54 protein-coding genes and 1 tRNA gene (2 of these 55 running past the window's edge) are annotated in these 55833 nt (G+C 72.1%); 19 read left to right on the top strand and 36 right to left on the bottom strand.

Annotated features, from left to right (window positions below):
- Nucleotides 1-452: the 5' portion of a DNA polymerase Y family protein gene (locus VYL96_RS04405; protein ID WP_061229104.1), read on the bottom strand. The gene continues 1201 nt to the left of window position 1, outside the view; only the first 452 of its 1653 coding nucleotides appear in the window; the start codon lies at nt 450-452; its stop codon lies beyond the left edge, outside the window.
- Entirely contained in the window at nt 449-1309 is an 861-nt protein-coding gene (locus VYL96_RS04400; protein WP_243699697.1) for a DnaE2-dependent mutagenesis accessory factor ImuA', read from the bottom strand. The genes VYL96_RS04405 and VYL96_RS04400 overlap by 4 nt, the downstream gene beginning before the upstream one ends.
- A 195-nt stretch (nt 1310-1504) precedes the next feature.
- Between VYL96_RS04400 and VYL96_RS04395 the strand changes: the two genes are divergently transcribed.
- A complete protein-coding gene (locus VYL96_RS04395; protein WP_061229080.1) occupies nt 1505-2458 on the top strand; it encodes an L-lactate dehydrogenase in 954 nt (317 codons plus the stop codon).
- Nucleotides 2459-2460: 2 nt separating this feature from the next.
- Here VYL96_RS04395 and VYL96_RS04390 read toward each other — a convergent pair whose 3' ends face one another.
- Nucleotides 2461-2607, bottom strand: coding sequence for a hypothetical protein (locus VYL96_RS04390; RefSeq protein WP_007630246.1), 147 nt, complete (start codon nt 2605-2607; stop codon nt 2461-2463).
- Nucleotides 2608-2731: 124 nt separating this feature from the next.
- Between VYL96_RS04390 and VYL96_RS04385 the strand changes: the two genes are divergently transcribed.
- A complete protein-coding gene (locus tag VYL96_RS04385; RefSeq protein WP_061229106.1) occupies nt 2732-3133 on the top strand; it encodes a DUF6157 family protein in 402 nt (133 codons plus the stop codon).
- Nucleotides 3134-3188: 55 nt separating this feature from the next.
- On the opposite strand, the gene VYL96_RS04380 is transcribed toward VYL96_RS04385, so the two are convergent.
- The 3 genes from VYL96_RS04380 to VYL96_RS04370 all read right to left on the bottom strand — a co-directional run bounded on the left by VYL96_RS04380 (nt 3189) and on the right by VYL96_RS04370 (nt 5999).
- Nucleotides 3189-3809, bottom strand: a complete 621-nt coding sequence (locus VYL96_RS04380; RefSeq protein WP_061229081.1) for a GDSL-type esterase/lipase family protein — start codon at nt 3807-3809, stop codon at nt 3189-3191.
- Between the two features lie 82 nt (nt 3810-3891).
- The gene (locus VYL96_RS04375; protein WP_061229082.1) at nt 3892-4593 is read right to left on the bottom strand and encodes a LuxR C-terminal-related transcriptional regulator; all 702 of its coding nucleotides are present in this window, start codon (nt 4591-4593) and stop codon (nt 3892-3894) included.
- Nucleotides 4590-5999 carry an ATP-binding protein gene (locus tag VYL96_RS04370; protein WP_131885787.1) on the bottom strand — a complete coding sequence of 470 codons (1410 nt, stop codon included), beginning with the start codon at nt 5997-5999 and terminating at the stop codon, nt 4590-4592. Before VYL96_RS04370 ends, VYL96_RS04375 begins: the two co-directional genes overlap by 4 nt.
- Before the next feature lie 122 nt (nt 6000-6121).
- On the opposite strand from VYL96_RS04370, the gene VYL96_RS04365 reads away from it, so the two are divergent.
- From VYL96_RS04365 to VYL96_RS04355, 3 genes are all read left to right on the top strand, one after another.
- Nucleotides 6122-7414, top strand: a complete 1293-nt coding sequence (locus tag VYL96_RS04365) for a PspC domain-containing protein (RefSeq protein ID WP_061229084.1) — start codon at nt 6122-6124, stop codon at nt 7412-7414.
- Complete coding sequence (locus VYL96_RS04360) at nt 7411-7851, top strand: hypothetical protein (protein ID WP_061229085.1); 441 nt, start codon at nt 7411-7413, stop codon at nt 7849-7851. Before VYL96_RS04365 ends, VYL96_RS04360 begins: the two co-directional genes overlap by 4 nt.
- A gap of 178 nt (nt 7852-8029) precedes the next feature.
- Entirely contained in the window at nt 8030-8863 is an 834-nt protein-coding gene (locus VYL96_RS04355) for a hypothetical protein (RefSeq protein ID WP_243699696.1), read from the top strand.
- A 478-nt stretch (nt 8864-9341) separates the two neighbouring features.
- Here the strand turns inward: VYL96_RS04355 and guaA are convergent, their stop codons facing one another.
- Entirely contained in the window at nt 9342-10946 is a 1605-nt protein-coding gene (gene guaA / locus VYL96_RS04350; protein ID WP_274532675.1) for a glutamine-hydrolyzing GMP synthase, read from the bottom strand.
- 124 nt (nt 10947-11070) lie between these two features.
- Between guaA and VYL96_RS04345 the strand changes: the two genes are divergently transcribed.
- Entirely contained in the window at nt 11071-12546 is a 1476-nt protein-coding gene (locus tag VYL96_RS04345) for a WS/DGAT/MGAT family O-acyltransferase (protein ID WP_061229086.1), read from the top strand.
- Here the strand turns inward: VYL96_RS04345 and VYL96_RS04340 are convergent.
- The 3 genes from VYL96_RS04340 to guaB form a co-directional block, all read right to left on the bottom strand.
- Entirely contained in the window at nt 12518-14305 is a 1788-nt protein-coding gene (locus VYL96_RS04340; protein WP_061229087.1) for a GMC family oxidoreductase, read from the bottom strand. The two genes, VYL96_RS04345 and VYL96_RS04340, sit on opposite strands and share 29 nt — an antisense overlap.
- Before the next feature lie 190 nt (nt 14306-14495).
- Entirely contained in the window at nt 14496-15635 is a 1140-nt protein-coding gene (locus VYL96_RS04335) for a GuaB3 family IMP dehydrogenase-related protein (RefSeq protein WP_061229088.1), read from the bottom strand.
- A gap of 6 nt (nt 15636-15641) precedes the next feature.
- Nucleotides 15642-17177, bottom strand: a complete 1536-nt coding sequence (gene guaB / locus VYL96_RS04330) for an IMP dehydrogenase (protein WP_061229089.1) — start codon at nt 17175-17177, stop codon at nt 15642-15644.
- A 113-nt stretch (nt 17178-17290) separates the two neighbouring features.
- On the opposite strand from guaB, the gene VYL96_RS04325 reads away from it, so the two are divergent.
- Complete coding sequence (locus VYL96_RS04325; RefSeq protein WP_043568413.1) at nt 17291-17713, top strand: DUF5319 domain-containing protein; 423 nt, start codon at nt 17291-17293, stop codon at nt 17711-17713.
- A gap of 110 nt (nt 17714-17823) precedes the next feature.
- Here the strand turns inward: VYL96_RS04325 and VYL96_RS04320 are convergent, their stop codons facing one another.
- The 4 genes from VYL96_RS04320 to groES all read right to left on the bottom strand — a co-directional run bounded on the left by VYL96_RS04320 (nt 17824) and on the right by groES (nt 21740).
- On the bottom strand, nt 17824-18849 hold the full coding sequence (locus VYL96_RS04320) for a hypothetical protein (protein WP_082767739.1): 1026 nt from the start codon (nt 18847-18849) through the stop codon (nt 17824-17826).
- Nucleotides 18846-19427, bottom strand: a complete 582-nt coding sequence (locus tag VYL96_RS04315) for a sigma-70 family RNA polymerase sigma factor (protein WP_043568407.1) — start codon at nt 19425-19427, stop codon at nt 18846-18848. Before VYL96_RS04315 ends, VYL96_RS04320 begins: the two co-directional genes overlap by 4 nt.
- Nucleotides 19428-19700: 273 nt before the next feature.
- Nucleotides 19701-21323: a chaperonin GroEL gene (gene groL / locus VYL96_RS04310; protein WP_061229091.1), complete on the bottom strand. Its 1623-nt coding sequence runs from the start codon at nt 21321-21323 to the stop codon at nt 19701-19703.
- 123 nt (nt 21324-21446) lie between these two features.
- Entirely contained in the window at nt 21447-21740 is a 294-nt protein-coding gene (gene groES / locus VYL96_RS04305; protein ID WP_182642644.1) for a co-chaperone GroES, read from the bottom strand.
- 313 nt (nt 21741-22053) lie between these two features.
- Here groES and VYL96_RS04300 point away from each other — a divergent pair, with 313 nt between their 5' ends.
- Complete coding sequence (locus VYL96_RS04300) at nt 22054-22869, top strand: formate/nitrite transporter family protein (RefSeq protein WP_061229093.1); 816 nt, start codon at nt 22054-22056, stop codon at nt 22867-22869.
- A gap of 7 nt (nt 22870-22876) precedes the next feature.
- Nucleotides 22877-23194: a DUF4190 domain-containing protein gene (locus VYL96_RS04295; protein WP_061229094.1), complete on the top strand. Its 318-nt coding sequence runs from the start codon at nt 22877-22879 to the stop codon at nt 23192-23194.
- Between the two features lie 50 nt (nt 23195-23244).
- On the opposite strand, the gene tsaD is transcribed toward VYL96_RS04295, so the two are convergent.
- From tsaD to glmS, 8 genes are read right to left on the bottom strand one after another with little or no spacing between them, the layout of a single operon-like run.
- Nucleotides 23245-24282, bottom strand: coding sequence for a tRNA (adenosine(37)-N6)-threonylcarbamoyltransferase complex transferase subunit TsaD (gene tsaD / locus VYL96_RS04290; protein ID WP_061229095.1), 1038 nt, complete (start codon nt 24280-24282; stop codon nt 23245-23247).
- Nucleotides 24279-24842 carry a ribosomal protein S18-alanine N-acetyltransferase gene (gene rimI / locus VYL96_RS04285; protein ID WP_061229096.1) on the bottom strand — a complete coding sequence of 188 codons (564 nt, stop codon included), beginning with the start codon at nt 24840-24842 and terminating at the stop codon, nt 24279-24281. Before rimI ends, tsaD begins: the two co-directional genes overlap by 4 nt.
- Nucleotides 24839-25627, bottom strand: a complete 789-nt coding sequence (gene tsaB / locus VYL96_RS04280; RefSeq protein ID WP_061229097.1) for a tRNA (adenosine(37)-N6)-threonylcarbamoyltransferase complex dimerization subunit type 1 TsaB — start codon at nt 25625-25627, stop codon at nt 24839-24841. Before tsaB ends, rimI begins: the two co-directional genes overlap by 4 nt.
- A gap of 4 nt (nt 25628-25631) precedes the next feature.
- Nucleotides 25632-26153 (bottom strand): tRNA (adenosine(37)-N6)-threonylcarbamoyltransferase complex ATPase subunit type 1 TsaE, encoded by a 522-nt coding sequence (gene tsaE, locus VYL96_RS04275; protein ID WP_061229109.1) that lies wholly within the window; start codon nt 26151-26153, stop codon nt 25632-25634.
- The gene (locus VYL96_RS04270; RefSeq protein WP_082767736.1) at nt 26150-27391 is read right to left on the bottom strand and encodes an alpha/beta fold hydrolase; all 1242 of its coding nucleotides are present in this window, start codon (nt 27389-27391) and stop codon (nt 26150-26152) included. Before VYL96_RS04270 ends, tsaE begins: the two co-directional genes overlap by 4 nt.
- Entirely contained in the window at nt 27388-28617 is a 1230-nt protein-coding gene (gene alr, locus VYL96_RS04265; RefSeq protein ID WP_061229098.1) for an alanine racemase, read from the bottom strand. Before alr ends, VYL96_RS04270 begins: the two co-directional genes overlap by 4 nt.
- A gap of 4 nt (nt 28618-28621) precedes the next feature.
- Nucleotides 28622-30175, bottom strand: a complete 1554-nt coding sequence (locus tag VYL96_RS04260) for a bifunctional ADP-dependent NAD(P)H-hydrate dehydratase/NAD(P)H-hydrate epimerase (protein ID WP_061229099.1) — start codon at nt 30173-30175, stop codon at nt 28622-28624.
- A 21-nt stretch (nt 30176-30196) separates the two neighbouring features.
- A complete protein-coding gene (gene glmS / locus VYL96_RS04255) occupies nt 30197-32053 on the bottom strand; it encodes a glutamine--fructose-6-phosphate transaminase (isomerizing) (protein ID WP_131885786.1) in 1857 nt (618 codons plus the stop codon).
- Between the two features lie 73 nt (nt 32054-32126).
- Here glmS and VYL96_RS04250 point away from each other — a divergent pair, with 73 nt between their 5' ends.
- The gene (locus VYL96_RS04250) at nt 32127-32999 is read left to right on the top strand and encodes a dienelactone hydrolase family protein (RefSeq protein WP_043566378.1); all 873 of its coding nucleotides are present in this window, start codon (nt 32127-32129) and stop codon (nt 32997-32999) included.
- A 5-nt stretch (nt 33000-33004) separates the two neighbouring features.
- Here VYL96_RS04250 and glmM read toward each other — a convergent pair whose 3' ends face one another.
- From glmM to rplM, 3 genes are all read right to left on the bottom strand, one after another.
- Nucleotides 33005-34363: a phosphoglucosamine mutase gene (gene glmM / locus VYL96_RS04245; protein WP_061230062.1), complete on the bottom strand. Its 1359-nt coding sequence runs from the start codon at nt 34361-34363 to the stop codon at nt 33005-33007.
- Between the two features lie 154 nt (nt 34364-34517).
- Nucleotides 34518-35060 carry a 30S ribosomal protein S9 gene (rpsI, locus tag VYL96_RS04240; RefSeq protein WP_007627423.1) on the bottom strand — a complete coding sequence of 181 codons (543 nt, stop codon included), beginning with the start codon at nt 35058-35060 and terminating at the stop codon, nt 34518-34520.
- Nucleotides 35057-35500 carry a 50S ribosomal protein L13 gene (gene rplM / locus VYL96_RS04235; protein WP_007627425.1) on the bottom strand — a complete coding sequence of 148 codons (444 nt, stop codon included), beginning with the start codon at nt 35498-35500 and terminating at the stop codon, nt 35057-35059. Before rplM ends, rpsI begins: the two co-directional genes overlap by 4 nt.
- 212 nt (nt 35501-35712) lie before the next feature.
- On the opposite strand from rplM, the gene VYL96_RS04230 reads away from it, so the two are divergent.
- A tRNA-Arg gene (locus VYL96_RS04230) sits at nt 35713-35788 on the top strand.
- A 43-nt stretch (nt 35789-35831) separates the two neighbouring features.
- Here VYL96_RS04230 and VYL96_RS04225 read toward each other — a convergent pair.
- The 5 genes from VYL96_RS04225 to VYL96_RS04205 all read right to left on the bottom strand — a co-directional run bounded on the left by VYL96_RS04225 (nt 35832) and on the right by VYL96_RS04205 (nt 41229).
- Entirely contained in the window at nt 35832-36401 is a 570-nt protein-coding gene (locus tag VYL96_RS04225; RefSeq protein ID WP_007627427.1) for a hypothetical protein, read from the bottom strand.
- A 111-nt stretch (nt 36402-36512) separates the two neighbouring features.
- The gene (locus tag VYL96_RS04220; RefSeq protein ID WP_131885785.1) at nt 36513-38132 is read right to left on the bottom strand and encodes a monocarboxylic acid transporter; all 1620 of its coding nucleotides are present in this window, start codon (nt 38130-38132) and stop codon (nt 36513-36515) included.
- Nucleotides 38132-38422 (bottom strand): DUF485 domain-containing protein, encoded by a 291-nt coding sequence (locus VYL96_RS04215; RefSeq protein ID WP_007627431.1) that lies wholly within the window; start codon nt 38420-38422, stop codon nt 38132-38134. Before VYL96_RS04215 ends, VYL96_RS04220 begins: the two co-directional genes overlap by 1 nt.
- Nucleotides 38423-38680: 258 nt before the next feature.
- A complete protein-coding gene (locus VYL96_RS04210) occupies nt 38681-40324 on the bottom strand; it encodes a substrate-binding domain-containing protein (protein WP_131885784.1) in 1644 nt (547 codons plus the stop codon).
- Nucleotides 40325-40482: 158 nt separating this feature from the next.
- Nucleotides 40483-41229, bottom strand: coding sequence for an enoyl-CoA hydratase (locus tag VYL96_RS04205; protein ID WP_131885783.1), 747 nt, complete (start codon nt 41227-41229; stop codon nt 40483-40485).
- Between the two features lie 94 nt (nt 41230-41323).
- On the opposite strand from VYL96_RS04205, the gene VYL96_RS04200 reads away from it, so the two are divergent.
- Entirely contained in the window at nt 41324-42850 is a 1527-nt protein-coding gene (locus VYL96_RS04200; protein WP_131885782.1) for a carboxyl transferase domain-containing protein, read from the top strand.
- Nucleotides 42851-42913: 63 nt separating this feature from the next.
- A complete protein-coding gene (locus tag VYL96_RS04195; protein ID WP_007625962.1) occupies nt 42914-44830 on the top strand; it encodes an AMP-binding protein in 1917 nt (638 codons plus the stop codon).
- Nucleotides 44831-45415: 585 nt separating this feature from the next.
- Here VYL96_RS04195 and VYL96_RS04190 read toward each other — a convergent pair.
- The 3 genes from VYL96_RS04190 to pdxH all read right to left on the bottom strand — a co-directional run bounded on the left by VYL96_RS04190 (nt 45416) and on the right by pdxH (nt 47925).
- Nucleotides 45416-45772, bottom strand: coding sequence for an FKBP-type peptidyl-prolyl cis-trans isomerase (locus VYL96_RS04190; RefSeq protein WP_007628879.1), 357 nt, complete (start codon nt 45770-45772; stop codon nt 45416-45418).
- Between the two features lie 29 nt (nt 45773-45801).
- On the bottom strand, nt 45802-47091 hold the full coding sequence (locus VYL96_RS04185) for a citrate synthase (RefSeq protein WP_007628877.1): 1290 nt from the start codon (nt 47089-47091) through the stop codon (nt 45802-45804).
- 168 nt (nt 47092-47259) lie between these two features.
- Nucleotides 47260-47925 carry a pyridoxamine 5'-phosphate oxidase gene (pdxH, locus tag VYL96_RS04180; protein ID WP_007628876.1) on the bottom strand — a complete coding sequence of 222 codons (666 nt, stop codon included), beginning with the start codon at nt 47923-47925 and terminating at the stop codon, nt 47260-47262.
- An 89-nt stretch (nt 47926-48014) separates the two neighbouring features.
- Between pdxH and serC the strand changes: the two genes are divergently transcribed.
- The 3 genes from serC (at nt 48015) to VYL96_RS04165 (ending at nt 51171) form a co-directional block, all read left to right on the top strand.
- The gene (serC, locus tag VYL96_RS04175; protein ID WP_007628873.1) at nt 48015-49139 is read left to right on the top strand and encodes a phosphoserine transaminase; all 1125 of its coding nucleotides are present in this window, start codon (nt 48015-48017) and stop codon (nt 49137-49139) included.
- A 175-nt stretch (nt 49140-49314) separates the two neighbouring features.
- Complete coding sequence (gene sepH / locus VYL96_RS04170; RefSeq protein WP_131885781.1) at nt 49315-50235, top strand: septation protein SepH; 921 nt, start codon at nt 49315-49317, stop codon at nt 50233-50235.
- A 9-nt stretch (nt 50236-50244) separates the two neighbouring features.
- Nucleotides 50245-51171: a DUF6928 family protein gene (locus tag VYL96_RS04165; protein WP_131885780.1), complete on the top strand. Its 927-nt coding sequence runs from the start codon at nt 50245-50247 to the stop codon at nt 51169-51171.
- A 47-nt stretch (nt 51172-51218) separates the two neighbouring features.
- Here the strand turns inward: VYL96_RS04165 and VYL96_RS04160 are convergent, their stop codons facing one another.
- Entirely contained in the window at nt 51219-52055 is an 837-nt protein-coding gene (locus VYL96_RS04160; RefSeq protein ID WP_007630509.1) for a TrmH family RNA methyltransferase, read from the bottom strand.
- Between the two features lie 27 nt (nt 52056-52082).
- Nucleotides 52083-53552 carry an NCS2 family permease gene (locus VYL96_RS04155; RefSeq protein ID WP_007630510.1) on the bottom strand — a complete coding sequence of 490 codons (1470 nt, stop codon included), beginning with the start codon at nt 53550-53552 and terminating at the stop codon, nt 52083-52085.
- Nucleotides 53553-53627: 75 nt separating this feature from the next.
- On the opposite strand from VYL96_RS04155, the gene VYL96_RS04150 reads away from it, so the two are divergent.
- Complete coding sequence (locus tag VYL96_RS04150; RefSeq protein WP_131885779.1) at nt 53628-53897, top strand: DUF2530 domain-containing protein; 270 nt, start codon at nt 53628-53630, stop codon at nt 53895-53897.
- Between the two features lie 6 nt (nt 53898-53903).
- Here VYL96_RS04150 and VYL96_RS04145 read toward each other — a convergent pair whose 3' ends face one another.
- Nucleotides 53904-54815, bottom strand: a complete 912-nt coding sequence (locus VYL96_RS04145) for a DUF3027 domain-containing protein (RefSeq protein WP_131885789.1) — start codon at nt 54813-54815, stop codon at nt 53904-53906.
- A gap of 58 nt (nt 54816-54873) precedes the next feature.
- Between VYL96_RS04145 and VYL96_RS04140 the strand changes: the two genes are divergently transcribed.
- Together VYL96_RS04140 and VYL96_RS04135 are read left to right on the top strand one after the other, a co-directional pair.
- Nucleotides 54874-55767, top strand: a complete 894-nt coding sequence (locus tag VYL96_RS04140; protein ID WP_131885778.1) for a glutaminyl-peptide cyclotransferase — start codon at nt 54874-54876, stop codon at nt 55765-55767.
- Nucleotides 55760-55833, top strand: the start of a protein-coding gene (locus VYL96_RS04135) for an MFS transporter (RefSeq protein ID WP_131885777.1). The gene runs 1318 nt beyond the window's last position; 74 of the gene's 1392 nt are visible here — the first part of the coding sequence; its start codon is at nt 55760-55762; its stop codon lies beyond the right edge, outside the window. The genes VYL96_RS04140 and VYL96_RS04135 overlap by 8 nt, the downstream gene beginning before the upstream one ends.

The following is a 55833-nucleotide window of genomic DNA, read 5'->3' as shown; positions in this document are numbered from 1 at the left end:
CCACGGGCGCCGAGCACGGCCGTGGGCAGTTCGTCGGCGAGTCCCACCTGGCACTCCACCCCCGCCGCGGCCACCGCGTCGACCACACGGGTGACGACCTGCTCGACCCCGCCGTGGAAACGCAGCGCCCCGGCCGCGGAGAACACGAACAGGCCGGGCCTCAGCACCTCGATCCCCGGGACGACGGCGTCGAGCGCCTGCACCACGGGCTCGAACCACACGGCGTCCCGCGCCGGGTCCGCGGCGACCACCACGAGCTCCGGACAGCGGAACTGGGCCTCGCGCCGACGCAACCCACGACGCACCCCCACCGCACGGGCGACGGCGTTGCACGCCAGCACCCCGCGGGGTCCGATCACCGCCAACGGCAGGTGGAGACCGTGCCCCTCGGCCCGGGCCGCCGCGACCGCCGGCCAGTCCGGGCACCACACCGCCATGACCCGGGCGCTCATCCCGCCGCCACCCATTCCGCGGTCCGGGCGGGCGCGGCCCGTCCGGAGCAGCGCACCACGGTGGAGACCGAGGCCAGCCGGCCCGTGCCCGCCCCCAGACCGCCGTAGCGGCAGTGCCGCCCCGCCAGCGTCAGCTCCGCGCCGGGCCAACCCGGGCCCACCAGGAGCACCGCGCCCGCGGCCCGCACCCGGCCGGCGAGCACCCGCGCCCGCGACGGGGCGACGGCCGCGACCGCCGGGCCGAGCAGGACCAGGTCCAGCCCGTCGAGCAGGACAGACACGACCGCCGCCGGATCCGGGCCGGGATCGGGCACGAGCGCCAGACAGTCCAACCGACCGCCCTGTTCCGCCACGGCCGCCACCCCGAGCTCGGGCCATCCCACGACCGCGCACCGGGCACCGGACGCCGTGGCCGCGGCCAACAGGCCGACCCGTAGGGTGGCGCTGCCGGAGACCGCCGTGACACGGCCCGCGGGCAACACCCCGCCCGGCACCAGATGCGCCACGGACTCCGGCACGGCCACGCCGGACACGGCCGCGGCGGGCGCCGCGGTCGGGCCGGCGACGGGAGCGGAGGCGGCGACGCCGGTGGGTGCGGACGCCACGGGGGCGGGACCCGCGACGACGGGCGCGACGTCTCCGGGGCCCTCCGGATGCGCGGCGGCCGCGGGCGGGGTCGTCGAGCGCGGCGGCACGGCGGGAGCCGACGGGCGCGGGACCGAGGGCGCGGTCGACCGCGCGGCCGCGGGCGGACCCCCGCCCGGCATCGCGGCCAGGCGGCGCCGCAGTTCCGCGACCCGGTCCGCCGTGTCGAGGTCGGCCAGATCGGCAACAGCAGCAGCGTCCACTACCATCATCAGAACCTCCCGTCACGCGCGACACGCCGTCGAGCACGTAATCGAACTATTTTTCGACCACGGGAACAGTGAACACCACGGGTACGACACCGCGCAAGAACACCTGTTCGAGACGGGTTCTCCTCGTCGTCGTCACCCGGTTGTCCACCGCGACTACGCCCGCCGTGTCGTACCGGGGGCCTACCCTCGGTGACCATGAAGGCCTCCATCGGGAACCGCATCGTGCTCATCGGCGCCGGCGACGTCGGCATCGCCTACGCCTACGCGCTGGTCAACCAGGGTCTGGCCGACCATCTGGCCATCATCGACATCGACCGCGACAAACTCGTGGGCGAGGTCATGGACCTCAACCACGGCGTCGTGTGGGCGCCCTCCCCCACCCTCGTCACCGAGGGCACCCACGACGACTGCACCGACGCCACGATGGTGGTGATCTGCGCCGGGGCCGCCCAGAAGCCCGGCGAGACCCGCCTCGACCTGGTGGGCAAGAACATGACGCTGTTCGAGAGGATCGTCGGCGACGTCATGGCGACCGGCTTCGACGGCATCCTGCTGGTGGCCACCAATCCCGTCGACATCCTCGCCCAGGCCACCTGGCGCTACTCCGGGCTGCCGTCGGCGCAGGTGATCGGGTCCGGGACGATCCTCGACTCCGCACGGTTCCGGTTCATGCTGGGCGAGTACTACGGCGTCGCCCCGATGAGCGTGCACGCCTCGATCATCGGCGAACACGGCGACACCGAACTGCCGGTGCTCTCCTCCGCCAACGTCTCCGGGGTGCCGCTACGCCGCGACCTGGACGGCGACCCCGCCAAGCGGGAACGGCTCGCACAGATCTTCACCGAGACGCGGGACGCCGCCTACCGGATCATCGACTCGAAGGGCTCCACCAGCTACGGCATCGGCATGGGCCTGGCCCGCATCACCCGCGCCGTGCTGCGCAACGAACAGGTCTCCCTACCCGTGTCCACCCTGCTGCGCGGCGAGTACGGCGAGGACGGGATCTTCATCGGGGTGCCCGCCGTGATCGGACGGACCGGCGTGCACCGGGTGGTGGAGCTGGAGCTCGACACCACCGAGCGCGAACAGTTCGCCCGCAGCGCGAGCGCGCTGCGGGCGGTGTCCGAACAGTTCGAGATCCTGAGATGAGCTCAGGGAGCCCCGGGGGGATCGCTGGCCGGGAAGGACTCGTCGCCCCACTCGTCGGCGAGGTCGTCCTTCGAATCCGGACGGTTGTCCCTCTCGTCCTTCTCGTCGGACTTGTCGTCGTTGTGGTCAGAGTTCTGCGGGTTGGACATGCAACAATCTCCTCCCGCCGTACCGGGCGTACGGCGAGACTCACGTTACCGGACGCCCCGTCCGGCACGACCGCACAGCACCGCCCGGCACCGGATGCCGGGCGACGAGGGCCGGAGGCTCGCCATGCACACCACCAACTACACCGACACGCTCATCCTGCCCGCCCCCGACACCCGGGCCGAGACGGCGACCGTCCCACCGTCCGGGAAGGGCACGGTCGCCGAACTGCAGTACGAGCGGCTCGCGGACACGGACTACACGTGGACGAGCGACGACCTGCTGTTCGACGTGCACTGCGCGCGCAAGGGGATCCCGGAGAGCGACCGCGCCGCCGAACGCGAGCGATTCTTCGGCAAGGGCCAGCCCTGCCTGCGCACCTCTCCCCTGGCCAAGACCTACGGATGGGCCCTGCACTTCGACGCCGACGGACGGATCGCGCTGCTGCCCATGGATTCGCCCCGCGTGGTCGAGCTCGAGGCCGACCCGACCGTCACGGTCAGGCGCGCCATGAAGACTTCCCGCTAGCGACCCGGCTCGACGTCTAGTGGGCCGGTGCGACGCCTAGTAACCCGGTCGACGGCTAGTAGCCCGGTTCGGCGTCGGGTAGCGAACCCAGCCACGCGAGCGCCGGGCCGACGATGACGTCCGCGAACTGCTCGTACCCGCCGGGGCCGGGGTGGGCCCCGTCACCGACGGCGACCTCGCGCATCCACGCTCCGCCCGCCAGCAACACGTCGAAAGTCGGCACGAACGGCACGCGGGCCTCGTCACACACCGCGGCCATCGCCTCGGCGCGGGCGGCAATCCGCTCGTTGACCTCGTCCCACACGACCGGTGGCGGACCCACCACGAGGAACCGCCCGCGGGGAGCCCGATCGATCATCCCGCGCAGCGCCGCGACCGTGCCCGCCTCGTCGACGCGCATCTCGCCCTCGACCTCCATGACGTCGTTGACGCCGAACTCCGCGATCACCGCGGTGGTCGGGAACGCCGCCCGCCGACGGTCCACCTCGTCCCAGCGGACCAGGATCATCTCGGACGTGTCCCCGCCGATCCCCGCGACGGTGGCGTGCAGGTTCAGCCCCTCGCGGGCACCCGCCTCGACCAGGTGCGCGGTCCAGCCGCGGCCCGTCTCGTCGCCGTATCCGGCCACGAACGAATCACCGATGAAGCAGACGGGCAGGTCACGCGGTTCGCTCATGCCGTCACCGTATCGGGCCGTCCGGATCGCCGGGGGCGGTCTCGGGCGGGCGGACGGCCGGCGCGGCAGCGGTGTCGGCCGCTCAGTCCAGGTGCCGCGACTGCGCCCAGCGGGTCAGGGCGTGCCGGTTGGACTGCTGCGTCTTGCGCAGGACGTTGGAGGCGTGGGTCTCCACGGTCTTGACCGAGATGAACAGCTCCTCGGCGATCTCCCGATAGGTGTAACCGCGGGCCAGCAGCCGCAGGACCTCCTTCTCGCGCGGGGTGAGAGAGTCGACCTCGGGATCGTGGACGGGTTCGCCGCGTTCCTCGGGGCCGGGCGCGGCGCGGGCGAAGGCGTCCAGCACGAATCCAGCCAGACGCGGGGAGAACACGGCGTCCCCGTCGGCCACCCGGCGGACCGCGTCGGCGAGGTCGTCGCCGGTGATGGTCTTGGTGACGTAACCGCGGGCGCCGGCCCGAATCACGGCGATCACGTCCTCGGCGGCGTCGGAGACGCTCAGCGCGAGGAAGGTCGGCTCCGGGGCGCGGGCGGGATCGGCGACGCCACCCGGGTCCGCGCCCAGCACCGACCGCAGCACGGCCACGCCGCCACCGTCGGGCATGTGCACGTCGAGAAGCACCACGTCGGGGCGCACCCGACCGATGCCGGCGACGGCCTCCCCCACCGACCCGGCCTCGCCGACCACCTCGATCGCCGACTGCCCGGCGAGTTCGGCGCGGACGCCGCTGCGGAACACCGCATGGTCGTCCACGAGGAACACACGACACGGCCCGTCCGTCATTCACCCTCCAGCGGCATCTCGATCCCGATCTCGGTCCCCCGCCCGAGCGTACTGCGCACCCGCACGGTGCCCCCGCGACTCTCCACACGATGTCGGATGGATTGCGCCAGGCCGTGCCGGTCACCGTCCACGGCGTCGGGGTCGAAGCCCCGGCCGCGGTCGCGAACGAACGCGCTGAGGACGCGCCCGTCGTTCTCGACGAACACGTCGGCGGTGTCGACCCCCGCGTGCTTGGCGACGTTGACCAGCGCCTCGCGGACGGCGCCCAGCACGGCGTCCTCGGCATCGCCGACCGGGCCGTCGCCGCCCACCACGACCTGGTCGACCCGCAGACCGTAGACGTCCTCGACGTCGCCGATCATCACCTCGACCGCCCCGGCCACCGTCGCGGCGCCGGAGGACATCCGGGAGCCGGCGCCGAACAGCCCCTGCCGCAGTTCGCGTTCCTGCCGGCGGGCGAGGCGCGCCACCTGCGCGGGGTCGTCGGAGCGCTTCTGGATGAGGGCCAGGGTCTGCAGGACGGAGTCGTGCAGGTGGGAGGCGATGTCGCTGCGTTCGGCCTCGCGGATCCGCGCCGCGCGTTCCTCCTCCAGCGACCGCCACAGGCGCAGGCCCACGGGGACGCTGAGGAGCCCCACGCCGACGAGCGTCGCCACGACCGCCAGGAGGGACGACCGCAGGGCGGCGAGCTCGACCTGGCCGAGCACGACGACCGCGAGACCGACGACGACGAGGGTGGCCCCTGCCGTGACCCTGGCCCAGTCGAAGACGGAGCGTGGAGACCCTCTTCCGCCGCCGTCGTACTGCTGCCAGACCAGCCCGGCACCCAGGGCCACGATCACGACGGGCACGATGACGTGCAGTCCCGTCGCGGTGGTCACCATGAACGACAGCACCGAACCCACGACTCCCAGGACGGCCAGCGCCACGCCGCGCCTTCGCTCGCGGTGGTCCGGCACGGCCGACCCCGAGGACGCGGGGGCCGACGAGGTGGCGGGAGCCGACGGGCCGGGAGACGACTGCGCGGGGGTCGACGACGTGAACGCCCACAACGCCGCGTAGAGCGCCACCCCGGCGCCGGACAGCGTGGCCAGCAGGACCATCACCACCCGAACGTGCGTGACCCGCACGCCCAGGTGCTCGGCCAACCCCGTGCACACCCCGGAGACCACGGACCCGTCAGGGACGCGGGTCAGCCGCGGGTACCAGCGGAAGCCGGCCGGCTGCGCGACGGGCGGACGCGACGGCAACCCCGGGCCGGGTGACTCTGGCCGGTCTGCGGTGGCCGCCGCCGGACCGGGGAGCGCCGGCCGGTCCGCACTGGCCGGCGCCGGGCCGGACGCCGAGCCGGACGCCGGGCCGGACGCCGAGCCGGACACCGGGCCGGTCGTCGCGTTCTCACTCATGTCCGCCATCGTCACAGATCCACCCCGGGGTCGCATCGGGGTGTGACCCCGAGATTCCGGGGGTCCGGATCTCAGGGTCGGTCCCCGATGTGCCGGGCCCGCCGGCCGAGCACGATAGGGGCATGTCCAGCACCAGCACCCACGACGTCCCGTCAGAGCTCCGCTCCCTGTGGCGGACACGGCCCGTCCGGACCCCGGACGACTCACGGATCGCCGGCGTCTGCGGAGGCTTCGGCCGACGCTACGGCGTCGACCCGGTCCTGATCCGCATCGTCTTCGTGATCGCCACGCTCTGGGGCGGGGCCGGGGTGTTCCTCTACGCCCTGCTGTGGCTCCTCCTGCGGGCCGCCGGCGACGAGGTGTCCAGGGGGGAAGCGCTCCTCGGGAAGGGCCGGGCGTCCGGATCCAGGACGACATCGGTGCTCCTCGTCGTCGTCGCCCTCATCAGCGCCCCCACCTTCGGCGGTTCCGGAGGCACCTTCCTCGTGGGTGCCGGGTTCCTCATGGCGGCCGCGATGCTCGCCGGGTGGTACGGCCTGCACCGCCGCACCCCGACCCCACCGGCGGGGTGGGCGGAGGTCTCCTCCGTGCGGCCCGCCCCCGCGCACGACCGCGGCGGCGCGTCGACCCGCCCCGGCCCCTGGCGCGCGCCGGGGGCGGCCCCGGGCCCGGGCGTCGGCGCGGGCGCCCCCTACGGCCCGGCCTCCCACGGCCCGGTCCCCCACGGCCAGCCCGTCTACGGTCCGCCCGTCCCGCCCGCCTGGGACCCGCTCGGCGCGGCGCCCTTCGCGTGGGACCTGCCCGACCCCGCGGACGCGCCCCGTCCCGACCCCGAGCCGGCCACGCCCCGCTCGCGCCTGACCAAGGTCACCCTCGGGCTCGCGCTCATCGCCACGGCCGTCGCGATCGGCCTGTCCACCCTGGGCGGGATCACCTGGCTCGACTCCACGCGGATCGCGGCGATCGCCCTCGCCGTGGTGGCGGGCGGCCTGGTGGTGGGGGCGTTCACCCGACGCGGCCACGGGCTGCTCGTGGTGGCCGGCCCGCTCGTCGGGTTCGTCTTGCTGGCCTCGCTCGTCCAGCCCCACCTGCCCGAGGGCGGCTGGGAGGGCACCGGTGACCTGCGGGTCGACATCACCGAGCCCGCGCAGCTCGACACCCCGGTCGTCCACGAGCTGGGCTCGGTGACCGTCGACCTGCGGGAGATGGACCTCGACCGCGACCGCGACTTCAGCGTCCGCAACGACCTCGGCGGGGTGCGCGTCCTGCTGCCCGAGGACCTCGCCGTGGACCTCAGCTGCCACGCCGACCTCGGCTCCGTCGACTGCCCGGTCCCCACGCCCGGCGAGGTGCCCGGCCCCGTCCTCACGTTGGACGTCGCCACCGAGGCCGGGTCGATCACGGTGACGCGGTGACCGCCCCGGCCGGCGGCGACCGCGACTCCGGCGCGACGCCCGACGCCTACACCGGCGCGAAGCCCGGCGTCGACTCCCGGACCCGACCTAACCCAGACAGGAGCACCGACATGACCAGCCCAGGCCCCACCTCCGACACCGGCTTCCGCCCCGACCAGCCGCTGCACGACCCTCTCCCCTACGGCGCCGGGTTCTCGACCCCCGAGCCGCTCGGGTTCGGCGTCGCCCCCGAGCCCGCCCCGTCTCCGACCCGCGCTGTCGAGGTGACCGAGCGTCGGCGTGGCGGCTCCCCGGTCCTCGCCGTGGCGGGCCTGGCCTCGCTGGGCGTCGCGGTGTGGGCGATCCTCGGGGCACCGGTGATCACCCCGACGCTGCTGCTGGCCGCCGGGCTCGTCCTGGCTGTGCTCGTGGGACTGATGATGGTCCTGCGGCGCTGACCTCGTCGACGGCGTATCCCGCGGCCGCCCCGTGCACCGCGTGCGCCGCACCCGACGCGCCCTGCATCGGCCGCCCTCGCCACCCGGGGGCGGCCGATCGCCGTGGTCGGGTTGCTGCCGTGGTCGGGTTGCCGCCGCGGTCGGGTTGCCGCCGCGGTCGGGTTGTTACGGTCGGCGCATGTCCGCAAGCTCAGACCCGCCCCCGGCCGGAGACGCAGGGTCGACCGCTCCCGCCACTCCTGCCGGTGCCGGCGCGACAGAGCCCGCCACTCCTGCCGGTGCCGGCGAGCCGATCGTCGACCGGGTCTGGGAGCTGCGGCGGCGGGCCGAGAAGCAGAGCACGTGGCAGCGGCCGGCGCTGGGGGTGTTCTTCGCGCTCGTGTTCGCGATGATCGCCAATCCCGACCTGCTGCCGGGCGGATTAGCAACAGCTCTCACTACTCTCGTCGGTGTGACGGCGGTCGCGGTGATCGGGATCGTCCTCTGGGCCCGCCGGGCGAGCTTCCGCGGGCACAGCGGGAGCGCCGAAGTCCCGGCGGCCCCCGGGCACCGCTGGTGGCGAAGCCCCGCCCTCGCCGGACCCGCCATGTACACCCTGATCTTCCTCGGCAGCCTGATCGACCTGTTCGACCACTGGCCGGTCATCTTCGCCACCGCGGTGGTGGTGGGGTGCCTGACCGCGCTCTCGCTGCCCCGCTACGAGACCGCCGACCACATCCACGGCACCCGGCTCGAGAAACCGCCCACGCTGACGGCCGATGCCGCGGCCGCTGTCACGGACGGGCGGCTGTCGCCGGATGTGCTCGAGCTGCTGGTTCTCCAGCATCACACCGCCGAGCGACGCATCCCCTGGTGCGCCGGTGTCCTCGGCACCGATGCCGACGACATCCGCCGCCGCATCAGCCGGGGACGGCGCTGGCTCGAACTGCCGGCAACCGAGGTCCACGCCCCCGCCACCGCGAACTGGGTCCGCCTCACCCCAGCCGGCCGCGAGGCGCTCGGCTACATCTGAGGCTGACTTCGCGGCGGGACGGGCCGACCGTCGCCTGTTGGCTCGGTGGTCTCGCGCCTGCATGAGCGCTCGCGACCTGCCGACAGCCGCTGATCGGCCTGGCGTCTCGCTCCCGCGTCTGCGCACGCGGAAGACAGCCGCACGTGAACATGGCGTCTCGCGCGCTCTTCGGTGTGGGCGAGACGCCATCGCGAGGGGCGGCTGCGAATCGAGCCGGGCAGGCGCGGGAGCGAGACGCCATCGCGAGGAGCGGCTGCCAAACGAGGCGGGCACGCACGGGAGCAAGACGCCATCGCGAGGAGCGGCTGCGAATCGAGCCGGGCAGGCGCGGGAGCGAGACGCCATCGCTAGGAGCGGCTGCGTAGCTCGGTGCGACGAGGCGGTTTCGTGGCTCGGCGCTGTGTGAGAAAGAGCGGCTGCGCTTGAGGCGGGCACGCGCGGAGCCGGGCAGAGCGGGGCTCGGCTCAGCGGGTGGCGCTCACTCCCACTCGATGGTCCCCGGCGGCTTACTGGTCACGTCCAACACGACGCGGTTGACGTCCGGCACCTCGTTGGTGATGCGATTGGAGATCAACGCGAGCGTCTCGTACGGCACCCGCGTCCAGTCGGCCGTCATCGCGTCCTCGGAACTCACCGGACGCAGCACGATCGGGTGACCGTAGGTGCGGCCGTCGCCCTGCACGCCCACCGAACGCACGTCGGCGAGCAGCACGACCGGGCACTGCCACACCGAGGCGTCCAGGCCCGCGGCCGTCATCTCCTCGCGCACGATCGCGTCCGCCGCCCGCAGCGTGGCCAGCCGGTCGCGGTCCACGGCGCCGACGATGCGGATCGCCAGGCCGGGGCCGGGGAACGGGTGGCGGCTGACGATCGTCTCGGGCAGACCGAGTGCCCGGCCCACCGCGCGGACCTCGTCCTTGAACAGCAGCCGCAGCGGCTCCACGAGCGTGAACTCCACGTCGTCCGGCAGGCCGCCCACGTTGTGGTGGCTCTTGATGTTGGCGGTACCCGACCCGCCACCGGACTCCACCACGTCCGGGTACAGCGTGCCCTGGACGAGGAAGTCCACCGACCCGCCGTCCTCGCCCTGGAGCTCGAGCGCCTGCGTGACCGCCCGCTCGAAGGACCGGATGAACTCACGGCCGATGATCTTGCGCTTGGCCTCCGGATCGGTCACCCCGTCGAGGTGCCCCAGGAAGACGTCGGACTCGTCCAGCGTGATGAGGCGGGCGCCCGTGGCGGCCACGAAGTCGTTCTCCACCTGCTCGCGCTCGCCCGCGCGCAGCAGACCGTGGTCGACGAACACACACGTGAGGCGATCACCGATCGCCCGCTGGACCAACGCCGCCGCGACCGCCGAGTCGACACCACCGGACAGTCCGCAGATCGCGCGCCCGTCCCCGATCTGCTCGCGGACCGCCTCGACCAACTGGTCGGCGATATTCGCCGCCGTCCACGTCGGCTCGAGCCCCGCGACCTCGGTGAGGAAGCGGCTCAGCACCTGCTGGCCGTGCGGCGAGTGCAGCACCTCCGGGTGGTACTGCACGCCGGCCATCCGCCGCTCCGGGTTCTCGAACGCCGCCACCGGGGCGCCCGGCGAGGACGCGGTGACCTCGAAGCCGTCCGGGGCGGCGGTGACCGCGTCCCCGTGGCTCATCCACACCGGATGGTGCTCCGGCAGGCCCGCGTGCAGCACGCCACCCGAGACGGACACGTCGGTGCGCCCGTACTCGCGGTTCCCCGTGTGCGCGACCTCGCCGCCCAACGCACCGGCCATCGCCTGGAAGCCGTAGCAGATGCCGAACACCGGCAGCCCCAGCTCGAACACCGCCGGGTCGATCGACGGCGCGTCCTCGGAGTAGACACTGGCCGGCCCGCCCGACAGCACCAGCGCGACCGGGTCCTTCTCGCGGATCTCCTCCACGGACGCGGTGTGCGGGATCACCTCGGAATAGATGCGTGCCTCGCGCACCCGCCGCGCGATGAGCTGCGCGTACTGGGCACCGAAGTCCACGACGAGCACGGGACGGGGCGCCACCGCCTCGGCGGTGATCTGGGAGTCGGTCTGTGCGTTCTCGGCCACGGCGTCGAGTCTAGGCCCCACGGTCCGTGCGCCGAACTCCACCACATCCCCCGCACAGGGGTTAACAATGAACTCCCACCACGGCCCCGGCCCGGCGACGGGCTCACAGAGCGGGAGATCACTCATGGAACGGATGACCGGGTTCGACGCGAGCCTGCTGTACCTCGAGACCGCCCAGCAGCCCCTCGTCGTGGGCGCGGTCCTGTTCATCGACGTGTCCGACCTCGAGGTCGCCTACTCCTTCGGCCGACTCCGCACCGAGCTCGGCCGCCGGATCAAGGAACTCCCCGAGCTGCGGCGCAAGATCTACGACTCCCCGCTCAACCTCGGCCATCCCGCCTGGGTCGAGGAATACGACCTCGACGTCTCCGCCCACGTCCGCCGCGTCGACGTCGACGAACCAGGCGACGAACGTGCCGTGTTCGAGATGTGCGGCACCCTCGGCAGCCGCCCGCTCGACCGCACCCGACCCCTGTGGGAGATGTGGATCCTCGAGGGGCTCGCCGAACCCGACACCGTCGCCGTCTACTTCCGCGCCCACCACGCCGTCCTCGACGGGGCCAACGGCGCCGACATCCTGCTCAAACTCAGCCGGGCCGGACAACCCGACTCACCCCGCGACCTCGACATGGTGCGCGTCGAGGCCGGCAGCGGCAACCCCATCCGGCTCCTCGCCGGCGGTCTGTGGGACTTCGCCGTACGACGCCCGCTGACCCTGGCACGGCTCATCCCCGAGGTCCTGACCCTGCCCCTCGCACTGCACACGCCCCCGTCCACGGAGACACCCGACGAGCCCGCCCCCGACGACGACAGCCCGGAGGACGGGAACGAGGACCTCGTCGTCGTCCCCAGAGCCGCGCCGTTCACCGCACCGCGTACCCGGTTCAACGCCACGATCACCCCGCACCGAGCCGTGTGGGGCACCTCCCTTGACCTCGACGAGATCGCCGAGGTCAAGGACGCCTTCGGCGTCACCGTCAACGACGTCTACCTCACGGCGGTCGGCGGCGGGCTACGCCGCTACCTCCGCGCCCACGACGACCTGCCCGACCCATCGCTCATCGCGGTGGTGCCCGTCTCCACCCGCGACGCCGACGGCGCCCGCGGCCACAACCGCGTCACCGTCCTGTTCGCGTCCCTCGGCACCGACATCGCCGACCCCCTCGACCGACTGCGCGCCATCTCCGCCCGCACCAGCCGGGGCAAGAAGCAGACCAGGAACGGGATGCGGCCCGACCTCATCCAGGACGTCGCCGAACTCGCCCCCGCCAGCACACTGCAACTGCTCATGCGGATCTACGGCGACTTCCACCTCGCAGACCTGCACCCCGTCGTGCACAACCTGGTGGTCTCCAACATCCCCGGCCCCGACGAGGAACTCGACTTCCTCGGCGGACGGGTCACCCGCATGTATCCGCTCGGCCCGCTCATGCACGGCTCCGGGCTGTCCGTCACCGCCATGTCCGTCGACGGGCAGCTCGACGTGGGCATCAACGCCTGCGAGCACCTCGTCCCCGACCCCGACCTGGTGGCCACCGGGATCCGCGAGGCGATGGACCACCTGCTCGAGCTCACCCGCGAGCAGGCGCCCCGCCGCTAGAGACCTCGACGATCGGCAGCCGCAGCGCACCCGGCGCGTCCTCGGGCACCACCGGGCGCACCGGCTTCACCGGGGACAGGCGGCGGTAGGACTCCCCCTGCGCCGGCCGGGGGTCCGCCTCGCCCTTGTTGGGCCACAGCGACATCGCCCGCTCCGCCTGGGCGGTGATGCTCAGTGCGGGGTTGACGCCGAGGTTCGCCGAGATCGCGGAACCGTCCACGATGTGCATCGTCGGGTAGTTCCACACCCGGTGGTACGGGTCCACGACGCCCGTCTCCGGCGAGTCCGAGATCACGCAGCCGCCGAGGAAGTGCGCGGTGAGCGGGATGTTGGCGATCTCGCCCCACGTACCCCCGGCCAGCCCGCCGATCTCCTCGGCGATCTTGCGGGTCGCCTCGTTGCCGGCCGGGATCCACGTCGGGTTGGGCTCGCCGTGCCCCTGCTTGCTGGTGACGTAGCGGAACGGCCCGACACGCTTGACGTACGTCTGCAGCGAGTTGTCCAGGTTCTGCATGACCAGCGCGATCACCGACCGCTGGCTCCAGCGGCGCAGGTTGAACAGCTGGAGGAAGACCTTCGGGTCGCGCCGGACCTCGTTGAGGAGGACGCGCCACCGCGGGAGCGGGCCGTCACCGTCCGTGAGGAGGGTCTGCAGGATGGCGATGGCGTTGGAGCCCTTGCCGTAGCGGACCGGTTCGATGTGGGTGTCCGAGCGGGGATGGAACGACGACGTGATGGCCACGCCCTCGGAGAAGTCCTGCTCCGGCTTGTAGTTCGGACGCATCGCCCCGAGGATGGCCTCCGAGTTCGTTCGGGTCAGCCTGCCGAGGGCGTCCGAGAGCCGGGGCAACGAGCCCGAGTCCTTGGCGTAGTGGAGCAGGTGCTGGGTCCCCCAGGTGCCGGCGGCCACGACGACCTGCTGGGCGGTCGTGGTCGTGGTGCGCTTGCCGAGCCGGGTCCACGCACCGGTCCGCTCGAGCGTGACCTCCCACGTCCCGTCGGCGCGCTCGCGGAGGTCGCTGACCGTCGTGCGGTCCAGGATCCGGGCACCCGCGCGCTCGGCCAGGGCGAGGTAGTTCTTCATGAGCGTGTTCTTGGCGTTGTGACGGCACCCCGTCATGCACTCACCGCACTCGATGCACGCGTTGCGGTCCGGCCCGACCCCACCGAAGTACGGATCCGGCACCCTCTCGCCGGGCTTGCCCTGGCCCCCGGTCTTCTCGCCGAAGAACACGCCGACCGGGGTGTAGACGAAGGTGTCCTCCGCGCCCATGTCGCGGGCGACCTTCTTCATGACCTCGTCCGAGTGGGTGTGCGTGGGGTTGGTGACCACGCCGAGCATGCGGCGGCCCTGGTCGTAGAACGGCGTGAGCTCGTCCTCCCAGTCCGTGATGTGGCCCCACTGACGGTCCTTGAAGAACTGGCCGGTCGGCTTGTAGAGCGTGTTGGCGTAGTTGAGCGAGCCGCCCCCCACGCCCGCGCCGGCGAGGATCATCACATCGCGCATCATGTGGACCCGCTGGATACCGAACAGCTTGAGCTTGGGCGCCCACACGTACTTGTGGAGACGCCACGACGTCTTGGGCAGGTCGGCGTCCTCGAAGCGACGACCGGCCTCGACCACCGTGACGCGGTAGCCCTTCTCCGTCAGCCGCAGGGCCGTCACGCTGCCGCCGAAGCCTGATCCGATCACGAGGACATCGGTGTCCGTCGCCGCGGAGGGGGCGTGGGACGGGGTCGACTGCGTGTGTGCCGTCATGATGCAACTCCCGGGAGTGGTCGATGTTGTGGGTCACAGTACCTGAGCACGGCTAACTTACCCGACAGTAGCCCGCGGTTTGTCCAGAGGGCGGACACGGGCGTTGCGCGGCTGACAGGGGCACCCGCCGGAACGGCCGCGCACCCGGGCCCTGGCGGGCTTCCGGGTGCGCGGACTGGAGACGGATGGGTCAGGGACGGACGGACAGGTCCACCTTCTGGAAACCCTTGACATCGGAGTACCCGCACTTGGCCATGGCCCGTCGCAGCGCCCCCATGAGGTTGCGGGTGCCGTCGGGGACGCTGGTCGGCCCCTCGAGGACCTCGACGAGCGGCGCCAGGGCGGTCTCGTCCTCCACCTCGGCGACGTGCCCCCGCGGGACCTTGGGGTGCGCGGAGACGGAGTTCCAGTACACCCCGCGGCCCGGGGCCTCGAGCGCCCCGGCCAGCAGCGGGCCCAACACGACCGCGTCCGCACCGCACGCGACCGCGCGCGCGATGTCGCCGGAGGTGTAGATGTCACCGTCGGCCAGCACGTGCACGTAGCGACCACCGGTCTCGTCCAGGTAGTCGCGGCGGGCCGCGGCCGCATCGGCGATCGCGGTGGCCATGTGGACCTCCATGCCGAGCACCGGCCCGGTGGTGGTGACGCCGTCGGCGCCGCCATAGCCCACGATCACGCCGGCGGCACCGGTGCGCATGAGATGCAGGGCGGTCTTGTAGTCCACCACGCCGCCGGCGATCACCGGCACGTCGAGTCCGCCGATGAAGTCCTTGAGGTTGAGCGGGGCGTCCTCACCACTGACGTGCTCGGCCGAGATGATGGTGCCCTGCACGACCAGCAGGTCGATCCCGGCCGCGACCAGACCCGGCGTGAGTTCGCGCGCGTGCTGCGGCGAGACCCGCACGGCCACGGTCGCGCCCTCGTCGCGGATACGCTGCACCGACGCGGCGAGCAGCTCGCGGTCGATCGGCGCACGGTGCAGCTCCTGCAGGCGGGCGACCGCGCGGTGCCCGGTCAGGTCCTCCAGGGCGAGCTCACGCAGCTCGTCGATCACCGCCTCGGGATCCGCGTGACGGGCCCAGAGACCTTCTCCGTTGAGCACGGCGAGACCGCCGAGCCTGGAGAACTCGACGGCCGAGGACGGGGACACCACCGCGTCCGTCGGATGCGTCATCACGGGGATGTCCATCTGGTAGGCGTCGATCTGCCAGGAGGTCGACACCTCCTTGGAACTCCGGGTCCGGCGGGACGGGACGATGTCCACCTCGCCGAGCCCGTACATCCGACGGGCCTCGCGGCCCAGGCCGATCTCCACGACGTTGCGCACGCGCCCTCAGTCCTTGACGTTGTAGTTGGGGGCCTCGATGGTCATCTGGATCGCGTGCGGGTGGCTCTCCCTCAACCCCGCGGCCGTGATCTGGACGAACTGGGCGTCGTTCATCTCCGGGATGGTCGCCGACCCCGTGTAGCCCATGCCCGCGCGGAGACCGCCGGCCAGCTGGTGGAGGACCTGCGCGACGTCGCCCCGGTACGGGACACGCCCCTCGATGCCCTCGGGCACCAGCTTCTCCTCGGAGAGCACGTCGTCCTGGAAGTAGCGGTCCTTGGAGAACGACTTCTCCTGGCCCGGCTTGCCGCGCCCGCGCATCGCTCCCAGCGAGCCCATGCCGCGGTACACCTTGTACTGCTTGCCGTCCACGAAGATCAGCTCGCCCGGGGACTCGGTGCAGCCCGCCAGCAGCGAGCCGAACATGCAGGAGGACGCGCCGGCGGCGATCGCCTTGGCCACGTCCCCGGAGTACTGCATGCCGCCGTCGGCGATCACCGGGACTCCGGCGGCCTTCGCGGCCACGGAGGCCTCGAGGATGGCCGTGATCTGGGGCGCGCCCACGCCCGCGACGACGCGGGTGGTGCAGATGGAGCCGGGACCGATGCCCACCTTGATGGCGTCCGCTCCCGCGTCGATCATCGCCTGGGCGGCACCGCGGGTGGCGAGGTTGCCGCCGATGACCTGGACGCGGTCGCCGAGCTCACGCTTGACGCGGGCGACCATGTCGAGGGCGTTGCGGTTGTGGGCGTGGGCGGTGTCGACGACCAGCGCGTCGACACCGGCGTCGGTGAGGGCGCCGGCGCGCTGCCACGCGTCCTCGCCGGTGCCGATCGCGGCGGCCACCCGGAGGCGTCCGTCGGAGTCCTTGGTGGCGTTCGGGTGCTGCTCGGTCTTGACGAAGTCCTTGACCGTGATGAGGCCGGTCAGACGCCCGTCCCCGTCCACGATCGGCAGCTTCTCGATCTTGTGCCGACGCAGCAGCCCCAGTGCGGCCTCGGCGGTCACACCCTCGCGCGCGACCACGAGGGGCGCACGGGTCATGACCTCGTCTACCCGCCGCGACTTGTCCATCTCGAAGCGCATGTCGCGGTTGGTGATGATGCCCACCAGCTCGCCGCGCTCGTCGGTCACCGGCAGGCCGGAGATGCGGTAGCGGGCGCACATCTCGTCGACCTCGGCCAGGGTGTCGCTCGGGGCACACGTGACCGGGTCGGTGACCATCCCGGCCTCGGACCGCTTGACCGTCTCGACCTGCGCGGCCTGGTCACCCACGGACAGGTTGCGGTGCAGGACACCGATACCGCCCTGCCGGGCCATGGCGATGGCCATGCGCGCCTCGGTGACGGTGTCCATCGCCGAGGAGATCAGGGGTACCCGGAGGGTGATCTCCCGCGTCAGTCGCGTGCTGGTGTCGACCTCGCTGGGGACCACCTCGGACGCGGCCGGGAGGAGGAGAACGTCGTCGAACGTCAGGCCCACCATCGCGACCTTGCTCGGGTCGTCGCCGCCGGTGCGTACTGGGCCTTGCGACTCGCTCATCTGCCGTCCTCCTGGGGGGTCGTCTCGGTGCTGGGTTCGAGGATAGTGGTTACCGGGCCCGCGGCTCGAACCGTCGGCCCCGTGAGACCGTGGTCACGGGTACGGTGGAGGGCGTGAACGATCCCCTACGGCACGGAATGCCGCCCGACCCGTTCGCCGGCGATCCGGATGACCCGGCCGCGGAGCTGGCCGGGCTCGACCCCATCGACGACGGGGTGCCCTCGGGCCCCCTCGACGCCGATGAGCGACGCGCGATCGAGGAGGACCTGGCGGACCTCGCCGAATTCCGTCGACTGCTGGCCCCGATCGGGGTCAAGGGTGTCGCGGTGCAGTGCGAGGACTGTGCGGAGGAGCACTACCACGAGTGGGACATGCTGCGCGCCAACCTCATGCAGTTGCTCGATGACGGTTCGTTGCTGCCCCACGAGCCCGCCTTCGACCCCATCCCCGACGACTACGTCACCTGGGAGTACTGCCGCGGTTACGCGGACGCGGTGCGCGCGATGCGTCCGCGCCGGCTGAACTGGCGTCGCTGACCCGGGTCCCGGACAGAGAGACCGATCCCCGCCTCCCTTGACCGGGAGGCGGGGATCTGTTCGTTCGGCGTGCGACACGGGCAACCACCCGGCCAAGGGGTCGCCGCCGATCAGTTGGTCGGCGGGGTGGACTCCGGCGCCTGCTGGGACGACGTGGGGGGCTGCTGGGTCGGGGTGGGCACCTGGGTGACCGTGGTGCGGGACGGTGACGGCGGCACGCCCAGCTGGTCCTCCCCCACGTCCCCGCTCGGTCGGCCCGTGGTGGGCGCCAGGAAGTCCTGGATCCGCTGGGTGTCGATCGGGATCTGGAGCGTCGTGGAGATGCGCAGACCGTCGAGCGGCAGCGGGATGACCGGCATCCCGGGGGGCGGCGGGGGGATCAGGTTGGACGGCAGCGGCACCGGGACACCCGGAACCAGCGTTGCCGCTCCGGGTGCGGGGGCGGGCGCCGGAGTCGGGGCGGGCGCCGGCGCGGGCGACGGCACGGTGCTCGGTGTCACCCGGCTGAGATCGCGCTTGATGGCGTCCCTGCGCTTCATCAGTTCCACGCGCTCCGAGGCGTCGGAGACCTCGTCGAGCCGCTCGCTCACCTCGTCGAGGAGGCGCTCGGCCTCGCCCCGGTCGCCCTCGCGGGCGGCGAGATCGGCGGCGGAGAGGTACTCGGTGAGATCGTTGACCAGCTCGACGTCACCGGCGCGGTCGGAGAAGATCGTCTTGGACACACCCCACAGCGGATCACCGGGCATCGCACTGTGCGCGGCGACGGACAGGCCACCGACGACCACGGCGGCCACGGCCGCGGCACCGGTCACCGCCTGCCAGAGCGCGGGACGCCTGCCGTGATGGTGGTCGCCGGAGGAGACCCACCCGCGCCGGGGCCGCAGCCGCGACACGTTCGGGGCGAGGGCTACCTCGATCTCCTCGTCACTCGGCAGCGCGGGCAGCTCGGCGGATCCGGTCTCGGCACGCCAGTCGGCGAACAGGGCCAGGAGCGGATCGTCCACATCGGGGCGCTCTCCGCGTCCGAGGGTGTCGAGGAGCTCGTCGTCGCGGTCGACCTCGAGCGGGTCCACCTCGTGCTCGTCGAGCGAGGCGTCGGCATCCCGGGCGCCGGGGTCGACATCGTCGTCGTTCATCGCCATCGCTCCTCTCCGTCCTGTTCGATTCTCGCGCGGAGCTGCTTCATCGCCCGGTGCTGGGCGACGCGCACGGCTCCGGCCGTGCTGTCGACGATCTCCGCCGTCTCCTCCGCGGAGAGCCCGACCACGACTCGCAGTCGGATGATCTCCCGCTGCTTCTCGGGCAGGGTGTCGAGCAGGCGGCTCACCGCTCTCGACACCTCGCCGTCGAGGACGTGGTCCTCCGGCCCCGTGTCGGTCGAGAGCACCTCGGGGAGGTACTCCACGGGATCGGACTTGTTCCGCGCGGCGCCACGATGGGCGTCCGCGACCTTGTGGGCCGCGATCCCGTACACGAAAGCCATGAAGGGACGTCCCTGGTCCCGGTATCCCGGCAGAGCCGAGAGCACCGCGATCAGCACCTCCTGGGCGACATCGTCAGCAGACAGGTTGGCCCTCTCCGAACCTCCGACGCGGGAGCGGCAGTACCGCACCACCCCGGGTCGCACGAGCTCCAGCACACGCGCGGCGGCGGCGCGGTCACCCTTGACCGCGTCGGCGACGGCGAGTTCCAACTCGTCTGCTGTACCTGTCATCGGATTAGGGGGCCACGCGTTACACGGATGTGTTACGGGGCACGGCCTTTCTCTCGGGGCGCGACACGGGTCGCGACGGGTCCCACGTCCGGGCCCGGGGGCGGCCGGCGCGGCTCGCGCTCAGAATAGGCGCGTGACCGGAGTGTCGGGGGTGTACTGCTGAGCGCCCAGCGTAACCCTTGCCGCGGGCGCGGGACCACACGACCGGCATGGAACGGCGACGGGCCCCGCTCCCCGCCGGTGCGGGGAACGGGGCCCGTGAGCCGGTCGCGATCAGTGGGAGTGACCGGCGTGCGAGTGCGTGTCGGCGCCCTTCTCCTCGGGCTTCTCGACGATCGCGGTCTCGGTGGTGAGGACCATGCGGGCCACCGAGCACGCGTTGACGACTGCGGAGGACGTGACCTTCACCGGGTCGATGATCCCGGCGGAGACCAGGTTGCCGTACTCGCCCGTCGCGGCGTTGAAACCGTCCCGGGGGCCGAGGTCCGCGACCTTGCTGACGACGACGGAGCCGTCCTCGCCGGCGTTGGCGGCGATCCAGAACAGCGGGGCGGACAGCGCCTTGCGGACCACGGTCACGCCGACCTTCTCGTCGGCGTCGGTGGTGTCCTCGGCGAGCCGCTCGAGCGCGGCGGCCGCCTGGACGAGCACGGAGCCGCCACCGGCGACGATGCCCTCCTCGACGGCGGCCTTGGCCGAGTTGACGGCGTCCTCGACACGGAGCTTGCGCTCGGTCAGCTCGGTCTCGGTGGCCGCGCCGACACGGATCACGGCGACGCCGCCGGCGAGCTTGGCGATCCGCTCCTCGAGCTTCTCGCGGTCCCAGTCGGAGTCGGTGGCCTCGGCCTCGCGGCGCAGCTGCGCCACGCGGGCGTCGACGTCGGCCTGGTCGCCCGCGCCGTCGACGATGATCGTCTCGTCCTTGGACACGGTCACGCGGCGGGCCTGCCCGAGCACCTCCAGTCCGCACTCGGACAGCTTCATGCCCAGGTCAGGGCTCACGACCTGCCCCTTGGTGACGATCGCGAGGTCCTCCTGGAAGGCCTTGCGGCGATCACCGAAGTACGGCGCCTTGATGGCGACGACCTTGAGCGTCTTGCGGATCGAGTTGACCACCAGCGTCGACAGCGCCTCGCCGTCGACGTCCTCGGCGACGATTAGAAGCGGCTTGCCGGTCTCGGCGACCTTCTCCAGCAGCGGGAGCAGGTCCGGCAGGGAGCTGATCTTCTCGCGGTGGAGCAGGACCAGGACGTCCTCGTAGATGGCCTTCTGCTCATCCGGGTCCGTGACGAAGTACGGCGAGAGGAAGCCCTTGTCGAAGGCGATGCCCTCGGTCACGGACACCTCGGTGTGCAGCCCCTGCGACTCCTCGACGGAGACCACGCCGTTGACGCCGACAGCGTCCATGGCCTCGGCGACCATGCGGCCGATCTCGGGGTCACGCGAGGACACGGTCGCGACCTGCGCGACGGCCTCGGAGCCGGAGACGGGCGTCGCGGCCGAGCGGAGGAACTCCACGACGGCGGAGGCGGCCTTCTCGATCCCCTTGCCCATCGCCATCGGGTTGGAGCCGGCCGCGACGTTGCGCAGCCCCTCACGGATGAGGGCCTGGGCGAGCACGGTGGCGGTGGTGGTGCCGTCGCCGGCGACGTCGTTGGTCTTGGTGGCGACGCTCTTGACGAGCTGCGCCCCGAGATTCGCGAACGGCTCGGCCAGCTCGATCTCACGGGCGATGGAGACGCCGTCGTTGGTGACGGTGGGGCCGCCGAACGCCTTGGCGAGCACGACGTGGCGCCCCTTGGGGCCGAGCGTGACCTTGACGGTGTCGGCGAGCTCGTCGACACCGGCGAGCATGCCCTTGCGGGCCTCCTCGTCGAACGCGATCAACTTGGACATTGATGGAACTCCTGGAGGGAAGTGGGTGGTCGGGTCGATACGGTGTCGCGGCGCGAGACACCACCGCCCCGGTGGTGCCTGGCAGTCGCCGGCGCCGCCGGGGCGGGGTTGACGCGGCTCACGTCAGTCGATGACCGCGAGGACGTCACGCGAGGAGAGGATCAGGTATTCCTTGCCCTCGTACTTGATCTCGGTGCCGCCGTACTTCGAGTAGATGACCTTGTCCCCCTTCTTGATGTCCATGGGGATGCGGTCGCCGTCCTCGTCGAAGCGGCCCTTGCCGACCGCGACGACGGTACCCTCCTGGGGCTTCTCCTTGGCGGTGTCCGGGATGACGAGGCCGGACGCCGTGGTGGTCTCGGCCTCGATGGCCTCGACGAGAATCTTGTCCTCAAGCGGCTTGATCGCCACGATGATCCTCCCGTATGGGGTGTGGCCGCCCGGATCCCGGGCGGCTCGGAGTGTGGTTCGAAGATCCGGGACACCGAGGGCGTCCCGTGGTTTCCGTACGACCCGGCCCGCCGCGTGCGCCGTCGCGGGTGACGCCCTCGGTGCACCGTGTCTATTGGCACTCTACACAGGCGAGTGCCAGCACTCAAGGAAACCGCGTGCAGGCTCTTCGCGTTGCGGATCCCCCCGCCGCCGGTAGGCTCGCCCGCACGCACGGACGTCAGCGACCAGAACACCTCTGCCCGATCCGATCACCCATCGAGGACAGCGAGGCCCAGCAATGACTGCAGTAGCCCCTCCCGACATCGTCACCGCCACCGTCGACGCCGGGGAGAAGAAGGCCCACATCCCGGGATGGCAGCTGGCACTGCGGGGCTTCCTCGCCGTCTATCTGCTCGGCGCGGCCACGACGCTGGCCGTCATGGTCACCGACGCGACCGGGGTCGAGATCGTCGGCGCCGTCCTCTTCCCCATCGGCCTCACCCTGGTCGTGCTGCTCGGGTGGGAACTCGTCACCGGCGCCTACGGGCTCGTGCCGCTCGCGGTCATGGAGAAGCGGGTCCGGGTGCGGGACTGTCTGCGGGTCTTCGGCTGGATGATCCTCGGCCACACGATCGGCGGACTCGCCGCCGCCTGGATGATCACCTCCGTGCTCACGGGGATGGGCACGGAGCCGGACGCGACCGGCGCCCAGGCCCTCGCCGACCTCGCGGTGGAGAAGACGATCGCCTACAAGGAGGCGGGCCTGGTCACCGGGCTGAGCTGGGTGACGCTCAGCGCGGTGCTGTGTAACTGGCTGGTGGCGCTGGGCGTGATCATGTCGTTCTCCTCCTCGAGCACCTCGGGCAAGATCCTGGCGATCTGGCTGCCGATCCTCACGTTCTTCGCGCTCGGCTACGAGCACGCGGTGGTCAACCACTTCACGATCCCCGCGGGGATGATGCTCGGGGCGGACGTGAGCGTCGCCGACTGGCTGCTGTGGAACCAGATCCCGGTCCACATCGGGAACTTCATCGGCGGGTTCACGCTCGCCGGGCTCGGCCTGTACTTCGCGCAACGGACCCGCGTCGATCGCACCGAACCGGCCGGGGACTGACCGGCCGGTGTCCGACCCGTATGACCCGGTGCACCCGGCAGGCGGAAACGAGTTGGCTCTCGTAGCCCTCGTCGTCGCCGTGGGCAACGTCGTCTTCGGCTCGTTCCTCGGCCTGTTCGTCCCGCTGGTGCCCGCGGTCATCACCGTGATCGTGGTGATCCTCGGGCACGTGTCGCTCGCGCAGATCAGGCGGCGGGGACAGGAGGGCCGCGCGATGGCGATCTCGGCCCTCGTCATCGGCTACCTCGGCATCGCGTGGATGCTCATGTTCCTCGTCCTCGCGCTCACGTCCGCCGCGATGGGGATGGCGATTCTCGGGTTCTAGCCGCGTCGGCGCCGTGCCGGCGCCGGGCGCCGTGCCGCCCGCCTGCGGAGTCAGGCGACCTGCGTGACCTCGACCGGCAGGCCCGGGTCGGCGGCGACGGTCAGCGGACTGGGCGCGGCGCCCGAGGCGAGCAGGGCGGAGGCGACCCCCACCACCATGGCGCCGTTGTCCGTGCACAGGCGCGGCCGCGGGACACGCAGTGTGAGGCCGGCCTCGGCGCACCGGTGGGCGGCGAGGTCGCGCAGCCGCGAGTTGGCCGCCACGCCGCCGCCGATGAGCAGGGTGTCCACCCCAAGATCGGTGCAGGCCCGCACGGCCTTCATGGTGAGAACGTCGGCGACCGCCTCCTGGAACGACGCCGCGACGTCGGCCACGTCGAGCTGCTCGCCGTCCCGCTCGGCGGTCTCGATCCGCCGGGCCACGGCGGTCTTGAGCCCGGAGAAGGAGAAGTCGTGGCGGGCGTCGCGCGGGCCGGTCATCCCGCGGGGGAACGCGATGGCGCGGGGGTCGCCGGTGGCGGCCAGGCGGTCGATCACCGGTCCGCCCGGGTAACCGAGACCGAGCAGACGGGCGACCTTGTCGTACGCCTCGCCGGCGGCGTCGTCGACGGTCGACCCGAGCTCCGCGACCGGCTCGGTCAGCGAGCGTACGTGCAGCAGCTGGGTGTGGCCGCCGGAGACCAGCAGGGCCACGCACTCCCCCAGCGGCCCGCCGTCGAAGCCCGCGACGGCGACGTGGCCGACCAGATGGTTCACGGCGTAGAACGGCACGCCCCAGGCGGCGGCGTAGGCCTTGGCCGCGGACGAGCCCACGAGCAGTGCTCCGGACAGCCCGGGTCCGATGGTGGTGGCGACGGCGTCGGGTCGCTCCACCCCGGCCTCGGTGAGCGCGGCGCGGACCGTGGGGACGAGCGCCTCGAGGTGGGCGCGGGAGGCGATCTCGGGGACGACGCCGCCGAAGCGGGCGTGCTCGGACATCGACGAGGCGACCACGTCGGACAGCAGCTCGGCCCGCCCGTCGTCGTGGACCCGCGCCACGGCCACGCCCGTCTCGTCGCACGAGCTCTCGATCCCCATGACGGTCCTCATCGGCCGCTCCCCTCTCCCGTGTCGTCGCCACCAGTGTCCGCGCTTCCGCCGCCCGCGCTGCCGGCGACGTCACCGTCCGCGCGCCCGCCGGCCCGCGCCGACCGCACCATGAGATGCGCGTCGGCCATGCTGGGCCGGTAGTACCGGGGCCGCAGGCCGACGACCTCGAACCCGTGGGTCTCGTACAGCGTGCGCGCGGGGACGTTGTCGGTCCGCACGTCCAGGACGACCGGCGCGCCCTCCGCGTCGGCCACCGCGAGCATCCGCCGCAGCAGCGCGCGTCCGATGCCGCGCCCCTGGTACTCCGGGTCGACGCCGATGGTGTGCACCTCGAACTCGCGGTCGCCCTCGGGCCCGAGCCCGGCCAGGACCGCGTAGCCGACCAGCCGCCCGTCGACGCGGGCGGCCAGGCACGTGGTGTGACGCGAGCCGATCTCGGACAGGAACGCCGCCGCCGACCACGGGCCGTCGCCGCGGAACAGGAGCCTCTCCAGGTCGGCGCAGCGCATGGCGTCGTCGGGGACCAGCGCGTCGTGGACGACGTCCGGCGTCCCGGTCATCGCCCCACCCCGCGCAGGGCCGCGGAGGGTTCGGCGCGCCGGGGCGGGATCGCGTCGGGGCGTCGCAGGTAGAGAGGCTCGAGCGGGGCCGGTGCCGCGTCGGTGAGCAAGGCGTCGGCCGCCGCGGTGACGAGTCCGGCCGGATCGGGCGCGTGCACGCCGTCGAGGACACGCGGCAGCGCGTCGCCCGCGCCGTGGTCGCCGCGGACGGCGCCGGGGCCGTGGGTGTCGGCGGGACCGTGGGTGTCGGCGGGACCGCGGGCGTCGGTGACCTCGCGCAGGCGGTCGGGATCCCCGACGAAGTGGGTGGCGCCCGCGACGTCGATGTCGGCGGCGGGCCCCACCGTGGGACCCGACGTCCGCACGCCCTGCGGTGAGTAGCGGGCGTGATACGCCTCGCGGCGACGGGCATCGGTGACGACGACGAGGTCCCCGTCGGCCCCGGCGGCGCGCGCGGTGGCCGCGAGCCCGTCGAGCGAGCACACCCCGTGGACCGGTCTGCCGAGGGCGTCGGCGAACGCGGCGGCGGTGGCCATCCCGACCCGCAGCCCGGTGAACGGACCCGGGCCGGTGCCCACCACCACGGCGTCGAGGCCGTCCGCGGCCAGGCCGGCATCGGCGAGACAGTCGAGAATGTGCGGGGTCAACAGCTCCGCGTGGGCGCGGGCGTCCTCGGTGACGCGGATGGCCAGCGTCTCGACCACAGGGTGGTCGTCACCGGGCACGAGGCGGCACACCCCCGCGGTGACGAAGGGGGTGGAGGTGTCGACGGCGAGGACCAGCACGAGGTCAGGGTACCGCCGGGCCGACCGCGTGGCCGGGCGAGGCGCCCCGGCTCCAGACGGCGGTGCGCACGTCGGTGCCGTCGGGCCGGCGCAGGGTCACCACGAGCGGGGCCTCGACGAGCGAGTCGACGAACCCGGCGCCCCACTCGACCACCACGACGTCGGTGTCGAGGGCCGAGTCCAGGTCGAGGGACTCGAGTTCGTCGGCCAGGTCGCCCGTCGTGGGCCGGGTCCCGTCCGGGTCCTGCCCGCCGAGAAAGCGGTAGGCGTCGACGTGGACGAGCCCCGGGCCGCCGGGCGTCGTGGGCGGGTGGCGGCGCGCGATGACGAAGGTCGGCGAGGTCACGCGGCCCCGCACGCCGAGGCCAGCGGCGATCCCGGTGGTCAGGGCGGTCTTGCCCGCGCCGAGGGGTCCGTCGAGCACCACCACGTCGCCGGCGCGGAGCAGCCCGGCCAGCTCGACGCCCAGCGCGCGCGTGTCCTCGACCGTCGGCAGGTCGCGCTCCCCCGGCACACCGATCGTCACGATGTCCGGCTCCCGTCGGCGCGGCCCGCCCGCTCGAGGCGGCGCCACTCGATGATCGCGTCGGCCACGAGGTCGCCCAACACCTCGGACACGTGCGCGGGCTCCTCGAGCATCACCATGTGCCCGGCGCCCGGGACCACGACGAACTCGGCGTCGGGGAGCTCCTCGACGATGTCGACCGACCGGTCCAGCGGGGTGAGCAGGTCCCGGTCGCCGCTGAGGACCGTCGTGCGGACCTCGCGGAGAACGGGCATGGCGGCCGATTCGTCGTGCCGCGTGAGGGTCTCGAAGAAGTTGGCGATGGTCAGCACGTCGGTCGAGGCGATGAGCTTGTCCACGAACCGGGCGACGGTCGGACTGACCGTGGCGGGGTCCCCGAACGACCCGCCGTAGATGAACGGCGAGATGATCGCCCCGAGCGCGCGCCGGCTGCTCGTGAACACGCCGGGGCTGCGGCCGGCCAGCCCGGCGAGGCGGGCCACGCTCCTGTTGTCGAGCACCGCCCCGAGTCCGGCCTCCGAGAGCTCCGCCATCGCGGTGGAGACCAGCCCGACCCCCAGGACCCGCTCACGGACCGTCTCGGGGTGCCGGGCGGCGAACCCCATCACGGTCATCCCGCCCATGGAGTGGCCGATCACGACGACGGGCCCGGTGGGGGCGGTCGCCGAGATGACGGTGTCGAGGTCCCGGGACAGCTGGTCGATGGTCGCGTTCTTCCGCGAGCCGGCCCCGCTCAGGCCGTGCCCGCGCTGGTCGTAGAAGACCATCCGGATCTCGGAGCCGAACCGGTCGGCCAGGTGCCGGCGCTGGAAATGCCAGGTGTCCATCGACAGGGTGTAGCCGTGGACGAACACGACCGTCATCGGAGCGTCGGTGGGCCCCGCCTCGCGCACCGCGAGCGGGACACCGTCGGTCGCGGCGACCATGGAACCCCGGTCCACCCCGAGTTCCCACATGTCCTCGCCGGCCCACGGGTCGTTGGCGCGTCGGCCGGGCAGCAGCGTGACCACCGAACCCAGGGTGGCGGCGCCGAGCGCGCTCAGGCCGGCGCGCAGGCCACCGGGCGTCCGGATCCGTTCGGCGACCGCCTCCGCGTCGCGCGGCGTGCCTCCGGCCACCTCGGGTGGTCGGATCTCGACCGGTGTCTCGGCGGCCGACCGCTCGGGCCGTCTCGGGAATCGCAGCCGGGGCCCACCGCGCGGGTCGTCGCCGACCTCGTCGTCGTGGTCCTCGCTCATCCCCCGACCCCCCGCCCGGCCCCCGGTGCGGCGTCGTCGCTCCGCGCGACGGCGCGGGTCCCACGCGCGGACGGCGCGGCATGGCTGCCGCGTACCACGTGGTGGCGCGCGGCCCGGCCACGCACCGCGGTGACCACCTCGTAGTGGATGGTGCCCAGGGTCTCGGCCCACTCGGCGGCGGTGGGCCCGCCGTCAGCGCCCGTGCCGAACAACACGGCGGTGTCCCCCACCCGCACCGCCTGTCCGGGGTCGGGTCCGAGGTCGACGACGAACTGGTCCATGCACACGCGGCCGACGTTCGGATAGCGCCGCCCGCCGATCGAGACGTCCAGCCGGCCCGAGAGCAGCCGCCACACTCCGTCGGCGTAGCCCGCCGCGATGAGGGCGACGGTGGTGTCGTGAGGGGCGTGCCACGTGTGCCCGTAGCTCACACCCTGCCCCGCGGCCAGCCTCTTGACCATGAGCACCTCGGCCGAGAACGTCATGGCGGGCACCAGGTCCACCTCGAGTCCCTCGACCGGGTTGAGGCCGTACAGCGCGATGCCCGGGCGGACCATCTCGAACCCGTCCTCGGGGCGGGTGAGCGTCGCGGCCGAGTTGGCGTGGTGGTTGACCGGGCAGTCCAGACCACGGCCCCGCGCCTGGGCCACACACTCGTGGAGCCGCGCCACCTGCAGGTCGATGACCGGGTTACCCGGGTCGTCCGCGTGCGCGAAGTGAGCCATCAGACCCGTGACCTCGACCAGCCCGCCGGCCGTGGCCGTGACGAGCCGCTCGAGCACGGCCGGCCACTCCTCGAGGGAGATGCCGGACCGCGCGAGGCCCGTGTCGATCTTGGGGGTGACACGGGCACGACGGCCCGTGCGGCGCGCGGCCTCCAGGACGGTGTCCAGGTGGGCCGGGCTGGGGATCGCGAGGTCGATATCCGCCTCGACCGCCGCGCGGACGTCGTCCGAGGCGGAGTAGAGCCACGCGAGGATCTCCGCGTCGATGCCCGCCGATCGCAGCTGCAGGGCCTCGACGATGGTGGTCACCCCCAACGCGTGCGCACCCCCGCGTAGCGCGGCCAGGGAGACGGGGACGGCGCCGTGCCCGTAGGCGTCGGCCTTGACCACGGCCATGACCCGGGCCCCGCGGGCAGACCGGACGAGGACGCGACTGTTGTGCTCGATCGCGTCCAGATCGATCTCGGCGCGGCACGGAGCCGGGGGGACAACTGGACCCATTCTGTCAATTCTGCCAAAAAGCGCCGGCGGGCAGCGATTCCCTCCCCCGCAGCGCCGAGATCGCCCCCGGTATCGCGGCCAGCAGGTCGGATGCACCGATCGGCGCGCCCGGGCCCCCGTGAGCACCGCCCGCGCCCACGGTGTGTCGGTGCGCCGCCCGGCGCGCGGCCTCCCCGTGCACCGTCGCCGCCTCGACCGCCGGCCACGCCGGAGATCCGTACGCCGCCCTGCCGCTCGCGAGCAACGCGCCCACGATCCCGGACAGCACATCGCCCGAACCGGCCGTCGCGGCCCAGGAGGAACCGGAGTCCACCGCGAACGTCGTCTCGCCGTCGTCGACCAGGGTGACACGTCCCTTGAGCAGCACCGTCGCCTCGATCCCACGGTCCCGCAGCCCCGCGACGTACCGGCGCAGCGCGCCGGGGCGGTCGCCGCGGTCCCATCCGCCGGTGAGCCGGTCGAACTCGCCGGCGTGCGGGGTGAGCAGCACCGGCGCGGTGGCGCTCCGCAGCAGGACCGGGTGGGTCGCGACGCAGGTGAGGGCGTCCGCGTCGAGCACCGTCGGCCGCCCCTCCGCGAGGACCGCGTCGATGTCCGCCACCGCGTCCGGCCCCGTCCCTCCGCCGGGCCCCACGATCCACGCCTGGGCGCGGCCCGCGTCGGCGACCGTCGGGTGGCACACCACCTCGGGGCGGGCGGCCAGCACCGCGTCCGCCCCCGCCCCCACGTACCGCACCATCCCGGACGTGGCCGTCACCGCAGCCGACACGCACAGGACCGCCGCACCCGGGTACCGCTCGGACCCGGCGCGCACCGCGACCACGCCCTGCGTGTACTTGTCGTCGTCCGGCCCCGGCACCGGCCAATGGCGCCCCACCTCGGCGGGGCCGGGGCGCCGCACGACGTCCGGGCCGTCCGGCGGTTCGGCCAGGCCGATGTCCACGACCTCGACGCGGCCGCACTCCGGCGAGGCGAGCAGGTGGGCGCGGCGCATGAGGCCGAAGGTGACGGTGAGCGCCGCCCGCACGTGCGGCTCGTGAACGGTGCCCGTGTCGGCGTCGATCCCGCTGGGCAGGTCCACCGCCACCCACGGCACGCCGGCCGCCGTCAAGCCCCGGACGATCGCTCCCGCCGGGTCACGCAGCGGTCCCCTGCCGTTCAGACCCACCACACCGTCGACGGCGACATCGGGGACGGGTACGTGGGAGCCCACGGTCTCCGCGCCGCGCACCCGCCCGCCCGCGCGGCGCAGGGCGGCGAGACCACGTTCGTGCACGCGGTCCGGGCTCAGCAGAACGGCCTCCACGCGGCACCCGCGGCCACGCAGGATCGCGCCCGCGTACAGGGCGTCCCCGCCGTTGTCACCGCTGCCCACCAGCAGCAGCACGGAGCGGCCGTAGACGCCGCCGGTGCGCTCACGCAACAGCGCCGCGGTGTGGTGGGCGACGCCCGCCGCCGCGCGCCGCATCACCGCGTCGGGGTCCCCGGCCGCGGCGGCCGCCTCGATGAGCGGACGTTCCGCGGCGCGGATGACCTCGACGGGATGGGCGCGCCTCATGATCCGACTATCGCGGGCGGGTCACTCCACCGTGACGGACTTGGCGAGATTGCGGGGCTTGTCCACGTCGTACCCGCGCGCGGCGGCGACCTCGGCGGCGAAGGCCTGGTACGGGATGGTGGCCAGCAGCGGCTGGAGCAGAGTGGTCGAGGCCGGGATCGGGATGAAGTAGTCCGAGAGGGGCCGGGCCACCTCGTCGCCCTCCTCGGCGATCACGATGGTCCGCGCGCCGCGGGCCCGGATCTCCTGGATGTTGCTCACCAGCTTGGAGTGGAGGACCCCGCGACCCTCGACCGGCGGCATCACGATGAAGACCGGCATACCCTCTTCGATGAGGGCGATCGGACCGTGCTTGAGCTCCCCTGCCGGGAACCCCTCGGCGTGCATGTACGCCAGCTCCTTGAGCTTGAGCGCGCCCTCCAGTGCCGTCGGGTACCCCACGTGGCGGCCGAGGAACAGCACCGACTTGGAGCCGGCGAGCTCGCGGGCGATCCCCCGGACCGGACCCAGGGAGTCGACGACCTTCTGGATGTCCTCGGGCATGCGTTCGAGCTGACGGAACTCGGCCGCCACCTCGTCCGGGTACTTGGTGCCGCGAGCCTGCGCGAGCGCGAGACCGACCAGGTAGTTGGCCGTGATCTGCGCGAGGTACGCCTTGGTGGAGGCGACACCGATCTCCGGCCCGGCATGCGTGTACAGGACGGCGTCGGCCTCCCGAGGGATCTGCGAACCGTTGGTGTTGCACACCGCCAGGACACGGGCCTTCTGGGCCTTGGCGTGACGGACCGCCTCGAGGGTGTCCGCGGTCTCGCCGGACTGCGAGATGGCCACCACGAGCGTGGAACGGTCCAGGACCGGGTCGCGATAGCGGAACTCCGAGGCGATCTCGACCTCGCATGGGAGCCGGGTCCAGTGCTCGATCGCGTACTTGGCGACCATGCCCGAGTGGTAGGCACTGCCGCAGGCCACGATGAACACCTTGTCGATGTCGCGCAGGTCCTGATCGCTCATCCGCTGCTCGTCCAGCACGATGCGACCGTCCTGGAAGTGACCGAGCAGGGTGTCGGCGACCGCCCCCGGCTGCTCGGCGATCTCCTTGAGCATGAAGTAGTCGTAGCCGCCCTTCTCGGCGGCGGCCAGATCCCAGTCGATGTAGAAGGGACGCCCCTCGGAGGGCTCACCGGCGAAGTCGGTGATCTCGTACGAGTCCGCGCGCAGGACCACGACGTTGTCCTGACCCAGCTCGATGGCGTCACGGGTGTGCTCGATGAACGCCGCGACGTCGGACCCCAGGAACATCTCACCCTCGCCGACACCCAGCACGAGCGGGGTCGAGCGCCGCGCGGCCACGAGGACGTCCGGGTGGGCGGCATGGCTGAAGACCAGAGTGAAGGCGCCCTCGAGGCGACGGAGCACCGTGCGGCACGCGGCCACGAAGTCCCCGCCACTGGCACCCGACTCCATCTCCCGACGCAACAGGTGGGCCGCGACCTCCGAGTCGGTGTCCGACTCGAGCTCGACGCCCGCGGCCTCGAGCTCGGCGCGGAGCGGAGCGAAGTTCTCGATGATGCCGTTGTGCACGATCGCGACATCGCCGGAGACGTGCGGGTGGGCGTTGCGGTCACTCGGACGGCCGTGCGTCGCCCACCGGGTGTGACCGATGCCGGTCGAGCCCGGGAAGCCGCCCTCACCCGCGGCCGCGAGCGCGGCCTCGAGGTTGGCGAGCTTGCCTTCCTTCTTCTCGACCCGGGAGGCCCCCGAGCCGTCGAGCACGGCGACGCCCGCCGAGTCGTAGCCGCGGTACTCCATCCGCCGCAGGGCCTCGACGACGACTGGGAGGGCGGGGCGATGCCCGACATAACCGACGATTCCGCACATGGGCGCTAAGTGTAACCGCGAGGTCCGACAGCCCAGGCACCCTTCGCGCTCGTGAGGCGATACTGTGGCCATCGTGGCCAAGAAGACCAAGGAACTGCACGCCAGGGTGGGCCGACGCGGACCCCACGCCGTCGACAGGGGTGACCTCGGGTTCACCGGCACCCCCGGCGTCGTCTACGTCCCGCGCGACGCCCCGTCTCCCGCGCCCGTCGTGGGATGGGCCCACGACTGGACCCGGGGGCCGCATCACTACGTCGACACCCTCAAGCACCTCGCGTCGTGGGGATTCGTCGTGGTGGCTCCGGCCACCGATCTCGGGTTGCGCCCGAACCACCAGCACTACGCGGACCACCTGTCCGCGGCGATCGAGGACACCCTCGAGGCCACCCTCGGTCGAGGGTCGGTCCGCGCGGATCCGCGGCGTATCGGCCTGGCCGGACACGGCCTCGGCGCGGGCGTGTCCGCGCTTCTGGCCTCCCAGCGCACCGACATCGACGCCGTCGCGATGGTCTTCCCCACCGAGACGGTCCCGTCGGCCGCGGACCGGGCGATGACGATCGACTCCCCCGCACTGCTGCTGTCCGCCGGCGGCGGTGTCCACGCCGAGGACGCGCGGGCTCTACACCTCGCGTGGCGGGGCGATCTCGTGCACCGGCGACTGGACAAGGCGATCGAGGGCGGGTTGGTCGAGCGCAACGCGCTGATCGAGCGGATCGGCCTGGCGGACCCCGACCGCCGCACGCATCGGACCGTGCGGCCGCTGCTGGCCGGCTACCTGCTTGCCACGCTCGCCGGTGACGACACCTATGCCGCGTTCGCGGACCCCGGGGTCGGGTTCAAGGACGCGGTCCCCGTGACGGACGAGATGCTGGAGGAGCCGGGGGACGACCCGCTGGCCACCACCCCGCCGTTGCTCAAGCTGTTCAAGTCCTTCACCGGCGGCTGAGCGGGTCAGACGGCGACGACGACGCCCGCGAGCCGCTCGGCGACCTCGCGGGCCAGGTCCGCGTCCTCGGCCTCGACCATGACGCGGACCAGGTGCTCGGTCCCCGAGGGGCGCAGCAGGACGCGGCCGGTGGCGCCGAGCCGCAGCTCCTCGGCGGCGACCGCGTCGCCGACCGCCGGGGACGCCACGACGGCGGCCTTGTCCTCGACCGGCACGTTGATGAGGATCTGGGGCAGCACCGTCATCACGGAGGCCAGCTCGGCGAGCGACCTGCCCGTCTCGGCCATCCGCGCCATGATGCGCAGCCCGGTGAGGACGCCGTCCCCGGTGGTCGCGTGCGCGGGCAGGACGAGGTGACCGGACTGCTCGCCGCCGAGGCTGTACCCGCCCTCGCGGAGGCGCTCGAGGACGTACCGGTCGCCGACCTTGGTCTCGGTCACCTCGATGCCGGCTTCCCGCATCGCCACTTTGAGACCGAGGTTGCTCATGATGGTCGCGACGAGAGCGTTACCCGCGAGCTCGCCGGCGTCCCTCATGGCCAGTGCCAGGATCGCCATAATCTGGTCCCCGTCGACGACCTCGCCGCTCGAGTCCACCGCGAGGCAGCGGTCGGCGTCCCCGTCGTGGGCGAGACCGAGGTCGGCGCCGTGCTCGAGGACCGCGGCACGGACGTCGTCGAGGTGGGTGGAACCGCAATTGTCGTTGATGTTGTAGCCGTCGGGGCTGGCGTGGATCTCGATCACCGTCGCACCCGCCTCTCGGTAGGCGCGCGGTGCGGCCACGCTGGCGGCGCCGTTGGCGCAGTCGACGACGACACGGAGCCCGTCCAGCCGGGCCGGCGTGGCGCTGAGCAGATGGCCGACGTAGCTGTCCAGGGCGTCCCCGGGGGTCGCACGTGAGATCCGGCCGATCGCCGACCCGGTCGGCCCGGTGATGGCGCCCTCGGTGAGCGCGGCCTCGATCCGGTCCTCGACCTCGTCACCGAGCTTGTGCCCGCCCGCGGCGAAGAACTTGATGCCGTTGTCCGGCATGGCGTTGTGCGAGGCGGAGATGACGGCGCCGAGCGCGGCGTCATGACGGTCCGTCAGGTGGGCCACAGCCGGGGTCGGCACCTCACCGACCAGCATGACGTCGACGCCCTGACTGGCCAGCCCCGCCGCGAGCGCGGCCTCCAGCATCTCTCCCGAGACGCGCGGGTCACGACCCACGACCGCCAGCGGGCGCGCGCCCGCACGGTCGGGCACGGGCCCGGTCTCGGTGGCGAGGACCGCGGCGGCCGCCGCACCGAGCCGGACCGCGAGGTCAACGGTAAGGGTCCGGTTGGCGAGCCCACGGACCCCATCGGTGCCGAACAGTCGCGTCATGTCGTGTAGTCCTCCGGGGTCGTGTGGTCGCCGTCGCGGGGCGGATCGGGAACGCCCGGGTCAGGATAACCCCGCCCGGTCGCGCACTCGGCAAATGGACCAGAGCAGGCCCCCGCGTCGCGGGAACCTGCTCTGGTGTCGTGATCCTGGCGGATCAGCGCTTCGAGTACTGCGGGGCCTTACGGGCCTTCTTGAGGCCGGCCTTCTTGCGCTCGACCGCGCGGGCGTCACGCGTCAGGAAGCCCGCCTTCTTGAGCGCCGGGCGATCGTCCGGCGAGTACTGGGTCAGCGCTCGGGCGATGGCCAGACGCAGCGCGCCGGCCTGACCCGAGGGGCCGCCACCGTGGAGCAGCGCCACGATGTCGAACTGCTCCTCGCGCTCGACCAGCACGAGCGGCGACTTGACGAGCTGCTGGTGCACCTTGTTCGGGAAGTAGTCCTCGAGGGACCGCCCGTTGAGGGTGAACTGGCCGGAGCCGGGCAGCAGGCGGACGCGGGCGACGGCCTCCTTGCGGCGGCCGACGGCCTGGGCCGGGCCGGAGGAGACGACGGGAGCGAACTGGGCGTCGGCGTCGGCGACGAAGTCGGTGCCACCGGCGTAGTCGGCCTCGCTGTAGTCCTCGGCGACCTCGGCGGCGAGATCCGCCACCACGTCGTCGGCGACCTCGGCCTCGGGGGTGATGTTCTCGTCGGTCACTGGGCCACCTGCTTGATCTCGAAGGGCACGGGCTGCTGGGCGGCGTGCGGGTGATCGGGACCCGCGTACACCTTGAGCTTGGAGGCGACGGCACGACCGAGCTTGTTGCTCGGCAGCATGCCCTTGACGGCCTTCTCGACGACGCGGTCGGGGCGCGTGTCCATGGCCTTGCCCAGGGTCTGCGACTTCAGCCCACCGGGGAAACCGGAGTGGCGGTGCTGCACCACGCGGTCACGCTTGTTGGACGAGATCGCGACCTTGTCGGCGTTGATGATGATGACGAAGTCGCCGGTGTCGGCGTTCGGGGCGAACTGCGGCTTGTGCTTGCCACGGAGGATGTTGGCGACCTGGACGGCGAGTCGACCGAGCACCACGTCGGTGGCGTCGATGACATACCAGGCGCGCGTCACGTCCCCGGGCTTGGGGGTGTACGTGGACACAGGCAATACCTCTGTCTGTCTAGTGGGCTGCCGGCCGGCAGGCGCCCTCCCCCTCGTACGGCGGCCGGTGGTGACCCGTGCGAGGCGGTCCACCGTCTCCGATGAAGGAGACGACATGGACGCCGACGGTCAACAGTACCGTCCGACGGGCGCCCACTCCAAGTCGCCGATCACGACGGAGCGACCCATCGGTTAGACTCTCCCCGGTTCCCGCCCTCGTAGCTCAGTGGATAGAGCACGGCTCTCCTAAAGCCGGTGTCGGAGGTTCGATTCCTCTCGGGGGCACCATTGGTGGCCCGGGCCGCGTCAGCGTCCCGGGCCCGGCGGGACGTCAGCGCCTGAGTGTGGCCGAGAAGGCGCTCGTCAGCGCGAGGATCGGCAGTCCGATGAACAAGTGCACGATCGCGGCCGCGAGCCCGTCGAGGAACGGCACGGTCACCAGCAGCGGCAACGCCACGGCCGCCACGATGAGCAGCCCCACCGTCCAGGAGTAGAACTGCTGGGGATTGGCGGTGCCGATCAGTAGCAGATACCAGAGCAGCCCGGCGAGGATCGCCGCGACGGCGCCGTAGACGGCGTACATCGTCGGGGTGTTCCCGCCGTTGGCCCACTGGTGGCCGAAGCGGGAGAACACGGCGTCCACAACCCAGGCGATCAGCCACCCCGCGATGGCCGCGACCAGTGCGGTGGCGGCCACGCTGCCGACGAATTTCCCCACGTCGATCGCGGGCCCGCGGCGGGGTTGGCGGGGTTCCACATAGCCGTCGTCGTAGCCGCCCTCGGCGCCGTAGCCGTCGTCGTAGGCGGGGTCATACGCCCGGTCGCCGCTCATCCGCGAGTAGGCACGCGAGTCGGGCTGCTGCCCCATGCGTCGGGTGTGGTCGTCCTGTCCGGGATACATCTCTACCGCCTCCGAATCGGTGTGGTGCCCACCGAGGGTAGTCCCTCGGCGGGCACGACGAGGCCCGCCCGACCGTCCGGCGACGGTCGGGCGGGCCGGCGAGGGTCCGGGTCAGTGCGAGATGGTCTTCTCCACACCGACACCGGTGAGCGAGCGGACCTCCATCTCCACGCGCTTCTGCGGGAACTCGTCCTTCTTGCCGATGAACGTCCCGACGATGCCCAGCAGGAACGCCAGGGGGATCGACACGATGCCCGGGTTGGAGAGCGGGAACAGGGAGAAGTCGACGCTCGAGATCATCGACTTCTCGCTGCCGGAGACCGCCGGCGAGAGCGCGATGAGCACCAGGGTGCTGATCAGGCCGCCGTACATGGAGAACAGCGCGCCGGTGGTGTTGAACCGCTTCCAGAACAGCGAGTAGAGGATCGTCGGCAGGTTCGCCGAGGCGGCGATCGCGAAGGCGAGGGCCACGAGGAAGGCGATGTTCTGCCCCATCGCGCCGATGCCCATGACGATCGACACGATGCCGATCACGACCACCGTGATCCGGGAGACCCGCAGCTGCGACTGCTCGGTCGCCTGGCCGTGCTTGATTACGCCGTTGTAGATGTCGTGCGCGAACGAGGCGGAGGCGGTGATGGCGAGTCCGGCCACCACGGCGAGGATGGTCGCGAACGCGACCGCCGAGATGATGCCGAGGAAGATCTCACCGCCCAGCGCGAACGCGAGCAGCGGCGCCGCCGAGTTCACACCCCCGGGGGCGTTCTCGATGACCTCGGGTCCGACCATCGCCGCGGCACCGAAGCCGAGGACGAGGGTGAACAGGTAGAAGCCGCCGATGAGCGCGATCGCCCAGGTCACCGACCGACGGGCCTCTTTCGCCGTCGGCACGGTGTAGAAGCGCATGAGCACGTGCGGCAGCCCCGCGGTGCCGAAGACCAGGGCGATCGACAGCGAGACGAAGTCGAGCTTGCTGGTCTCGGTGGCGCCGTACTGCAGACCCGGCTGCAGAAGATCCTTGCCCGAGTTGGCCACGGCCTCTCCGAGGAGCGCGGAGAAATTGCCTCGGACGGCGATCAGGACGAGGAGACACATGATCAGCACACCGCCGACGAGCAGGACGGCCTTGACCATCTGGACGTAGGTGGTGCCCTTCATGCCCCCGACGAGAACGTAGACGATCATCAGGATGCCGACGACGGCCACGACGATCGACTGCCCCGTGGAGTCGTCGATGTTCAGGAGCAGGGCGACGAGACCGCCGGCGCCGGCCATCTGGGCGATCAGATAGAACAGACACACCGCGAGGGTGGCCAGCGCGGCCGCCATGCGGACGGGCCGCTGGTTGAGCCGGAAGCTGAGCACGTCGGCCATCGTGAACCGGCCCGTGTTGCGCATCAACTCGGCCACGAGCATGAGTGCCACGAGCCAGGCGACGAGGAAGCCGATCGAGTACAGGAAGCCGTCGTAGCCGTTGATCGCGATGGCGCCGGCGATACCGAGGAAGGAGGCCGCCGAGAGGTAGTCGCCGGCGATCGCGAAGCCGTTCTGCGGGCCGGTGAAGCTCGAGCCGCCCGTGTAGAAGTCCTTGGTCGACTTGGTCGACTTCGACGCCCTCAGCACCAGGGTCATCGTGATGACGATGAAGACGGCGAACACCGCCATGTTGAGGAGGGTGCTGCCGACCTGCTCACCCGGCGCGAGTTCGTTGATGTTGATCAGCCAGTCCATCAGGCGACCCCACCTTCCAGTTCGAGGCGGATGGACTCCGCGCGCGGATCGATCTCACGGTTGGCGAAGCGGATGTACAGGAAGGTGATGAGGAAGGTCGTCACGAACTGCCCCAGGCCAATGATCAGACCCCAGGTGATGTTCCCGAACACCTTGGTCCCCATGAAGTCCGTCGCGTAGACGGCCAGGATCACGTAGAGGAAGTACCAGACGAGGAAGGCGATCGTCATGGGGAACACGAACGCCCTGAACTTGCTGCGCAGATCCTGGAAGGCGGGGCTGGCCTGCATCGCCGTGAATTCCGCCGCATCCGGGGTTCGTCGCGATGCTCCCCCCGCCGGCGGTTCGGTTGGTTGGGACACGGAGGTCCTCCGTTTCGGGTTCTCGTCAGCACACCCCTGTAGTGATGCGCTTCACAGACACTGACCGGGGAAGTGTGACACGTGACACAGAAGATTGCGGAGAGACCGTCGGCGAACTCTTATGACGAGCCGAAACCGCGGGTGGCGCCACCCCCGTCGGCGGGTAGCACTTACCTCCCTACGGGGCTACGGCTGAGCGGAGGAGCCGCGGCGCCCCACCGCCTCCGCGAATACCCGGACGATCTCTTCCGGAGTGCGGGCGACATGGCTGCTGCCGCCGGTAGCCTCCGCGATCTGCGCGAGGGTGCCCGAACTGCTCTCGTCCAGAAGGCTCACCGTCACCACGATGACGGGGCGGGACGGGTCCACCATCTCATCGAGCCGGGCGAAGAACTCGTCCGCTCCGATGTCCGAGGTCGCGTCGTCCGCCCCGTCGGAGATGACGATGATCGAGTTGACCATGTTCGGGTCGTACCCCGAGCGCACCATGGCGTAGGCGTCGAGCACGGAACGATAGAGGTCGGTGCCACCACCCACCATCCCGGGCAGCGAGGCCAACGCGCCTCCCAGCGCGGCACGGTGCGTGCCCCCGGGAGCCGCCGCGTCGAGGCGCTGCAGTGCGGCGACCTCCGCGTACGGGAGCCCGTCGCTCCCGGCGGCACCGCCGAACGCCCACAGTCCGAGCTCCGCGTCGTCGGGGAACTGGCCGAGCCCCGCGCCCGCCGTCTCGACGAGCGCCTGGATGCGGGTGCGGTCCGTGCCGGGAACCCCGAAGCCCATCGAACCCGACGTGTCCACCAGGACGAGGGACCGGCCCGGCATCGCCAGGAGCCGCCAGTGCCGTAGCGCACTGTGGACCCGGTTCGCGTCCCGGACGACGAGCGCCTCGGCCCCGCCCACTCCCGCACTCTCGGCGAGCGGCGCCCGGAAGGCGGTCCGGAAACCGTCCCGGGAGAGCCCGTCGATGACAGCGGGCGCAGCGGTGGCGTCCCGGAGTGCCTCGGCGGCCCCGGACACCTCGGCCCGGCGCGTAGGGTCCTGGGTCGTCACGGCCACCGGATAGGTCAGGAAGACCGCCCCGGTGGCGGGCGCGTGAAGTTCCAAGCCCGAGTCTGGCGCCGCCCGCTGCGCGAGCACCGCATCCCGCTCCGTCACGATCGCCGCGCCGCCGCCGGCGATCACCCTGTCGAGCATCTCCCGGGAGGTCGGCGGGACCTCCATCCGACTCATCTGCCCCTGGGCCAACATCGCCATCGCGGCCCCCAGCGCCTCCGGAGTCGACCGCAGCATCTCGACCTCCGACGTCGCGGCGAGGATCGGCGCGTCCGCGACGCCGGACCGGACCGGGTCGCCCATCATCAGCCCCGGGGTGGCGAGCGCCGAGGTCCACGTCGACATGTCGATCGGGGCGTCACGGGAAGCGATGACCACAGGGGTCGACGCGAGGGAGTTGAGGACCGTCTCGAACGGGATCTGCACGTCCTGGGACATCTGGGCGAGACGCACGGCGGAGTCCGGCACCCAGATGTCCGGTAGCGCCTCCCGCGAGACGGTGCGGGTGGCCATGTCCGCGGAGGACACCGGTTCCACGTCGAAGGCGTGACAGCCGTCGGCGTGCTCCGCCAGGACCCGGACGTGCTCGACGATGTCGGGCTCGGCTGCCACGCTGATCCGCGGTTCCGCCCCGCAGAAGCCGGCGACACCGGCCCTCGACAGCCCGGAGACCACCAGGCCCACCACGAGCACGACGGCGACGATCACCGCTCCCACGAGGACGACCCTCCGGGCCGTCGGGTTGCCGTTCTGTGGCGATGCGCTGTGCCTGGCCATCGGTGACGCTCCCCCGGTCATGCGATACCCGGGGCCGTGCCAGACGCCCACGTCGTGCGGATCCGGGTCGGGCGCGGAGAATCGTACCCGGGCCGGTCGGCCCGCGGTGCCCGTACGTGGGGCGCCACGGCGGCCTGCGTCACCTGCGGTGGGGCGGTTCAGCGCCCGCGGAAGACGGGCGGCCGCTTCTCGGCGCGGGCGGCCCGCGCCTCGGCCATGTCCTCGCTGCTCCACGCGCGCAACTGGAGTTCGGTGTGCTCCTCCCGCGGGAGCAGCCGGGCGTCGTCGTCGTTGATCACGGTCTTGATGTGTCGCAGACTCAGCGGTGCGAACCGCGCGAGTTCGGCGGCCAGCTCCATGGCCGCCTCGACGTCGCCGATCTCGTTGGCCAGGCCGATCCGGGCGGCCTCCTCCGCACCGACGGGGCGGGCGGTCATGAGCACCGAGCGGGCGTGGCCGCCGCCCACGACGTTGGCCAACCGCTTGATGGTCCAGTTGTCCAGCGCCAGTCCCACCTTCACGACGGGCACGGTGAAGACTGCGCCGGGCGCCACCACCCGCAGATCCGCCGCCAGTGCGAGCTGCACGCCCGCACCGACAGCCGGACCGTTGACGGCGGCTATGACGGGGACCGGGACCGACTCCACGGCACGGAGCATCCCGGCGTGTGCGTCGTAGAAATCGGAGTTGTACACCCCGCCGGACAGATCGGCGCCCGCGCAGAACGCGGTTCCCGCTCCGGTGATGACGATCGCGCGGACGGGATCCTCGGCGTCGGCCTCCGCGCCGGCGGCCTCGACGGCCTCGCGCAGGGCGGTGCACACCTCGGCGTCGAGCGCGTTGCGGGTCTCGTGACGGTCGATGGTGACGACGACGACTGCGCCGTCCCTGCGGCTGACGATCATGGCGGCGGAGGGCTCCTCTGCGTGACGGGGGTACGGCAGTGCACCCTCACCCTCACGATACCCGCTGGTAGGTGCCCCACCGTACGATGCGGTCATGGCGCGCACCGGAGCTCTGCAGATCCTCGACATGGTCCTCGACGACGGCTCCTTCCGGTCCTGGGACGACGCCCCGGTCCGCCCGCCACAGGTCGACGCGGTGCCGGGGTACGAGGAGGCGCTCCAGCGGGCGACCGAGAAGTCAGGGGTGGACGAGTCGGTCATCACCGGTGAGGGGACCCTGCTGGGCCGCCGGGTCGTGATCATCGCGTGCGAGTTCGACTTCCTTGCCGGGTCGATCGGGATCGCCGCCGCCGAGCGGATCGTCTCGGCGATCGAGCGGGCGACGGCCGAAGGGCTTCCGATCCTCGCCTCTCCCACCTCGGGCGGTACGCGGATGCAGGAGGGGACGATCGCGTTCCTCCAGATGGTCAAGATCTCCGCCGCCGTGGCCGGACACAAGAGCGCGGGGCTGCCCTACCTCGTGTATCTGCGGCACCCGACCACCGGCGGCGTGTTCGCGTCGTGGGGGTCGCTCGGTCACGTGTCGGTGGCCGAACCCGGCGCGCTCATCGGCTTCCTCGGGCCCCGCGTCTACGAGGCGCTCTATGACGCGCCCTTCCCGGACGGGGTCCAGGTCTCCGAGAACCTCGCGCGACGCGGGATGATCGACGGTGTGCTCCCACCGGAGGGGCTCCGCGACCTCACTGCCCGCGCCCTGCGGGTCCTGTGCCAGGACCCGCCGTCGGACGACGAGCCGGCGCCGCCCCACGGGCCGGTTCCCGAGCCGGAGTCCGACGACGGCCTCCCCCCGGATGCCTGGGACGCCATCACCCGGTCGCGGCGCCCGGACCGCCCCGGCGCGCGTGCCTTCCTCGACCGCGTGGCGCCCGACCGGGTGCCCCTGTCCGGCACCGGTCAGGGCGAGGACAGCGGATCACTCCTGTTGTCGCTGGTCCGGTTCCGGGGCCAGTCCGCCGTCGTGCTCGCGCAGGACCGGGACGCGGAGAACGAGAAGAGCCCGCTCGGCCCCTCAGCGTTGCGTTCGGCACGCCGCGGTATGCGCATCGCCGCGGAGATGGGGGTCCCCCTGGTCCTGCTCATCGACACCCGCGGCGCCGCTCTGTCGCGGGAGGCGGAGGAGGGCGGACTGGCGGGTGAGATCGCCAGGAGTCTGGCCGACCTCGTCACCCTGCCGACCCCGACCGTCTCCGTGATCCTGGGGCAGGGCACCGGCGGCGCCGCTCTCGCGCTGCTCCCCGCCGACAGGGTCCTGTGCGCGCGTCACGGGTGGCTCGCCCCACTGCCGCCGGAGGGCGCGAGCGCGATCCTCCACCACGAGACCAGCCGCGCCCCTGAGGTCGCCCGGTCGCAGGGCATCACCTCCGCCGACCTGCTGGAGGCCGGGATCGTGGACGTGGTCGTCCCCGAACGTCCCGACGCCGCGGACGAGCCGGAGGCGTTCTGCGACCGGATGGCCGACGCGGTCGCGTCCGCTCTACTCGAGGTCCGCCGACGTCCCCCTGAGCGGAGGTACGCCGAGCGGATGATGCGGTATCGCGAGCTGGGCCTCGCATTAGAGTGAAGCCTGTCACAACCCGTCGGCACGGTCGGCGGGCCCGCTGCCGTACGTGAGGGGAAACACCCGATGTCGGACTCGACGACCTCGACCTACGACGCCGCCCACCGGCTCTCGATCAGCGATCCCGACGCCTTTTGGTTGGACGTCGCCGGGGACATCGACTGGACCACGACCCCCACGACGGCGGTCGACGGATCCCGTCCACCCTTCTACCGGTGGTTCCCCGACGGTGAGCTGAACACGTCGTACAACTGCGTCGACCGGCACGTCGCCGCCGGGCGGGGCGAGCAGGCCGCGTTCATCTACGACTCGGCGGTCACCGGGGTCAAGGAGACCATCACCTACGCCCAGTTGCTGAAGCAGGTCGAGGAGTTCGCGGGCGCGCTCGCCGCGGAGGGCGTGGGACGCGGCGACCGGGTCGTCATCTACATGCCGATGGTCCCCCGTGCCGCCGTGGCGATGCTCGCGTGCGCCCGGCTCGGCGCCGTCCACTCCGTCGTCTTCGGCGGATTCGCCGCACCCGAGTTGGCGATCCGGATCGACGACGCCCGCCCCAAGGTGATCGTCACGTCCCACGGCGGCATCGAGCCGACGCGCAAGGTGCCCTACTTCCCCATGGTCGCCAAGGCGCTCGAGCTCACCCGCCACACCCCCGGGGCCGTCATCGTGGCCCCGCGTCACGACCAGTTCCCCGACATGGCGTTCCCCGACACCCCGGGAACCACCTGGAGCTACTGGGATGACGCCGTCGCCGTCTCCGAGCCGGCGGCGCCGGTCCCGGTGAAGGCCACCGATCCCCTGTACATCCTCTATACCTCCGGAACGACCGGGCTGCCCAAGGGCGTGGTCCGCGACAACGGCGGACATGCCGTCGCGCTCGCGTGGTCGATGTGGAACGTCTACGGCATCCGGCCGGGCGACGTGTGGTGGACCGCCTCGGACGTGGGCTGGGTGGTCGGCCACTCCTACATCGTCTACGCGCCCCTACTGGTCGGCGCGACGTCAGTGATCTACGAGGGCAAGCCCGTCGGCACCCCTGATGCCGGGGCGTTCTGGCGCGTGGCCTCCGAGCACCGCGCGGTCGCACTGTTCACGGCTCCGACCGCCGTGCGGGCGATTCGTAAGGAGGATCCCGAGGGCCTCGAGATCGGTAAGTACGACCTGTCGGCCATGCGCACTCTGTTCTGCGCCGGCGAGCGTCTCGATCCGGACACCTACCAGTGGGCCACCGACAACCTCGGCAAGCCTGTTGTCGACAACTGGTGGCAGACCGAGACGGGCTGGCCGATCGCCTCCAACCTCCGCGGCCTGGAGCCGATGCCGATCAAGCCCGGCTCCCCCACCGTTGCGGTCGCCGGGTACGACCTGCATGTGCTCGACGGAGACGGCACGCCCCTGCCGCCCGGCGAGGAGGGGAACCTGGCCATCAAGCTGCCCATGGCCCCGGGCACGCTGGCGGGCCTCTGGGAGGACGACGAGAGATTCGTCTCCTCGTACATGTCCGTCTTCGAGGGTTACTACTCCACGGGTGACGGCGGGTACATCGACGAGGACGGCTACGTCTTCGTGATGGGTCGGACCGACGACGTCATCAACGTCGCCGGCCACCGGCTGTCCACCGGGTCGATGGAGGCCGTCATCGCCCGGCATCCCGCCGTCGCGGAGGTCGCGGTGATCGGCGTGAAGGACCATCTCAAGGGCCAGCGCCCCGTCGGCTACGTGGTGCTCAAATCCGGCCAGGTCCGCGACCCCGACGAGCTGCGGTCGGAACTGGTGGCGATGGTGCGTGACGAGATCGGGGCGGTGGCCACCTTCCGCGACTGCACGGTCGTCCAGGGGCTGCCCAAGACCCGCTCGGGCAAGATCCTCCGCAAGACGATGCGGCAGATCGCCGATGGTCAGAAGGATGTGGCGGTGCCGTCGACGATCGAGGACCCGGCCGTCCTCGACGCCCTCACGCCTTACTTGCGGCAGCAGGGGTAAGCCCGAGGCCGCGCCGGCCGGGGCGGGGCGACTCGCGGCCCGGCCGGGGATCCGCGCCCGAGCCAGGCGTCTCGCTCCCCGCGAAGGCGTTTCGCTCTCGACGATGGGGTCTCGCTCCCGCCGATGGCGGCTCGCCTCCGTGCGTGTCCACGCAGCCGCTCCCGGCGATGGCGTCTCGCTCCCGCCGATGATGCTGCGCACTACAGCCGCCCCTCGCCATGGCGTCTGGCGCGTACCGCGGGGCAGGCGAGACGCCATGGTGAGGGGCGGCTGTGGTCGTCGGGCACACGGGGGTCGTCGGCCGCGGGGCTGCGACCGGGCCGGGTCAGGCGGTGGGCGCCGGCCGGGTGTGTGCGGGCCGGGCCAGCAGGCGCGGGCCGGGTCAGCAGGCGCAGGCCGGGCCAACAGGCGCAGGCCGGGTCAGGCGGTGGGCGCGGGCCGGGCCAACAGGCGCAGGCCGGGTCAGGCGGTGGGCGCGGGCCGGGACGCGGGCGAGTCGCCCTGCTCCATCCCGACAGACGACGGCGCCCCGCCCTCCCGAGAAAGGAGGACGGGGCGCCGCTGTCGGCTTCCGGGACCGCCCGATCAGGCGTCGAGCAGGTCGATCACGAAGACGAGAGTCTTGCCGCCGAGCGGGTGCAGGGCCGCAGAGGTGCCGTAGGCCTTGTCCGGCGGGATCACCAGCTGGCGGCGTCCGCCCACCTTCATCCCCGGAATGCCCTCCTGCCAGCCCTGGATGAGGCCGTTCAGCGGGAAGGTGATGGACTCGCCGCGATCCCAGGAGGAGTCGAACTGCTCACCGGTCTCGTAGTCCACCCCCACGTAGTGCACGGTGACGTTACCGCCGGCGACCGCCTCCGCGCCGTCGCCCACCGTGAGGTCCTCGGTGACGAGGTCGGTGGGCGCGGGGCCCGTCGGCATGTCGATCTCGGGCTTGTCCATGATGTTCTCCTGGGGTGGGAATCCCGGGTTCAGCGCTGGCTGATCGGGGTGAAGCTCCGCTCGGCCGGGCCGGTGTAGACCTGGCGCGGGCGGTTGATCTTGGTGGAGGGATCCTCGCGCATCTCGCGCCAGTGGGCGATCCAGCCGGGCATGCGACCGAGCGCGAACAGCACGGTGAACATGTCGGTCGGGAAGCCCATCGCACGGTAGATGAGGCCGGTGTAGAAGTCGACGTTCGGGTAGAGCTTGCGCTCGACGAAGTAGTCATCGGCCAGCGCGGTCTCCTCGAGCTTGAGCGCGATCTCGAGCAGAGGGTCGTTGCTCTGGGACAGCAGCGCGTGGGCGTGCTTCTTGGCGATCTGGGCGCGCGGGTCGTAGCTCTTGTAGACGCGGTGACCGAAGCCCATCAGCTTGACGCCGTCGACCTTGTTCTTGACGCGGTCCATGTAATCGGTGGCGTCGCCGCCCTCCGACTCGATCCGCTCGAGCATCTCGAGCACGGCCTGGTTGGCGCCGCCGTGAAGCGGGCCGTACAGGGCGTTGATGCCGCCGGTGATCGAGGAGTACAGCGGCGCCTCGGAGGAGCCGACCATCCGCACCGTGGAGGTGGAGCAGTTCTGCTCGTGGTCCGCGTGCAGGACGAGGAGCATGTCGAGGGCCTTGGCAACCTCGTCGGTGATCTCGTAGTCCGGGCCGAACGTCATCCGCAGGAAGTTGCGGACGTACCCGAGCGACGGGTCCGGGTCGATGGCCTCGTGGCCGTTGCGGATGCGCTCGATCGCGGCGGCCAGCGTCGGGCCGCGGCCCAGCAGGCGCGCGGTCGCCAGGTCGACGGCCTTGGGGTCGTCGATGTCCAGGTCGTCACCGTGGGTGCCGAAGAGGCTCACGCCGGCGGAGAGGACGGGCATCGGGTGGGTGTCGCGGGGGAAGGCCTGCAGCAGCGGCATCATCTGGCCGGGCAGCGCGGTCTCCCCGAGCACCTTGTCGGTGAACTCGGCGAGCTGGGCCTCGGTGGGATCCTCGCCGTAGATCAGCAGGTAGGAGACCTCGAGGAACGACGCGTTCTCGGCGAGCTGGTCGATCGGGTACCCGCGGTGCCGGAGGATGCCCTCGTTGCCGTCGATGTAGGTGATCGAGGAGGTGCACGCGGAGGTGTTGACGAACCCCACGTCCAGCGTGGTCATCCCCGTGTCGGCCAGCAGCGAACCCAGCTGCATCGCGTCGCTACCGCAGCTCGCCTCCACCACGTCGAGTTCGAGCTCACCGCCGGGGTAGGACAGTGTTGCTTTGCGGTCCGAACCGTTCGAGCCTGCGGTCACGCGATTCCCTCTCCGACGACTGGTCCCGGCGGTCGAGTTCCGCCACGAATGTGCTGTGCCACACCCTACCGTGACCGCCGTTCGTGGTTCGAAGGGAGTTCGCCACAGGTCCCCCCGCGGACCGGGCGGCGCCCCGACCGTCGCCCGGGCGGCCCCCGCGGCCCGGCGTCAGGGCTGGAGCCGCCGGGCGGTCCACCGGTCGCCGTCCCGCAGACACTCGACACGGTCGTGGAACCGGTCCGGCCCGCCCTGCCAGAACTCCACCCGGTCCGGGACCACCCGGTACCCGCCCCACCGGTCGGGCATGGGGATCTCGTCGACGTCGGCCAGGCGGTGCGCCGCCGTCGCGTACAGCGCTTCGAGCTCGGCCACCGACTCCGCCGGGCGCGACTGCTCGGACGCCCAGGCGGCGACCTGCGACCCTCGCGGCCGGGTGCGCCAGTACGCGAGGCTGTCCGCCCGGTCGATCGGATGGCAGGCGCCCTCGATGTGCACCTGACGCTCGGCGATCAGCCAGGGGAAGGTCACCGACGCGTACCCGGTCTGCGCCAACTGGACGCCCTTGCGCGACGTCGTCGTCGTGAAGAACGTCACCCCGCCCTCGTCGACGCCCTTACACAGGACGGTCCTGGTCGACGGCCGTCCCTCGGCGCCGACGGTGCCGAGCACCATGGCGTTGGGTTCGCGGACGCCGCGCCGGCCGGCCTCGTCCAACCACTCGGTGAACAGGGGCAACCACCCGCCGGCGAGGTCGGCCACGTCCAGCCGCGCGTGCAGGCCGTACCCGACGCGCATGGTGTCGAAATCGGTGGGTTCCAGGACCGGTTCCTCCATGACCCCAGACGGTACTCCGGGCCCGGGGCCCGGCCGGACTACCATGGAGCACGACCCACCCGACGACACCGAAACGGCATCCCAAGAGCATGAGCGATCAGCTGCCCTCCATCCCCGCCGACCTCAAGCCCGCCGACGGCCGCTTCGGCTGCGGTCCGTCCAAGGTCCGCCCCGAGCAGATCTCGGCCGTCGCCGACGCCGCCACCACGGTGATGGGCACCAGCCACCGCCAGGCCCCGGTCAAGGACGTCGTGGGTCGGGTGCGCGACGGCCTGTCCTCGCTGTTCTCCCTCCCCGAGGGCTACGAGGTCGTGCTGGGCAACGGCGGCACCACCGCGTTCTGGGACGCCGCCGCGTTCGGCCTGGTGCGGGAGAAGTCGCTGCACCTGACCTACGGCGAGTTCTCCTCCAAGTTCGCCAAGGTCACCGGCGGCGCGCCGTTCCTGGCCGACCCGATCGTCATCTCGGCCGACCCCGGCTCGGCGCCGGAGCCGACCTCCGACCCGTCCGTCGACCTCATCGGCTGGGCGCACAACGAGACCTCCACCGGCGTGATGGTGCCGGTGTCCCGCCCGGCGGGCTCGGAGAACGCGCTCGTCGCGATCGACGCCACCTCCGGCGCCGGCGGACTGCCCGTCGACATCGCGGACGCCGACGTCTACTACTTCGCCCCGCAGAAGTCCTTCGCCTCCGACGGCGGCCTGTGGGTGTCGATCATGAGCCCCGCAGCCCTCGCGCGGGTCGACGAGATCGCGGCCACCGACCGCTGGTGCCCGGACTTCCTGTCACTGCCCACCGCGGTGGACAACTCGCGCAAGAACCAGACGTACAACACCCCGGCCGTGGCGACGCTGCTGATGTTCGCCTCGCAGATCGAGTGGATGAACGACCAGGGCGGGCTCGACTGGGCCGTCGCGCGGACCAAGGACTCGTCCTCGCGTCTGTACGACTGGGCCGAGGCCAGCGACTACGCCACCCCGTTCGTCGCCGAGCCCGCACACCGGTCGCAGGTGGTGGGCACGATCGACCTGGCCGAGGAGATCGACGCCGCGAAGGTCGCCAAGACCCTGCGCGCCAACGGCATCGTCGACACCGAGCCGTACCGCAAGCTGGGCCGCAACCAGCTGCGCATCGGCATGTTCCCGGCGATCGAGCCCGAGGACGTCACGCAGCTGACCCGCTGCATCGACCACGTGGTCGGCCAGCTCTCCTGAGCCGCCCCCGGGCACGCCGGCCCCCTCCGGCCGGGCCCGTACTTTTCCGCAGCCCACCCGGCCCGTCCGCGCGCCGGGTGGGCTGCGCTGCCCTACCATGTGGGGACGCGCCCAGGCCCCGGGCAGCGGAGCAGCTCAGGCCGCCGACGGGGCCGCGAGGAGTCGAGGAGGCGGCATGCGGAAGCTGAGGATCATCGGTGTGGACACCGAGTCGTCGGTCGTCGAATGCGAGGTCCCGGACTCCGGTGAGAAGTTCACCCTGCCCCTCGACGACCGTTTCCGAGCCGCCGCGCGCGGTGAGTTCGTGGCCGGCGGGTCGGACCGGGCGCCTGTGACCGGCACGCTGCGTCCCCGTGAGATCCAGGACCGGATCCGGCACGGGGCCTCCCCGGAGGAGGTCGCCGCCGACGCGGGGGTGCCGCTGTCCCGCATCGAGGGTTTCGCCGTGCCCGTGCTGCTCGAGCGGGCCAACGCCGCCGACCTGGCGCGGTCCGCGCACCCGGTGCTGCCGGACGGGCCGGCGCTCAACACCCTCGCCGACCGGGTGGGCGCCGCCCTGGATCGCCGCGGCGTGGATCCGGACCTGGTGACGTGGGACGCCTGGAAGGACCGCTCGGGCGGGTGGGTGGTCCGCACGTCGTGGCCGGCCGGTTTGTCCGACGACGCGAGCGCCACGTGGTCGTTCGCCCCGGATTCGCACGGGGGTTCCGCGCGGGCCCTGGACGAGGAGGCCGAGCGGATCCTGGACCCGTCGCGCGCCACGGAACTGCGGTCGGTGTCGGCCCCTCCCCCGCTGCCGCCGGGCCCCCCGCCGATCCGGGCGGTGCCGCCGCCGGCGTCGGTGACACCCCCCGCCGGCCCGACGCGCCCCGCCGCCGAGCCGCCGTCAGCCCCCGCCGGGCCCCCGGCCGCCGCGCCGGTCGACCGCGGTGACGGTGCCGCGGCCGGTGACGGTGGTGGCGCGGGTGGTGGCGACGACGACGAGGACTTCCTCCAGCCCACGCCGGCCGAACCCGAACGACGCCCCTCACGCCGTCATCCCACGATGCCGTCATGGGAGGACGTCCTCCTCGGGGTCCGCGGTAAGGACGACTGAGTCACGGACATGGGCCATCACGTCGCGACCTTCTGGTACCTGGCGACCGACGACCCCGCCGCCCCCATCCGGGCGGGGCATCCGTCGGACCCCGGCTTCGCCCGCCGCCTGCTGTCCCGGCTGTTCCCCACCGTGACCGTTGCGTCGCTGGGCGCGTTCCCGCTCAACCGGTCGGCGTCGGCCGGCCAGGGTGAGATCTACGTGGGTTCCTACCCCGGCCTGACGGTGGTGCAGACCCCCGTCGAGGGCCCGGTCGTGCCGTCGGCCGCGGCGGACGCGTGGCTCCGGCTGGTCGAGGCACCGGTCGTCCTGTTGTTCGCGCAGGATCCCGAGGACGGGGTCAGCGGGTTCGCCCGCTGGGAGTCCGGGCGCCTAATCCGGGCGTTCGCCGGGGCGGACGACCGCATCGTCGAGGACGAGGGGATGCCCCTGCCGTTCGAGCGCCCGTACTGGGCCGGCGAGTTCCCGCCCGACGGGGCGGACGACAACCCCCTGGCGTTGCCGTTCTCGCCGTCGTCACTTCTCCACGCCGCGCACCGTGACTGGCTCGGCTTCGACCTCGAGCCGGGTGGCCTGGACGTGCCGGTCCACGGTTTCGCCACCGACGGCCGCCGCGAGGTCCGGCAGCACACCCCACCCGCCGGTCCCGCGCTGCACGTGGTGGGGATGCCGGGGCGCGCCGAGCTCCACGCCGCCTCGCGTCGCGCCTCGTCGCGCCCGGCCGCGGAGGACGACGACGGGACGGGCGCCGACGGCGGGCGCACGGGGGGTGCGTCCCCGTACGAGGACGACGACTACGAACGCCTGCCCTCCGGCGCCGGCCCGCGTCGGGCCGCGGGCGTCGAGCGCATCCGCGGGCTCGCCGGGCTGGTCGGGGGCGCGGTCCGCCGGGGCGTCGACGAGGTGTCCCGCCGAGCGCGCCGCCGCTCGCGGTAGTCGTCGCGCCGGGGATCGGTCGCGCGGGGGGTCAGTCGCGCGGGGGGTCAGTCGCGCCGGGCCCGCTCGTAGAACGCGACCGCGGCGGCGGTGGCCACGTTGAGCGAGTCCGTGCCGTCGGTCATGGGGATGGCGGCGCGCACGTCGCAGGCGCGCATGGCGTGCTCCGTCAGGCCCGGTCCCTCGGCACCCAGCACGAACGCGACCTTCTCGGCGTCGACGGCGCGGGAAAGGGGGGCCTCGGCGGCCGGGGTCAGCGCGATGGTGCGGAAACCGCGCTCGCGGAGGTCGTCGAGGCTCCGCTGCCACGTGGTCGGCGTGCCGGGCAGATGCGCGAACGGCAGCCGCAGCACGTGCCCCATCGACACGCGCACGACCCGCCGGTACAGCGGGTCCCCGGTGGCGGCGCCGAACAGGACCCCGTCCACGCCGAGCGCCGCGCAGTTACGGAAGATCGCGCCGAGGTTCTCCGGGTCGTTGACGCCCTCGAGCACGACGAGGGTGCGGGCCCCGTCGACGACCTCGTCCACCGCCAGCGGCCCGGGTCGGTCGGCGGCGGCGAGGATGTCACGGCTCGAGCGGAAGCCGATCACCTCGCTGAGGACGTCCTTGGTGGTGCGCAGGTAGACCGCGTCGCCGGCCCGCTCGTCGGCGTCCCACCCCTCGGCGGTGGCCTCGCGTCGCAGCTGCTGCAGGCGCGAGTCGGTGCCGAGCAGAACGTGGGGCCGGAAGCGGGACAGCAGCATGCGGCCCACCACGTAGGTGCCCTCGGCGATCACCAGTCCCCGACCGCCGGGCAGGTCGGGTCGGCGGTCGGAGTTGTTGAGGTCGCGGAGATCGTCCAGCCGGGGGTCGGCGGGATCGGAGACGTCGACGACGTGCACGGTTCGGTCGCTCCTCCCGCCGGCCGGTCAGGCCAGCGCGTCGGTGATGGGGCCGATCGCGAAGTAGAGGACGAACGCTGCCGCGACGATCCAGAGGATCGGGTGCACGGTGCGGGCCTTGCCGGTCGCCGTCGCCATGACGACCCACGCGATGAAGCCGATGCCGATGCCGTTGGCGATCGAGTAGGTGAACGGCATCGCCACGATCGTGAGGAACGCGGGCAGGGCGATGGAGAAGTCGCTGAGATCGATCTGCTTGATCTGGGCGATCATCAGCGCGCCCACGATCACGAGGGCGGGCGCGGCGGCCTCCACCGGGACCACCTCGTAGAGCGGGGTGAAGAACATCGCCAGCAGGAACAGCACGCCGGTGACGACGTTGGCCAGGCCCGTGCGCGCGCCCTCGGCGATACCGGAGGCCGACTCGAGGAAGACCGTGTTCGACGACGACGAGGTCAGACCGCCGGCGACGGCGCCGAATCCCTCGACCACCAGGGCGCTCTTCATGCTGGGCAGGTTGCCCTCGGAGTCCATCAGCTCGGCCTCCTTGCCGAGGCCGGTGAACGTGCCCATGGCGTCGAAGAAGTTGGCGAGCAGCAGGGTGAAGACGAACAGTCCGGCGGCCAGCGGGCCGATGCGGGTGAACGCCCCGATGAGGTCGACGTTGCCGATGAGCGACAGGTTGGGGATGCCGCCCAGGGAGTCCGGGATGACCGGCACCGCGAGGCTCCAGCCGGTGGGATTGGGCTCGCCGTCGACGACGGACGGGCCGGCGTTCGCGAAGCCCTCGACGATGACCGCGAACACCGCGGTGACGACGATGCCGATGAACAGACCGCCGCGGATCCTCCGGGCGACGAGCACGCCGCAGAGCAGGAGGCCGACGACGAAGACGAAGGTCGGCCAGGACGCGATCGAGCCGCCGATACCGAGGCCGACCGGGACGGTGGTGTTGGCGGCGTCCGGCAGGCGGCGCACGAACCCGGAGTCGACCACGCCGACCATGGCGATGAACAGGCCGATACCCACCGCGATCGCGGCCTTGAGGTCGGCGGGGACCGCGTTGAACACGGCGGTGCGGAACCCGGTGATCGCGAGGATCACGATGATGACGCCCTCGATGACGATGAGGCCCATGGCCTCGGCCCAGGTCACCTGCTGGGCGATCGTCACCGCGACGAGCGAGTTGATGCCGAGGCCTGTCGCGAACGCGAACGGGTACCGCGCGATGGCGCCGAACGCGATGGTCATCACGCCGGCCGTGAAGGCGGTGACGGCGGCGATCTCGACGATCGACAGCTGGTTGCCCTCGACATCCACACCCGAGCCGAGGATCAGCGGGTTGAGGATGATGATGTAGGCCATCGCGAAGAAGCTGACGAGCCCGCCGCGGACCTCACGCGCGACGGTGGAGCCCCGCTCGCTGATCTTGAAGTAGCGGTCGACCGCCCCGATCCCGGCGGGGGGCTGCGACGCGGCCCCGGTGCTCTGCGACATCTGGCGACCTTCCTGGCTATGGGTGGGGAACCGTCATAGAGTAACCGGCCACGTACCTGCGGTAGCGTCGCGGGCATGACGGATGAGGCGAAGGACACGCAGGTACCGCCGATCCCGACCTACTTGTTGGACCCGCGTCCCGTGGTGATCCTCGGGACGCTGGCGTGGACCCTGGCCCTGCTGGCCCACACGCTCATGACCGACGTCGACATGCGCACCGTGGTGCTGTGCGCGGTGGGGATCGGTGTCGGCGCGGTCGGCTCGCTCGTCTACGCGCTGCAGCGCCGCGCGGTCCTGCGGGGCAGCGCGGGCGCCCAGCGAGGGCTGGACTTCGACCGCGACTGAGCAGCGCTAGGCCTCGTCCGCGGGCGTCGACCCCTCGGCCCCCGACGCGGTCTCTCCGGTCCCGGCCTCCCCGGCCGAGGTGTCCCCCGCTGAGCGGGCGCGGGCCGAGGCGGCGAGCTGCTGCGGCAGGACCACCACGTCGACGGCCGCGTCGTCGTACGCATCGGGTACCGGCGGCGTCGTGTCCTTCGGCACCTCGGTCTCGCTGTGCGCGCCACAGCCGTACTCGAGGTGCACGGTCTGACCGTCCGCGGAGTACTCGTTGGCGCAGATCCCGAACATCGTGCCGAGCGAGCCGGCGAGGGGGACCAGGAACCCGCACGTGCCGCAGTGGTGTTTGGCGCTGCGGGCGATCTCGGTGTCGGGCCCCCGCTCGGCGGTCCAACGTTCGGCGGCGGCCGACCGGCCCTGCCGGCTCAGGTGGCGCGGACGTCCGAGTCCGATGGGACCGGCGGCCTCGTCGAGCGCCTCGTCTCCACTGGAGACGTACCCGGGGACGAGCCGCTCGTCGTCCTCCGCGGGTGGCAACAGATCGCCCGCGCCGAGGTCCCCGGGCCGGATCCGCTTCTCCCACGGCACCCACTCGGGCGCGACCAGCGCGTCGTCCCCTGGCAGCAGCGCGATCTCGTCGACCGTCACCTCACCGCCCGGGACGAGGGCGAGCACGCAGGCCCAGTACCACCCGCGGTACCCGGGCAATTCGGAGGCGAAACGGTGCGTGGTGGTGTACGCGGCCTCGACGGTGGTCCCGAGGTGCTCGCCCACGCCGGTGATGGCGAACTCCTCGGTCGCCGCCCGCGCCACGTCCACGGCCGAGGCCAGCCGCTCACGCAGCTCGGAGTCGAAGCCCGATTCCTCATCGGTGCCCGCGACGGTCGCCCCCTGATCCGTGCCTACCTCGGTGTTCACGTCCCCCATTATGCGCATCATCGCGGGGAGGGCGCGGTCCGGCCCGTCGTGCGGCATCCTTGGGGGCATGAGCAGTGTCCGCCGCCCGGTCGGCCCCCTCGTCGTGTCCCTGAGCCTGATCGCCGCGCTGACGGCGTGCTCGACCGGGGACGGGAGCGAACCGAGCCCCACCACCGCGGCCGGGACCTCGCTGGCGTCCTCCAGCGCGCCCGCCGGTTCGTCGTCCACCGGGTCCACCGCCCCGCGCGTCCCGGTCGGCCCGTCGGAGCCGCAGCCGGTCCGCGGTTCGGTCGAGGTCATGCGCACGCTGGAGCACGATCCCGCCCTATTCACCCAGGGCCTGCAGGTGGTCGGCGACGAGGTCTACGAGTCGACGGGCCGGTACGGCGACTCGGTGGTGCAGCGTCGGCCGCTCGAGGGTGGGGACGCGGTGACCGTGGAGATGGCGGATGACGAGTTCGGCGAGGGCCTGGCCGTCACCCCCGACACGCTGTGGACGCTGACGTGGAGGAAGGGGGTCGCCCACAACCGTGACCCGCGGACCCTCGAGGTCCGGTCCGAGGCCACGTACCAGGGCGAGGGCTGGGGCCTGTGCTTCGACGGCTCCGGGCTGGTAATGAGCGACGGCTCCGACACGCTGACCTTCCGGGACCCTGCCACGTTCGAACCGGTCGGCACCGTCGCCGTCACCTCGGGCGGCACGCCGGTGCCCCGGCTCAACGAGTTGGAGTGTGTGGACGGCGACGTCCTGGCGAACGTGTGGATGACCGACGAGATCATCCGGATCGATCCCGCCACCGGCGAGGTCACCGCCATCTACGACGCCGCGCAGCTCGGCCGGCCCCGGCCGGCCGACCCGGACGCCGTGCTCAACGGGATCGCGTCGCTGCCGGGCTCGGAGAGCCTCCTGGTCACCGGGAAGCTGTGGCCGCAGATGTACGAGGTGCGACTCGTTGGGTGAGCGCCCCCGGGGACCAGCACGGCGGGCCGCCGCCTCCACCGGGCGGGGGGTGCGCCGGATCTTCCA

It is taken from the genome of Dietzia maris, from assembly GCF_036287335.1.
Lineage (GTDB): Bacteria > Actinomycetota > Actinomycetes > Mycobacteriales > Mycobacteriaceae > Dietzia > Dietzia cinnamea.
The sequence above is the reverse complement of the archived record's forward strand: the minus strand, read 5'-3'. Positions and strand labels throughout refer to the sequence as shown.

What these genes read in the sequence shown, in the direction of transcription:
- VYL96_RS04205 (WP_131885783.1), bottom strand. Translation starts at nt 41,229, where the DNA reads ATGATCGTCAGCCGCAGGGACGGCGCAGTCGTCGTCGTCACCATCGAC.
- rimI (WP_061229096.1), bottom strand. Translation starts at nt 24,842, where the DNA reads ATGACCGGGACGCCGGACGTCGTCCACGACGCGCTGGTCCCCGACGAC.
- VYL96_RS04260 (WP_061229099.1), bottom strand. Translation starts at nt 30,175, where the DNA reads ATGAGGCGCGCCCATCCCGTCGAGGTCATCCGCGCCGCGGAACGTCCG.
- VYL96_RS04165 (WP_131885780.1), top strand. Translation starts at nt 50,245, where the DNA reads ATGGGCCATCACGTCGCGACCTTCTGGTACCTGGCGACCGACGACCCC.
- VYL96_RS04300 (WP_061229093.1), top strand. Translation starts at nt 22,054, where the DNA reads ATGACTGCAGTAGCCCCTCCCGACATCGTCACCGCCACCGTCGACGCC.
- VYL96_RS04400 (WP_243699697.1), bottom strand. Translation starts at nt 1,309, where the DNA reads ATGATGGTAGTGGACGCTGCTGCTGTTGCCGATCTGGCCGACCTCGAC.
- VYL96_RS04340 (WP_061229087.1), bottom strand. Translation starts at nt 14,305, where the DNA reads ATGACGGCACACACGCAGTCGACCCCGTCCCACGCCCCCTCCGCGGCG.
- VYL96_RS04145 (WP_131885789.1), bottom strand. Translation starts at nt 54,815, where the DNA reads ATGGGGGACGTGAACACCGAGGTAGGCACGGATCAGGGGGCGACCGTC.
- groL (WP_061229091.1), bottom strand. Translation starts at nt 21,323, where the DNA reads ATGTCCAAGTTGATCGCGTTCGACGAGGAGGCCCGCAAGGGCATGCTC.
- VYL96_RS04225 (WP_007627427.1), bottom strand. Translation starts at nt 36,401, where the DNA reads ATGTATCCCGGACAGGACGACCACACCCGACGCATGGGGCAGCAGCCC.
- VYL96_RS04195 (WP_007625962.1), top strand. Translation starts at nt 42,914, where the DNA reads ATGTCGGACTCGACGACCTCGACCTACGACGCCGCCCACCGGCTCTCG.
- glmS (WP_131885786.1), bottom strand. Translation starts at nt 32,053, where the DNA reads ATGTGCGGAATCGTCGGTTATGTCGGGCATCGCCCCGCCCTCCCAGTC.
- VYL96_RS04220 (WP_131885785.1), bottom strand. Translation starts at nt 38,132, where the DNA reads ATGGACTGGCTGATCAACATCAACGAACTCGCGCCGGGTGAGCAGGTC.
- VYL96_RS04320 (WP_082767739.1), bottom strand. Translation starts at nt 18,849, where the DNA reads ATGAACGACGACGATGTCGACCCCGGCGCCCGGGATGCCGACGCCTCG.
- VYL96_RS04380 (WP_061229081.1), bottom strand. Translation starts at nt 3,809, where the DNA reads ATGAGCGAACCGCGTGACCTGCCCGTCTGCTTCATCGGTGATTCGTTC.
- VYL96_RS04365 (WP_061229084.1), top strand. Translation starts at nt 6,122, where the DNA reads ATGTCCAGCACCAGCACCCACGACGTCCCGTCAGAGCTCCGCTCCCTG.
- tsaD (WP_061229095.1), bottom strand. Translation starts at nt 24,282, where the DNA reads ATGAGGACCGTCATGGGGATCGAGAGCTCGTGCGACGAGACGGGCGTG.
- VYL96_RS04150 (WP_131885779.1), top strand. Translation starts at nt 53,628, where the DNA reads ATGACGGATGAGGCGAAGGACACGCAGGTACCGCCGATCCCGACCTAC.
- VYL96_RS04385 (WP_061229106.1), top strand. Translation starts at nt 2,732, where the DNA reads ATGCACACCACCAACTACACCGACACGCTCATCCTGCCCGCCCCCGAC.
- sepH (WP_131885781.1), top strand. Translation starts at nt 49,315, where the DNA reads ATGCGGAAGCTGAGGATCATCGGTGTGGACACCGAGTCGTCGGTCGTC.
- VYL96_RS04345 (WP_061229086.1), top strand. Translation starts at nt 11,071, where the DNA reads ATGGAACGGATGACCGGGTTCGACGCGAGCCTGCTGTACCTCGAGACC.
- VYL96_RS04215 (WP_007627431.1), bottom strand. Translation starts at nt 38,422, where the DNA reads ATGCAGGCCAGCCCCGCCTTCCAGGATCTGCGCAGCAAGTTCAGGGCG.
- VYL96_RS04390 (WP_007630246.1), bottom strand. Translation starts at nt 2,607, where the DNA reads ATGTCCAACCCGCAGAACTCTGACCACAACGACGACAAGTCCGACGAG.
- VYL96_RS04140 (WP_131885778.1), top strand. Translation starts at nt 54,874, where the DNA reads ATGAGCAGTGTCCGCCGCCCGGTCGGCCCCCTCGTCGTGTCCCTGAGC.
- pdxH (WP_007628876.1), bottom strand. Translation starts at nt 47,925, where the DNA reads ATGGAGGAACCGGTCCTGGAACCCACCGATTTCGACACCATGCGCGTC.
- VYL96_RS04190 (WP_007628879.1), bottom strand. Translation starts at nt 45,772, where the DNA reads ATGGACAAGCCCGAGATCGACATGCCGACGGGCCCCGCGCCCACCGAC.
- VYL96_RS04355 (WP_243699696.1), top strand. Translation starts at nt 8,030, where the DNA reads ATGTCCGCAAGCTCAGACCCGCCCCCGGCCGGAGACGCAGGGTCGACC.
- VYL96_RS04155 (WP_007630510.1), bottom strand. Translation starts at nt 53,552, where the DNA reads ATGTCGCAGAGCACCGGGGCCGCGTCGCAGCCCCCCGCCGGGATCGGG.
- VYL96_RS04315 (WP_043568407.1), bottom strand. Translation starts at nt 19,427, where the DNA reads ATGACAGGTACAGCAGACGAGTTGGAACTCGCCGTCGCCGACGCGGTC.
- alr (WP_061229098.1), bottom strand. Translation starts at nt 28,617, where the DNA reads ATGGGTCCAGTTGTCCCCCCGGCTCCGTGCCGCGCCGAGATCGATCTG.
- VYL96_RS04210 (WP_131885784.1), bottom strand. Translation starts at nt 40,324, where the DNA reads ATGGCCAGGCACAGCGCATCGCCACAGAACGGCAACCCGACGGCCCGG.
- VYL96_RS04395 (WP_061229080.1), top strand. Translation starts at nt 1,505, where the DNA reads ATGAAGGCCTCCATCGGGAACCGCATCGTGCTCATCGGCGCCGGCGAC.
- VYL96_RS04200 (WP_131885782.1), top strand. Translation starts at nt 41,324, where the DNA reads ATGGCGCGCACCGGAGCTCTGCAGATCCTCGACATGGTCCTCGACGAC.
- glmM (WP_061230062.1), bottom strand. Translation starts at nt 34,363, where the DNA reads ATGACGCGACTGTTCGGCACCGATGGGGTCCGTGGGCTCGCCAACCGG.
- serC (WP_007628873.1), top strand. Translation starts at nt 48,015, where the DNA reads ATGAGCGATCAGCTGCCCTCCATCCCCGCCGACCTCAAGCCCGCCGAC.
- VYL96_RS04270 (WP_082767736.1), bottom strand. Translation starts at nt 27,391, where the DNA reads ATGAGCGAGGACCACGACGACGAGGTCGGCGACGACCCGCGCGGTGGG.
- VYL96_RS04370 (WP_131885787.1), bottom strand. Translation starts at nt 5,999, where the DNA reads ATGAGTGAGAACGCGACGACCGGCCCGGTGTCCGGCTCGGCGTCCGGC.
- guaB (WP_061229089.1), bottom strand. Translation starts at nt 17,177, where the DNA reads ATGAGCGAGTCGCAAGGCCCAGTACGCACCGGCGGCGACGACCCGAGC.
- VYL96_RS04375 (WP_061229082.1), bottom strand. Translation starts at nt 4,593, where the DNA reads ATGACGGACGGGCCGTGTCGTGTGTTCCTCGTGGACGACCATGCGGTG.